Below are 57,671 nucleotides of genomic sequence, written 5' to 3' on the forward strand. Positions count from 1 at the left end.
CGACTTCACGCCGATTCAGTATCCGGCGGACGACCGTAGTGCGGAAACGTTCACGACGCATTTCGATTATCACTCGGGACTTGAAAACTGCCTGCTGAAACTGGACATTCTCGGGCATGACGACCCCACTGTGATCCGTATGCTGCAGGATTTAACGGGCGTCGACCCGAAGACAATCCCACTGGACGATCCGGACGTACTCGCACTGTTCCGCGGCACAGAGCCCTTGGGTGTCAAGCCGGAAGAGATCAAATCTGTTACGGGGACGTACGCAATTCCAGAGTTTGGTACGCGCTTTGTTCGTCAAATGCTTGAAGATACGAGGCCGACGACGTTTTCTGAGCTGGTGCGCATCTCTGGCCTGTCGCATGGCACGGACGTCTGGCTGAATAACGCGCAGGCGTTAATCCGAGAAGGGATCGCGACCCTTTCTGAAGTCATTTGCGCCCGCGACGACATCATGATTTATTTAATTCAGAAGGGACTCGAGCCTGCTCGGGCATTTAAAATCATGGAGGGGATCCGCAAAGGCAAGGGGGTCAAACCGGACGACGAGGTATACATGCGTGAGCATGGGGTGCCAGATTGGTATATTGAGTCTGGCAAAAAGATCAAATATATGTTCCCGAAGGCACACGCCGCGGCGTATGTGCTGATGGCTGTGCGGATTGCATGGTTTAAGGTGCATTACCCGCTCGCCTTCTACGCGACCTATTTTACCGTCCGCGCAGATGACTTCGACATTGCGCTCATGACCAAAGGACGGGACGCCATTTTGGCGAAGATCGACGAGATCGAGAACAAGGGCAATGCGGCCCTGCCCAAGGAGAAGAGTTTCGTGACGGTCTTGGAAGTGGCGTTGGAGATGGTTGCGCGTGGCTACCGGTTCCTTCCGGTCCACTTGTACCATTCGGATGCAACGCGCTTTTTGATCGACGAACGCGAGCAAGCGCTCATTCCGCCGTTCGTTGCCATTTCCGGAGTGGGCGAGACTGCTGCCCGAAACTTGTACGAAGCGGCTCAGCAAGGTGAGTTTCTCTCGCTCGAAGATTTGCAGACTCGCGCCCGCGCCTCGAAGACGGTTATTGACCTGCTTACGGAACTCGGATGTCTCGAAGGTTTGCCCGAAACCAATCAACTTTCGTTGTTTTAGGAGGCGCATGTATGGCGATTCGGAAGCTGGAACACACGGGTGTCATGGTCAACAATTTGGAGGAATCCATCGACTTCTACACGCGTATTCTCGGAATGGAGCTGAACGGGATCCTCGAACACAATCAGCCTGGTATGCGTTTGGCATTCCTGGCGTTTTCTGGACAAACAGCCGAATTAGAATTGATCGAAGGCTATCCCTCGGCTGTGGCGAGTGAAGGTCAGGTGCACCATTTGGCGTTCACGGTGGATGATATTGAGGCGGAGGCCGAGCGCTTGCGTGCGCTTGGCGTCACGTTTACCGATCCGGAAATCACCACGTTGCGCAATCAGGCCCGATATATTTTCTTCACGGGTCCAAACGGCGAACAGTTAGAGCTTTTTCAGCCGACTACACAGGCTTAATCCGCCTCCTGCAGGCGGACGGGAGGTTCAAGATGCGACTTTATTACCTCGGCCCTGAGGGGACGCATAGCCATGAAGCATCCGCACTTGCGGCGAAACAGTTGCTGCCCCAACCTGTGGAGCTACTTCCGCTGCCCACATTTACGGATGTGCTAGCTGCTTGCTTTGCATCGCCGCCTGGGGAAGCATTTGCGTGTGTGCCGATTGAAAACAGCATTCAAGGATCGGTGTGGCAGGTGTGGGATGAGGTGATGCGCGCGTGCAGCGCAGAGCCATCGCCGTCGCCTTCCGTTTGGGGGATCCTGGCCGCGGTTACGCAGCCAATCCATCAATTTGCCGTCTTTCGACAAGGGGCCGATCCGCACCAGGTTACAACCGTTCTCTCGCATCCACAGGCATTGGCTCAGTGTGCGCACACGCTGAAGGAGCGGTACCCAAACGCCTTGCCGACAACCGTATCGAGCACAGCGGAAGCGGTGAGACAAGTTGCCGCACAGACGTCCAAGTCAATGATAGCCATCGGTAGCCGTCGTGCGGCCGAAGTGTATGGTCTCGCATATGATCCTGTGCCCCTTGAGGATCACCAGGGAAATGTCACTCGATTTGCCGTGATTGGCCCGCGGGAAGCGCGGTTGTCACAACCTGCCGATCTCGTTTTCACAGATGAGACTGCGTCCCTGTGCCTGCGCGGGGTGCCGCACCGACCTGGGGGGCTGGTGAGTGCCCTGCAGTCGTTTGCGGGTGCTAACTTGAATCTCACCCGCCTCGAATCGCGGCCAGTAGGCGACAAGCTTGGTCACTACGTGTATTATTTGGATGTCTCGGTAGCGGGATTACAAGATGAGGGTTGGTCATCTTTACAGAGCGTCGTGCAGGATCTGGCGACGCATGGGACAGAGGTCATTTCCTTGGGTGTTTATCCGGTGTTTCGAAATCCAGGATAATCGCGTTGAAAAACAGGGCGTCCACTGTGGGCGCCCTGTTTTTCAACGCAGTAAAATACTTGGCATGCGCACCGCCCGCAGATTCCACGCGACCGTGGCGAGGGGAGCCAAACACAGGACGGAAATGCACACGAAGTACGCCGGACTGCCCGCCGCCAGTCCGAAGATGGAGACGTATAAAAATAATCCGATGCGGGCCGCAGAATAGAGCGATTCGCGGACAATGAAGCCGGTTGCGACATTGTCGAACAGTTGACCCACTGCATCGAATTGTTGCGCGTTTACCTGGCTGAAAAAGAGAGGATTGGCTAGGCTCACGACGACGTTAAAGGCGATCAGCAGGTGCGATCCATGCACGAATAGCAACGCGCTGCCAACCGTTGCCGCAACGCCGCCCAGCCAAGCGAAATTTTGGCGAACCGCATCCGATTTGGCGCGAATTCCATAGCCGATAACCAAATTGACGATCAAAGAAAGCAGTGCGTACAAGGTATTCAACCAACCGGCTCCCAAGATCCCGCTGCCGTAGGAGTAGGTGAGTACGCCAGCCGCGAAGTTGACGAAATACGTGTACAGGCTGCACGTGAGTACGGCAATGGCAAATGTTCCAAGACCGAAACCCAACAGTCGCCGGCGGGATGGGACTCTTGCGGCATGGACCTCAGTCGAGCGCGTAAAGGATAGGCGCGGGAACGGCCATGCCAGACCGAAGATGGCCGCAAACATCGCCATGACCACGGTGAACATCGCCGTATACCCAAAGGCGTGAATGACCGTCGCGGAAAGCGTCGGCATGGCTGCTGCGATACAACTGGTCGCCAAGTTGAAGCGGGCCATCGTCTGACCGCGCTGACCAGCATTGGAGAATTGAAACAAGAGCAAATTGTAGCCCATATAATAGAAACCGGAGGCAATTCCCATCATCGCCGCGACGACAAGATCGAGCAGCAAGATGCCGTGCGGTATTGCCATAAGCAGCGCGATCGCGCCGATGCCCCAGAGCGCCCCAAGCATGATGTTGCGCTTGGTGGATGATTTACTGATACGCCCCCCGACGACAAATGCCCCTATCCAAAATACATACATGACTACGTTGTATAACGCCGTTGCGCGCAGTGAAGAAAAGCCCTGGTAAATGTAAATGTTAATAAACAGGTTCGAAAATTGTGAGCAAAGATAGAACAGCATGTTGCAAATTGACAGGCGAATGATGGGCTTCAAGGACGTCGACGCTCCCATCGAAAAGTCGGCGGCGGGAGAACTCTCCCGCCGTTTTCATGCATTTGATCATGCTTCTTGGCGTGTGCGGCGCTGCGCCTTTTCACGCTCACTCTTGTTCAAGATTTGCTTACGCAATCGGATTGCCTGCGGCGTGACCTCGCACAACTCGTCGTCCTCGATGTAGGTGATGGACTCTTCCAAAGACATGGTACGGGCGGCTTTCAGACGGACCGTCTCGTCTTTGGTCGCCGAACGGATGTTAGTTTGGTGCTTTGCTTTGGTCACGTTGACGGTCAGATCGTTTTCGCGCGTGTGTTCGCCGACAATCATGCCTTCGTACACGGGCGTTCCAGGCGTGATAAACATGACGCCGCGGTCTTCCAGGTTACCCAGCGCGTATGCGGTCGCTTCTCCTGTGTCCATGGAGACCAGCACACCTTGCCTGCGCGTCGTGATCGAACCGCGCCAAGGGCCGTATTCGTGGAAACGGTGGTGCATGGTTCCATAACCCTTGGTCATGGTGAGAAATTCGGTGCGAAAACCAATCAGTCCACGCGTCGGGACGTGAAAAACCAGGCGTGTCATATCACCTTGACCTGTCGGTTCCAGGCTGACCATTTCGCCTTTGCGAAGGCCAAGCGACTCAATAACCGACCCAACGGCATCCGATGGTACATCTGCGACAAATTCTTCGATAGGCTCCATCTTCTGGCCGTCGATTTCTTTGACGATGACATGCGGTTTCGAGACAGCCAGTTCATAGCCTTCGCGGCGCATGGTTTCAATCAGAATCGACAGGTGCAGTTCGCCGCGGCTCGCTACGAGAAACACGTCGGCGTCATCCGTTTCCTGGACGCGCAGGCTGACGTCGGACTCAAGTTCTTGGAACAGTCGCTCGCGCAGCTTGCGCGAGGTGACGTGTGTACCTTCACGGCCTGCAAATGGGCTGTCATTTACGCGAAACGTCATCTCCAAGGTCGGTTCGTCGATCCGCAAGAGCGGCAACGGATCAGGATTCGCAGGATCGGCGACAGTCTCTCCAACCATAATCTCGGGAATGCCGGCAACCGCTACGATGTCGCCCGCAAAGGCTTCGTTCACTTCGATCCGGCGCAAGCCTTGATGGGCAAACAACTTTTGGATGCGCTTTTGGACCATGGTGCCATCGCGCTGGATGAGAGCCACGGTTTCGCCTTGCCGCAGGACGCCGCGCGCGATCCGGCCAATGCCAATTCGGCCCAGATACTCGTTATAGTCGAGCATGGTCACCTGCCATTGCAAGGGTCCTGCGACGTCGACCGCAGGGGCAGGAATGTGTTCGATGATGGCTTGGAATAAAGGTTCCATCGTGGTTCCTGGTACACCGGGATCGTCCGTTGCCGTACCCAGGATGGCGGACGTATAGACGACGGGAAACTCAAGCTGATCTTCGTTGGCGCCGAGATCGATGAACAGATCTAGAACTTCATCGATGACCTCGGCCGGGCGGGCGTTCGGGCGATCCATCTTGTTGACCACGACTACTGGCACAAGCCCGGCAGAAAGAGCCTTTTCCAATACGAATCGCGTTTGTGGCATCACGCCTTCAAACGCATCGACGACAAGCAACACGCCGTCAACCATTTTTACAATACGCTCGACTTCTCCGCTAAAGTCTGCGTGGCCAGGCGTATCGACGAGGTTGATGCGGTAATCTTTATAAGGTATGGATGTGGTTTTGGCGAGAATCGTAATGCCGCGTTCGCGTTCGAGGTCGTTGGAGTCGAGCGCCCGCTCGTGAATCTGCTCATTATCGCGGAAGAGTCCTGACTGTTTGAGCAGTTGGTCGACTAGGCTTGTCTTGCCGTGGTCGACGTGTGCGACAATCGCTACGTTCCGCATCCGAGTAACATCGGTTTGCATGGTGTCCTCCTTGCACTGACTTTGCGCTAAACACGATAGCACGAAGACCCCGCGATTACAACGCAGTTGACCGTTGGCGGCGTTTGCAGGGAGCTTCCATAGGTGGTATAATGCATGCGTTAGGCTTCGTATACCGTGTACGGACAAGAGTGGGGCTATTTCCCACTCTTTGATTTATGCTAGGCACTTTTTGGCGTACGCGTGGCGATGGCAAGATGACCGAGCCCGAGCTTGGGGAGGATGGCACGTGGCGAAAGAGCGTGTGACAGACATAGTCGAGCGTTTGGTGCTGCCGATTGTGGAGAAAGAGCAAGTTGAATTGGTCGACGTGGAATTTAAAAAGGAAGGTGCCAACTGGTATCTGCGGGTGTTTATTGACAAGCCCGGCGGCGTCGATATCGACGACTGCAGTCGGGTCAGTGAACAACTGTCGGAGCAGTTGGACATCGTCGATCCGATTCCGGAATCGTACTTTCTCGAGGTATCGTCGCCTGGCGCCGAGCGCCCCTTAAAAAAACCGGCGGACTTTGAGCGGGCAATCGGTGAACATGTTTATATTTCGCTCTACGAGCCCATCGACGGATCCAAGTCGTTCGAAGGTACGCTCCTTTCATACGACGGTGAGCAATTGGTCCTCGACGTGCGGGTGAAAACAAGAAGTCAAAAGGTCACCATCCCGTTCGCCAAGGTGGCATTGGCGCGTCTGGCCGTCGAATTATGAACGCGATCGCCGGGATAAGGGAAGCCCTGGCCGGTGTGGGTGAGAGATTAATGCAAGGGGGAGGTTCCCTTCTATGAACGTGGATTTTCTGGACGCGCTGGAGCAGCTCGCCCGCGAGAAGGGTATTGATAAAGATGTTCTCTTAGAAGCCATCGAAGCGGCACTTATTTCTGGTTATAAACGCAATTTTAATTCTGCGGGCAACGTCCGGGTCGACATTCACCGAGATACGGGCGAGGTTCGCGTGTTCGCACGCAAGACGGTGGTCGAGGAGCCGGAGGATACACGGACGGAGATTTCGCTCGATGCTGCGAGAGATATCAATCCGAGCTACCAATTGGGCGATGTCGTCGAGATCGAGGTGACTCCGCGCGATTTTGGGCGGATCGCGGCACAGACGGCCAAGCAAGTGGTAACGCAACGAATTCGCGAGGCGGAACGTTCAGTCATCTATGGGAAGTTCGTCGATCGCGAAGAAGAAGTCGTAAGCGGCATTGTCAGCCGCATCGAGCCCCGTGTCGCATATATCGACCTTGGTGATACGGAAGCCGTCATGCCGCAATCGGAGCAGATGCCGACCGATAAGTTGCACTTGGGTGATCGGGTCAAAGTGTTTATCGCTCGCGTCGAGCGGACGACGAAAGGGCCGCAAATTGTCGTGTCGAGAAGTCACCCGGGGCTGTTGAAACGGCTTTTCGAACTGGAAGTGCCCGAGATATATGATGGTGTCGTCGAAATCAAGGCTGTTTCGCGCGAGGCCGGGTATCGCTCGAAGATAGCTGTGCATTCGCGCAACCCAGAGGTCGATCCGATTGGCGCTTGCGTCGGTACGCGCGGCGGTCGTGTGCAGTCGGTCGTCAATGAACTGAACGGCGAGAAAATCGATATCGTCGAGTGGAGCGAGGATCCGGCGACATTTGTGGCCAATGCCCTGTCACCTGCGAAAGTTGTCGACGTGCAAATCCTGGAGGGCGAGAAGGTGGCGCGAACCATCGTCCCTGATTACCAACTGTCGCTTGCAATCGGCAAAGAAGGACAGAATGCACGGTTGGCCGCGCGTTTGACCGGGTGGAAGATCGACATTAAGAGCGAGTCGCAAGTGTCGGGAGACGACTTGTTTACGAATTTAGATGAGGACGCAGAAAGTGACGACAATGCCGTCGGCACGCTTGCTGACGATTGGCTGAACGAACCTTAAGCGGTACGGGGCAGGGGGGAGCATGGCATGAACAAAGTGCGGAAGGTGCCTCTGCGCAAATGTGTCGGTTGCCAGGAGATGAAACCGAAGCGTGAACTTGTACGCGTGGTCCATACGCCTGAAGGTGACGTGCGCGTCGATCCGACCGGCAAACAGAACGGGCGCGGTGCCTATCTCTGCCCGCATCCAAGTTGTTTACAAACGGCTCAAAAAAGGCGTTCGTTAGAACGGGTGTTGAAGACGAGCATCCCGGACGAGGTGTATCAGACCTTGGCGGATAAGATGCGGGAGGTCGCGGACGGTGCCTGATGCGGCGGCTGTGTTTTCACTTCTAGGCATCGCACGGCGCGCGCGAGCGGCCGTCGACGGTCAGGATCGGATTCTTGCGGCGATTTCGGGCGGACAGGCAAAACTGGTGATTGTAGCTGTGGATGCCGGCTTGAACGGGCGCAAAAAGATGTTTGACAAGACGGCGTACTATCACGTGCCGATTGTTGAATTTGGCGGCAAGGCGGAGTTGGGAAAGGCGATTGGGCGTAGAGAAGCTGCAGCCATCGCAATTGTCGAGGATGGCTTTGCGATCAAGCTGCGGTCGCGGATTGGGGAAACCCTCGGAGGTGGAGCGTTTGACGAAAATTCGAGTGTATGAGTACGCAAAGAAAATGAATATGTCGAGCAAAGAGATATTGACCATTCTAGGCCGCCTCGATGTGCCTGTGGCGAACCATATGAGCGTCATGGACGACGACATGATTCGTAAGGTCGAGACCTTTTTTGCCGACGTGAAAAAGCGAGCGGCAGAGCGTCGGGCTCAGGAGGCCGAGAAGGAGATTCGCGAGCGGCAGCAGAAGCGGCGTGAGGATCAGCCGGAGGCGGAGGCCCAAAGGACGGAATTGCGATCAGAGCGATCCGCTGACGTCAATCGTATGTCGGCTAACCGCCGTGACGGTGACGGAGTGCGCCGAGACGATGCTCGCAATCTGGGGCGGCGCGATGACCGCCGCGTCGAAGGCCGCGATGACGGCCGCACGGAGAATCGCGGTGACGGCCGAGGCGAGAGCCGCGCGGAGAACCGCGGCGGTCAACGGGACGATCGCGCTGGTTTCCGCAACGACAATCGCGACAATCGAAACCGACCGCATGGTGGTAACTTTGGCAATCGCGGTCCTCGCCAAGGCGATGGGGCAGCCGGCGGCCGTCCGGGTATGAGTGGTCAGGGCAGCCGTGATGGACGTCATTATGGGAATCGCGATGGCAATCGCGACGGTGGTCGTTTCGGTGGCCAAGGCCAGGGTCAAGGCGGATTTGGCAACCGCGGCGGCCGTGACAACGGACGTTTCGGCGGCCAGGGCCAAGCTCGGTCGGCAGGCGGTCAGGGCCAAGCTCGGTCGGCAGGCGGTCAGGGTGGTCGTTTCGGCGGTCAAGGCGGTGGTCGACCGGGCGGTGGGCGGCCAGCAGCTGCTGCAATCGCTCCGGCTCAAGCCAAGCCGACTGCTCCAGGCAGCTTGCGCAAAGATAAGGATAAGAAAGACCGCCAAGGATTCGCACGACACGAGGAATTTAATGAGACCAAACTGCAGCGTTCCAAGCGCCGTACCAATGGCAAGGGGCAGGCGAAGCCGTTGCCGACCGAGGTGACGGTCGAAGGTGCCATGAGTGTCGGCGACTTCGCGAAACTCCTGCAACGCGAGCCGGCAGAGCTGATCAAAAGGCTGCTTCTGCTCGGCGTGATGGCGACCATCAATCAGGAGATCGATACGGACACGATGGAACTTATCGCCTCCGATTTTGGTGTGACGCTGCACGTGGTCGAACCGGTTGACGAAGAGGCCTTGGACATGCTGGTCGAAGAGGACGATCCAGCGTCGCTCGTTCCGCGGCCACCCGTGGTCACCATCATGGGACACGTCGATCACGGCAAGACGACCCTGCTTGATGCCATTCGCGAAAGCAAGGTGACAGCCACGGAGTCTGGCGGCATCACCCAGCATATTGGCGCTTACCAGGTCGAAATAGCAGACCGTCAAATCACGTTCCTCGACACGCCTGGACACGAGGCGTTTACCACGATGCGCGCGCGCGGAGCACAGGTGACCGACATTACCATTCTCGTCGTCGCGGCAGATGATGGTGTCATGCCGCAGACGGTCGAGGCTATCAACCACGCGAAGGCGGCCAATGTGCCGATTGTGGTTGCGGTGAACAAGATCGATAAGCCGGACGCAAATCCGGATCGCGTGAAACAAGAGCTGACACAATACGGCCTTGTACCGGAAGAATGGGGCGGGGACACGATTTTTGCGCCGATCTCCGCATTGAAGCGAGAAGGTCTGGAAGAGCTTCTCGAGATGGTCCTGCTCGTCGCGGATGTGCAAGAGCTCAAGGCCAATCCGGAAGGCCGGCCGCGCGGGACGGTCATCGAAGCGAAACTCGATCGCGGTCGCGGTCCGGTGGCAACAGTGCTTGTGCAAAACGGCACGCTGAAGGTCGGCGACATTGTCGTGGCCGGTACGACTTATGGACGCGTACGGGCGATGGTCAACGATACGGGCCGACGCTTGAAGGTAGCTGGACCCTCGACTCCTGTAGAGATTCAGGGGCTCAACGGTGTTCCGTCAGCCGGAGACCAGTTTGTCGTCTACGACGACGAGCGGGGTGCGCGCAATCTGGTTGAAAAGCGCACGAGCCGGGAAAAGCAAGAGCAGATGCAAAATACGGCTCGCGTAACGCTCGACGATTTGTATCGCCAGATTCAAGAGGGCAATGTGGCCGAGTTGAACGTGATCGTGAAGGCCGATGTCCAGGGTTCGGTCGAAGCTTTGGTGCAGTCGATTGAGAAAATTGACGTTTCTGGCGTGCGGGTGCGTGTGATTCACAAGGGAGCTGGTGCCATTACCGAATCCGACGTCGCTTTGGCTTCTGCTTCGAATGCCATCATCATCGGTTTTCATGTCCGCCCGGATGCGAATACCAAGCGGATTGCTGAACAGGAAAAGGTTGACATCCGGCTTTATCGCGTGATTTACGACGTGATGTCCGAGCTGGAATCGGCCATGAAGGGTATGTTGGCGCCCGAGTTCAAGGAAGTCGTGCTTGGTCATGCACAGGTTCGTGAGACGTTTAACATCTCGAAGGTCGGCACGGTCGCCGGTTGCTATGTGACGGATGGGAAAATGACCCGCGATGCAGAGGCGCGCCTGGTGCGCGATGGAATTGTCGTGTATGAGGGCAAACTGGATTCGTTGAAACGATTCAAAGACGATGCGCGCGAGGTCGCAACAGGCTTCGAATGCGGTATTACTTTGGAGAAATTCAACGATATCAAAGTCGGCGACGTCATCGAGGCATTTACGATGGAGGCCGTCAAACGTGCCTGAGCATTGACCCTCGGGCGCGATCGCAGCCGGTGGAGGTGTATCCCGCGTGTCTCGAATTCGGGTACAAAAAGTCGCGGAGCAGATGAAGAAGGAATTGGCCGATATTGTGCGAACGAGTGTCAAGGACCCGCGTGTTGGCTTTGCGACCATCACGTACGTCGAGGTGTCAGGCGACCTGCAGCACGCAAAGGTCTTTGTCAGCGTGCTGGGTTCACAGGAGGAGAAGGACGGCACGCTCGCAGCTCTCTCGAGGGCGGCTGGTTTCATTCGCGGCGAGATTGCACGCAGGCTCCATATGCGCGTAGCACCGGAGCTTCTGTTCCGCCTGGATGAGTCTGGGGAGTACAGCGATCGGATTGAACGGGTTTTGAAGACGATTCATCACGACGATGAGGCTGGGGATTTGACGGGCGAGTAAGGATTGGACATGGGGAGGACGAGGCATGGAGCAGTGGCAACCTGTACCTCGACAGAAGGCGGCCGTGTACCAGGTCGCCGAGGCTGTAGTCGTCGGCGATGATTGGCTCATCGTCACGCACGAACGGCCAGATGGCGATGCACTCGGAAGTGCCTTGGCCATGGCGCATATTCTGCAGGCCTTGGGAAAGCGTTGGACGTTTGTCGTGGGAGAGGTTGTCCCTGCGCGTTTTCGTTTTTTGCCGATGTTTGACCGGATTCGCCAGCTTTCTGAACTGTCGGCAGGACCTTTTTCCCGCGTGATCGCCGTGGACTGTGCCGACCAATTGCGCTTTGCCTCGGTTGCGTCCGCGATGGCGCCGGATGCGTGTGTGCTGAACATCGATCACCATCAAACCAACCCACGCTACGGTGCGGTGGCGTGCGTCGACTCGGACGCGGCTGCCACTTGTGAAGTGATCTATCATATCGCACGCGCGCTTGGCATACCGCTCGCGATCGATCTCGCCAAGTGTTTGTACACGGGGATCCTCACGGACACGGGCGGCTTCAGTTACCCAAACACAACGCGAGAGGTTCACGAAATTGCCGCCGAACTGCTCGCGAGCGGCGTTCAGCCCTACGATATCGCGGAACCTGCGTTGGAGGCACGAACGTTGGAGCAGATGCGGTTACTGCAAACCGCCTTGCGGGATATGGTGATTGCGGATGACGGTCGTTACGCGTTTATCATGGTGAGTCAGGAGATGCTGGCCGACGCGCACGCCAATGAGGATGACGTCGAAGGCTTGGTCGGATTTGCGCGATCGGTCGAGACCGTCGAGGTGGGTGTGTTGTTGCGCGAAAGGCCTGACGGCACGGTAAAGGCCAGTCTGCGTTCCAAGCGCCTTGTCGATGTCGCCAAAATTGCACAGCAGTTCGGCGGCGGCGGTCATGCGCGGGCGGCTGGATGTAATCTCAGCGGTCCGCTCACAGAGGCGAAGGCGCACATTGAGAGAGCTGTGCAGATGGCTTTGAAGGAAGTGTAAGCATGAACGGTGATGCAAGCGGCGTGTTGCTCGTCGACAAGCCAGTTGGCCCCACTTCGCACGATGTGGTCGGCAAGGTGCGTCGCAAGCTCGGTACGCGCAAAGTCGGGCATGCCGGTACGCTCGATCCCGGCGCCAGCGGTTTGCTCATCATCTGTGTGGGTGCTGCCACGCGACTCTTGGAGTATTTTACGGGTGTCGATAAGTCGTACACAGGGACGGTCGTGTTTGGTATTGGAACGGACACGGACGATGCGACGGGAACTGTGACGCGCCAGGATTCCGCTGCGCATTTGACATTTGCGGATGTCCGCGGAGCGGCAGAAGCGTTCATCGGTTCGACTATGCAGACGGTGCCAGCCTATTCGGCTGTTCACATCGACGGTGTCCGTGCTTACGAATTGGCGCGCAAAGGCGAGACGATGGTGTTGCCCGAGCGTGAAATTCGCATTTCGCAGTTTGAACTTGCCGATTTTCGCAACGAGGGAGAATGCTGTTCGGCTTCATTTTCGGTCACCTGCTCCAAAGGCACTTATGTACGCGCACTGTGCCGCGATCTCGGGGAACGGCTCGGCGTTCCCGCACACATGGCAAGCTTGCGGCGAACGGCGATTGGATCGGCGCGCCTTGCCGATGCAGTCGCTTTGGAGGCATGGCTTGCCAGCGAGCATCCTGAGACATGTTTGCGCGATCCGTTGCTGTATCTAAATGGGTACCCCATCTGGCACCCACCGGCAGGCGTTCTGTCGCGATTGGCCAACGGGCAGACCGTTCGCTGTGCGGACAACCTGCTGGGCGTTGAGACAGGGCAGGTTGTGATGATTGTGCATGCTGGTGCAATCGCGGCCGTCGGTGAGGTGCAATCCATTGAACCGACGCTGATCCGTCCGAAGAAGGTGTTTTGGAAGAGGGGATAAGATGCTGTTTCACGAGGTCCACGGGGTGCCCCCTGCAAGTGAAGTCCCACAGGTTCTTGCCATCGGCAAGTTCGATGGCGTACATATTGGGCATCAGGCTATCCTCGACGCTGCGCGCAGGGAGGCGCGTCTGGGCGAGCGGCTCGCTGTGCTAAGTTTCGAACCACACCCGACATACGCATTGACGGGAAACCCGGAGTACCTGCGAACACTCACGCCTCGCGCGGAAAAAGTGCGCCTGTTGGCGGAGTTGGGCGTAGGTGCATATTATGCCGCGCAGTTTAATCGTGAGTTTCAATCCCTGACACCCGATGCATTTGTCGAAACGTACCTGCCATCGCTCGCTGTTCGTCATGTCGTGGTCGGCGACGACTTTCGCTTTGGCCGTGGCGGCAGCGGCACGATTGAGGTGTTGCGCGAACTTGCTCAACGTTTGGGCATCGGCGTGACCGTTGTCCCACCCGTTGAAGAGGGCGCGCACAAGGTTGGCAGCTCACAGATTCGGGCTCATTTGGCGGCGGGGCGTGTCGAGGCTGCGGAGGCGCTGCTCGGTCGGCCATATGCCTTAACCGGAACCGTGGTGCACGGGGATAAGCGCGGACGACTGATTGGCTTTCCTACCGCAAATCTTGGTGGCATTGATCAGTACGTGATGCCTGCATCCGGCGTGTATGCGGTGGCCGTTGCGTTGCTTGATGAGACATCGTCGGAGTCGCATTGGTTCGGTGTCTTGAATGCGGGATTTCGCCCTACAGTTGAGGGAACGACCTTTCGAGTCGAAGTTCATCTCTTAGGGTTTAGCGGCGATTTATACGGGAGAGAATGTCGAGTATCATTCCTGCGCCGAATTCGCGATGAACGGAAATTTGCCGGATTGGACGAGTTGAAGGCGCAGATTGAACGCGATTGTGACGTGGCTCGCGAATTGCTTGGGCTGTCGTAGGTACGCGCAGGCGAGTGGCGACGACGGCCGCCTCGGTATTGCATGAATCAACTCTGGCCGATAGGTTGATTTTGTGCTATGCTATGCTTTGTGTGTCATACACGATGAACTGCATCGCGGATCAGGAGGATCCCTCCGACCTGTTCTTCGTTGCAGGGATGATAGGATTAGGAGGATAACACCATGTTGGATGCAGAAGCAAAAAAGCAGATCGTTGAAAAGTACAAAGTGCATGAAACGGATACGGGATCTCCGGAAGTGCAGATTGCGATTCTGACAGAGCGCATCAATTATCTCACGGAGCACTTCCGTACACACAAGAAGGATCATCATTCGCGCCGTGGGCTGTACAAGATGATTGGTCGGCGTCGCAACCTGTTGAACTATCTCCGTAAGAAGGATATCAACCGGTATCGCGAACTGATTCAGTCGCTTGGATTGCGCAGGTAAAGGAGAGGCGGGCTTCGGCCCGCTTCTTTTGCATGGGAGATGAAGTTCTCGCTGCGGTGATGCTCATACATACCCGATTGAACAACCTCGGCGGTATAGGAGGTATATGAACCATGGTGGTTCGTCATGAATTTGAAGTTGGTGGCCGCCGCTTTATCTTGGAAACGGGCAAGCTGGCCAAACAGGCGACGGCCGCCGTGAATGTGCAGTACGGCGAAACGGTCGTTCTGGCGACGGTGACGGCATCGAAAGAGCCCAAGGATCTCGACTTTTTCCCGCTTACCGTCAACTACGAAGAACGGCTCTATGCGGTAGGCAAAATTCCTGGCGGGTTTATCAAACGCGAAGGTCGGCCAAGTGAAAAAGCTATTTTGGCGTCGCGCTTGATTGACCGGCCCATCCGCCCGCTGTTTCCCGATGGGTTCCGCAACGATGTGCAGGTCGTCGACATCGTGATGTCCGTCGATCAAGATTGCGCACCGGAAATTGCGGCGATGATCGGCACGTCCGCTTCCTTAACCATTTCCGACATTCCGTTTAACGGCCCGATTGGGGGTGTGATCGTCGGTTTGGTGGACGGCGAGTTCGTCATCAACCCGACTGTTGCGCAGGCGGAGAAGAGCGAGTTGCATCTGGTGCTCGCTGGCACGAAAGACGCCATTGTCATGGTGGAAGCAGGAGCCAATGAGGTTCCCGAGGACACGGTGCTCGAAGCTGTATTGTTCGGCCACAAGGTCATTGGTCAGATCTGCGATGAAATCCTTGCGTTTGCTGACAAGGTCGGCGTCGTTAAGCGTGAGGTGCAACTCCATCAGGTCGATCGAGAGCTAAGCGAAGCGGTGCGCCAGTACGCGACCGAGCGCGTCAATGTCGCGGTGCGCAATCCGGACAAGCTCGCGCGCGAAGAGGCATTATCCAATCTCAACGACGAGGTGCAAGCGCACTTTGCCGAAGCCTTTCCTGAGCGCGATGCCGAGATCGCCGAGATCATGCACGATATTCTTAAAGAAGAGGTTCGGCGTGCCATCTTGCAGGAAGGGATTCGACCGGATGGGCGCAAGTTGGATGAAATTCGGCCTATCAGTTGCGAAGTCGGACTGTTGCCCCGAACACATGGATCGGCGCTCTTCACGCGTGGACAGACACAGGCGTTGTCGGTCTGTACCCTTGGCGCCATGGGTGACGAGCAAATGCTCGACGGGCTCGAGGTAGAGAAGTCAAATCGTTACATGCACCACTACAATTTCCCGCCGTTCAGCGTTGGCGAGGCGAAGCCGTTGCGCGCACCAAGTCGCCGCGACATTGGCCACGGCGCACTCGGCGAACGGGCACTTGACCCGGTGATTCCATCTCCAGAGGAGTTTCCGTACGCCATCCGCGTGGTGTCGGAAATTTTGGAGTCCAACGGATCCACGTCCCAGGCCAGTATCTGTGGCAGCACAATGGCGTTAATGGATGCCGGCGTTCCCATTAAGGCACCGGTCGCGGGTATTGCGATGGGGCTCGTCAAAGAGGGCGACCAAGTGGCCATTTTGACCGACATTCAAGGCATTGAGGACCACTTGGGCGATATGGATTTCAAGGTGGCGGGGACGGCTAAGGGCGTCACGGCGCTTCAGATGGACATCAAGATTAGCGGCATTGATCGCACGATTCTCGAGCGCGCGCTGCAGCAGGCACATGAAGGGCGCATGTTCATTCTTGGCAAGATGATGCAGGCGATCTCGGCGCCGCGATCGGATCTTTCTAAGTTTGCACCACGCGTCATCACTGTTCGCATCAATCCTGACAAGATTCGCGACGTGATTGGACCTGGTGGACGCGTGATCAACAAGATCATCGAGGAGACTGGGGTCAAAATCGACATTGAACAGGATGGACGCGTGTTCATTCACAGCATGGACGGCGGTCAGGCCGACAAGGCTCGGGACATGATTCAGAACATCGTGCGCGAGGTTGAAGTCGGTGCGACGTACGTCGGCAAGGTGACGCGTGTGGAGAAATATGGAGCGTTCGTTGAGATCCTTCCTGGCAAAGAGGGGCTGGTCCACATTTCGCAGCTCGACGTCAATCGTGTTGCGAAAGTGGAAGATGTCTGTCAGGTCGGCGATCCCATCACCGTCAAGGTCACCGAGATCGACAACCAGGGTCGTATCAATCTGTCGCGTAAAGAGGTCCTGAAAGCTCAGCAAGGCGGTGCCGTAGCAAGTCCGTCTGAACGTACGTGATTTGTTTTGCGAGTCTTGCCGTGCAATTTGAGGCATCCTATCCCTGTTTATGACAGTGGAGGGGTGTGTATGAAGCGAGTTTTGATTTGGGCGGCGAGTGCCTGTGCCGTGCTATGTGGATCCGCAGGGCTCGTCCATGCGACGCATCGGCATGACGACGGCAAGACATATGTTCAGCGGCAGACTTTGCCGACCAAATCCTTAAGCGAACAACTGCAGGATGACAATCGCGACATGGGCGTGCCGCCGGTCGATGCCCGTACCGACCGGGTCTGGCACGCCATTCCTGGTTTGTGCGGATGGCGGCTGGACGTGGCAGAAAGCGAGCGGGCGACCCGCATGGCGACGGACGGTAAGCGCCATCTCGTATGGCGGATCGTACCTCCGCGCGTGCGGCTGGCGATGTTGCCTGCGGATCCCATTTATCGTGGCCCGGACACAGAAAAATCGGTTGCGCTCATGGTCAATGTATCGTGGGGCGAGGAGTATGTGCCTGCCATGCTTTCTGCTTTCAAACGTGCAAACGTGAAAGCAACATTTTTTATCGACGGCAAATGGGCCTTGGCACATCCCGACTTACTGAGAAAGATCGCGGCAGACGGTCACGCCATCGGTTCTCATGGCAGTGGTCATCCTGACTTTCGCAAGCTCTCCACAGCAGCCTTGGCGCGCCAGGTGGACGGAACCAACGACGTGATGGCGAAGATCATCGGCAAGCGGCCGCGGTTGATTGCGCCCCCTGCCGGGTCGTACGACGATCGGCTGGTCAATATGGCCCACGAACGGGGGATGTACACGATCCTGTGGACGGCTGACACGGTCGACTGGCGGCGGCCGCCAGCGCACATGATCGTCGATCGCGTGAAGCGGGGAATGGCCCCTGGTGCCTTGATCCTGATGCATCCCACTGCGAGCACGGTGGAAGCCTTGCCGCAGATATTACACATGTTGTCCGTGGCCGGTTTTCACACGAAGACGGTGGAAGACGTTGTTGACGAACGTCCGGCTATGATGCCACCTTCCATCTTGAGCCCTGTCCCAACGGTTTGATATATTGGGGCTACTGTGCATGTAGGCTCGGGTAGGACGAGGAGGCCTTTTCTTTGACATATCGAGTACAGCTCGACAATGGGTTACGCATTGTCGGCGAAGAAATATCGTCCATTCGCTCAGTCAGTTTCGGCATTTGGGTACGGACTGGCTCGCGGTATGAGGCGCCTTCGGAGAACGGCATCAGCCACTTTCTCGAACACATGTTTTTCAAAGGTACCAGTCGGTACAGCGCCAAGGAACTGGCGCACTTGTTTGACGATCTCGGCGGCCAAGTCAATGCGTTTACGGCGAAAGAGTACACTTGCTTTTACGCGCGGGTTCTCGACGAACACTTCGCGACAGCCCTTGACACCTTGGCAGATATGCTGCTCGGATCGACGTTTGCACCAGTCGAGATCGAAAAGGAAAAGCGCGTTGTCATTGAAGAGATCCACATGTACGAGGATACCCCGGATGAGCTCGTGATGGATCTGATTGCAGACGGTGTCTATGGCGACCATCCACTTGGTTACACCATCCTTGGTCGCGAGGAAAACCTGCAGCGGTTCACCCGTGAGGATTTGCTGAGTTATGTACACCGCCACTATCAGCCCGCAAACATGGTCGTGGCGGTTGCCGGGCACGTCGATGAAGCGACGGTTGTGCGCGAAGTGGAACGGTTGTTTGGCGGCATGGCAACGGCCACGGCGGATCGATCCCAACTCTTGGTGCCGCCGTTTCGCAAGGGTGTCACGGTCCGTGAAAAGGACATTGAGCAGGTTCACATTTGCTTGGCTTCCCCGGGCTATCCGGCGGGACGGGATGAACTGTATCCGCTTCTTTTGCTTAACAACATGTTAGGTGGCACGCAATCTTCCAGACTGTTTCAAGAGATACGCGAAGAGCGTGGCATGGCGTACTCGGTGTACTCGTTTCATACGGGGTATCAGGATGCCGGGATGTTTGGCGTGTACGTGGGTACATCGCCGGAGACGGCAGAACAGGTTTTGCAACTCGTCCAGTCGGTGTGTGACGATATGTGGCAGTCGAAACTGGCGAGCACAGAACTTGAGAAGGCGAAGCGGCAGGTAAAAGGTGCCTTGATGCTCGGGTTGGAGAGCTCGGGCAGCCGCATGAGCCGGATTGCCAAAAATGAGTTGCTCCTGGGCCGCGACGTGCCCATCGAGGAGACCATTGCCGGGATCGAAGCGGTGACGCCGGAAGCCATTCAGACGGTGGCACAGCAGGTGCTGAGTTCAGGCTTTGCGATCGCCGCTGTCGGGCCCTTGGCTGGGATCGATCTCGAGGGATCTGTGAAGGTGTGTGCGTCGTCGTGATGAATCGGCTGGATGTGGACATTCAAGTGGTCTCACCGCTCTTTCGCGACGAATATATGCCTCGCTACGCGTCCGCCGGGGCGGCTGGCATGGATTTGCGAGCGTGCTTGGACGCGCCTATCGAATTTCGACCAGGTTCGCATCTTCGCATTCCGACCGGGATCGCGATTGGCTTGCCGCGTCAAGACGTCGTTGCTCTGGTCTACGCGCGCAGCGGATGGGCGGCGAAACATGGGATCGCCTTGACCAACGGCGTCGGCGTGATCGACAGCGACTACACGGGAGAAATTCAGGTGTTGTTGAGCCATCATGGCACGAACCCAATCGTCATCGAACCAGGGGATCGTATCGCACAGTTGGTCGTGACACCTATCTACGTCGTCAATTGGCGGCGCGTCGACTCTTTGGCGGTGACCGAGCGAGGCGAAGGCGGCTTTGGCTCGACGGGGACGCGCTAGACAAACTGACACCAATGCGGCTCTACTGGCGCCGCCTGCTGGGAACCACCCGGCGGGCGGCGTTTTTCGTCAGTGAGCGTTTCACCCTCCTGGGCGATGGCACATAAGCTATGGCACGTGTGTGGAGGGGTGAAGGCCAGATGCTCACAGGGAAACATCTCGTCTTTGTCGGCGGCGACGCCCGGCAACTCGAGGTGATTACGCAAGTGACGGACAACGACGCAAGTGCCACGCTCGTTGGCTTTGCGGACCTGCAGCGGACGTTCGCCGATACGACGGTCAGTGAATTGTCGGAGAGTGTGTTTGCAAACGCCGACGCACTCGTACTACCGGTGGCCGGCATGGAGAACGACGGGCGTGTCGACACCAAATTCGCGCCAGAACCCGTCCTGTTAACCGAGGCACACTTTCAGGCGATGCGCCCTGGCACGTATGTCTTCACGGGCATCGCTAGGCGCGTGCTCGGCGAATGGTGTGAACGTTATTCGCTGCAACTGGTCAAGTTGATGGAGCTCGACGAGGTTGCGATTCTCAATTCGATCCCGACGGCCGAAGGGGCTATCGCCATCGCTATGCAGGAGACAGACATCACGCTGCACGGCGCGAAGACGGTTGTGCTCGGATTCGGCCGCTGTGGTCAAACGCTTGCGCACAAGTTGCATGCGATGGGCGCGATCGTCCACGTTTGCGCACAGCATCAACACGAACTTGCGCGCATTCACGAGCGCTCGCTGATTCCGGTGCCGCTTAAGCATATCGATCACGCCGTGCACGACGCGGACATCGTGTTCAACACGATTCCCGCGATGGTGCTACCTGCCGCGGTGTTGAAATACATGCGGCGCGATGCGGTGATTATCGATATTGCTTCGAAGCCAGGTGGAACTGATTTCCGGTACGCGGAGCGCCGCGGCATGAAGGCGCTGTTGGCACCGAGCCTGCCCGGGTTGGTCGCGCCGAAGACCGCAGGTCGCATCATTGCGGCGTCGATTTCTCGGATTCTCGCAGACAGTGACGACAACGATTACGAGGGGGAAGAACTGTGGACCTAAAGGGCAAGACCATCGGATTTGGGGTCACCGGCAGTCATTGCACGTATGAAGAGATTTTCCCGGAGGTCAAGCGTCTGGTCGATTTGGGTGCAAACGTCATTCCTGTGTTTTCCCACAATGTGTTGGAAACCAGCACCCGCTTTGGCGAAGCTGGCGAATGGGCGAAGAAGATCGAAGATGCGGCGGGAAATGAGGCCATTGTCAGCATTCCGCAGGCCGAACCGCTAGGCCCCGCGAAGACGCTCGACGCGATGCTGATTGCCCCGTGCACCGCGAGCACGCTGAGTCGTTTTGCACAGGCGAATACGGACTCTCCGGTACTGATGGCGGCCAAGGCGACACTGCGCAATGGCCGACCGGTCGTGATCGCAATTTCTACGAATGACGGACTGGGTCTAAGCATGTACAATATAGCTCGGTTGATGAATGCGAAAAACATCTATTTTGTTCCGTTTGGTCAGGATGCGCCACATGTTAAAATGAATTCACTTGTGTCGTTAATGACGTTGATTCCGGATGCTATCGCGGCCGCACTCGACGGCCGTCAATTGCAACCTGTACTGATTGAGCGGTGGCGCGAAGCTCGTCCGTCGTAATGGAGATCGCCCCTTTTCGCTCATTCAAGTGGCCTTGAGTTGAATCGCTCCGGAAAGCTATTACGAGAAAAGGGGCTGTGTCATGAAGAAGAAGGAACGATATCGCTTTGCGGTCCTTGGGGCAACCGGCGCTGTTGGACGTCGCATGTTGTCGACGTTGGAACGGCGCCATGTTCCGGTTGAGGATATCAAATTGCTCGCTTCGCCGCGCTCGGCCGGCCAGCGCCTGACCTTTCGCGGCCAGGACATCGAGGTCGAAGCGGTGACGCCAGACTCGTTTGCAGATGTCGATATTGCGTTGTTCAGTGCCGGTGCAGCGGCGAGCGAACAATATGCGCCGGAAGCTGTCAAGCGGGGAGCTACCGTTGTCGACAACAGTTCGGCATTTCGCATGCATGAGGACGTTCCGCTTGTCGTGCCGGAAGTCAACGCACACGCGTTGGATGCGCACAAAGGTATTATCGCCAACCCCAATTGTTCGACGATTCAGTTGATGGTTGCACTCCATAGCCTGCGGGAATTCGGACTGGACCACGTTGTAATTTCCACGTACCAGGCCGTCAGCGGGATGGGGCAATCCGCCATCGATGCATTGATGGAAGAAGTCGATGCCTTCCGGGCGGGAGATACCAGTAAGCAGACCGTTTTTCCGGTCGTAAAACAGGATGCGCACTATCCCATGGCGTTTAACGTGCTTCCGCAGTGCGATATCTTTCTCGACAATGGATATACCAAAGAGGAAATGAAGCTGGTCAACGAGTCGCGCAAGATTCTCGAATTGCCCAACCTGCGCGTGAGTCCGACGGCGGTGCGCGTGCCGGTGCTGTACGGCCATGCGGAGTCTGTCGCGGTTCGCTTCGCACAACCGGTAACGCCTGAAGAGGCCCGGGAGCGAATGCGAAAGGCGGAAAACCTCATTGTCGTCGATGATCCGGGGCAATATGCCTATCCCCATCCGCGCATGGCAGAGGATACCGGCGAGACGTATGTCGGTCGCATTCGTCAGGACTTGGCTGATCCAAATACACTGCTTTTCTTTGTCGTCGCTGACAATCTACTAAAAGGAGCGGCGTGGAACGCCGTTCAGATTGCAGAAGCGTTGATTGCTCGGGCCAATTGAGTTCGTGTCAATGCCCGAATGGGGGAGTCGAAACGCCGTGAAGATTGTCGTACAGAAATTCGGCGGTACATCGGTTGCGACGCCTGAGTCGCGCCGCGCCGCATACCGTCATATCGAGCGGGCGAAAGCCGACGGATACGCCGTCGTCGTGGTTGTCTCCGCAATGGGAAGGCGGGGCGATCCGTATGCGACCGATTCGCTGCTCAGCCTCCTGGAAAGTTCGGAGGCGAACGCCGCCCCTGTCGAATTGCGCGAACGCGACATGCTGATGGCGTGTGGCGAGATCATTTCTGCCGTCGTTTTCGCGCAGGAACTTCGCGCGCGTGGCCACAAGGTGCACGCGATGACCGGTGCGCAAGCGGGGATCCTCACTTCATCCGACTTTGGCAATGCGCGGATTCTCGATGTCCGTACCGATGCATTGCACGAGGTGCTGGCAGACGGCGAGATCGCAGTCGTTGCGGGATTTCAAGGTGCGAATGAAGATGGGGATGTGACGACACTTGGGCGCGGTGGCAGCGATACGACCGCAACGGCGCTCGGTGTCGCACTACACGCGGAAGTGGTCGACATTTTCACCGACGTATCCGGCATCATGACGGCCGATCCGCGGATCGTGGACGACGCCCGCCAATTGGAACAAGTGACGTACACCGAAATTTGCAATATGGCTTACCAAGGGGCGAAGGTGATCCACCCACGGGCTGTCGAATTAGCGATGCAAGGCAATGTACCGATTCGCGTGCGCAATACGATGTCGGACGATTTGGGGACACTGGTGACGCAGGCGGCGCGCCGCTTGGAGCATTCCAGTGTGTTCGATCAGTCGGTGACAGGCATCGCCCATACGCCAAACGTCTCGCAAATCGTCGTTCGCGGCGAGGGGATTGGGAGTTCGTCTATCTTTCAATTGATGGCCGAACACCAAATTTCGCTCGACTTTATCTCGGTCACCCCGACGGAGGTGGCGTTCACCGTTCCGGATGGACTTGCCGATACAGCCGTACACTACCTGTCGCAGTTGGGTTATCGATCGCAGGTGCGCCGGGGGTGTGCCAAGGTGTCCGCAGTCGGGGCTGGTATGATGGGGGTGCCCGGCATTATGGCACGTATTGTCGACGCTTTGGCGAGTTCTGGAATTGACATTCTGCAGTCTGCGGATTCACATACGACAATCTGGGTACTTGTGGACGGGTCGCAAATGGCTGACGCGGTGCGGGCCTTGCATCGGGCTTTCCAGCTGGCGGAGGTATAACCGAACAGGAGAGAGCGATATGGATTTTGGTAGCTTGATTACGGCAATGGTGACGCCGTTTGATACATCTGGCGCCGTGAATGAAGGAGCGCTCAAGCCGTTGGTCGATCATCTGATCGAAACGGGCACGACGGCGATTGTGGCGGTAGGGACGACCGGTGAGTCACCAACCCTGTCCCATGCCGAGAAGTTGCGCGTATTTGATGCAACCTTGCGTGCGGTGGATGGCCGCATTCCTGTGATTGCTGGCACGGGTACGAATTCGACAAAGGATTCCGTCGAGTTGACACTCGAGGCCGCACGCCTTGGCGTTCAGGCTGTGCTGTTGGTAGCACCGTATTACAATCGCCCTTCGCAAGACGGGTTATATGCGCACTTTGCCACAATTGCCGAAACAACCACCTTGCCTGTGATGATTTACAATGTCCCAGGCCGAACAGGTGTCAATATTCAGGCTGAGACAGCGCTGCAGTTGGCAGAAATTCCGAACATTGTTGCGCTGAAAGAGGCAAGCGGCGATTTTACGCAAATCCTGCATATTGCAGCGGAAAAACCTGACGATTTTCTGCTTTACAGCGGTGACGATAAGTTTACCTTGCCCATGCTGAGTGTTGGCGCAGCGGGTGTTGTCAGTGTTGCCAGCCACGTGGTTGGCAAACAGATCCGTACCATGATGGATTTATTCTGGCAAGGCCAGACTGATGAGGCCGCGTACTGGAGTGGCCGTCTGTTGCCCATTTTTGAGGCGATGTTTGCCACCGCGAGTCCGGCTCCAGTGAAAGAGGCGCTTTCCATCATAGGCTTGGAGGTCGGTTCTGTCCGCGCACCATTGCTGCCAGCTTCTGCGGCGCTGCGGGAACACCTGGTCACACTGCTCAATGGCCTTGGCATCATCTAAATGGACCTCGTTTATATCGACTTCGCTGATCCTCAACAGGCGGCTCCGGGAATATCCCGGGCCGCCTGTTGCCATCTTAGCGGGCAAAGGGCCGTGTGGGTTGTTCGGCTTGCGTTCCCCAGGTATAATGAATGCGATAGTGACATGTGCGGCCTTCTCGACTTGGTGTTCGGCGATTTGTCATGGGCGGCAAATCCGTGCGGACGGACACAAGATGAACGAAGCGAAACGAATTGCGCGACGGCTGAGGGAACGGATCGGCTCGGTCTGTGCGCATTCGACTAGGCACAATATGGCACGGCGTGTGGACGAAGCGCTTTCCTAGACGGATTCTGCCTACATTGCAGGGACGAGCTGGTGAGCGGTTTGCTTTGTTCGCGGTGTGTGCTTGTCGCTTGAATTGGAAAGTTTTGTGATGGAGGTGCCAAATGGCTAAGAACAGATCAAGACTCTCGATTGTCCCGTTGGGTGGAGTTGGGGAAATCGGGAAGAACATGACCCTATATTGGTACGGAAACGATATGATTATTGTCGATGCGGGATTGAAGTTTCCAGACGAAGATATGCTCGGCATCGATATCGTCATTCCGGACATTACGTTTTTGGTAGAAAATCGCGATAAAATTCGCGGTATTTTTCTGACGCACGGCCATGAAGATCACATCGGCGGTCTGCCGTATGTGTTGCGCGAAATCAATGTACCGGTCTACAGCACGCGGCTTACGCTGGGGCTCGTTGAACACAAACTTCGCGAGCACGGGTTGAATGATTCCGCGAAGTTGGTCGTCATCGACGGCAACTCGAGTATTCAAATTGGCGATTTTTCGATCTCGGCTTTTTATGTCAATCACAGCATTCCGGATACGGTCGGTTTTGCCATTGAAACCCCGGAGGGCATTGTCATTCATACCGGGGATTTTAAATTTGATCAAACGCCGGTCGACGGCCGTCAGGCGGACGTGCACAAACTTGCGGCCTGGGGTGCCAAGGGCGTGCTTGCCTTGGTCGGGGATAGTACCAATGCCGAGAGACCTGGGTATACGCCATCCGAACTCAGTGTCGGCGTGAAAATCGACGAAATTATCGCCCAGGCTCCGGGGCGTGTCATCATGTCGACGTTTGCATCGAACATTCACCGCCTGCAACTCATGATTCGGGCAGCAGAGAAATATGGTCGCCGTGTGGCCGTTGTCGGGCGCAGTATGGTCAATAACATCCAGACCTCCCTTCAACTCGGGTACTTGGAGGCCATGCCGGAAACGCTGATCGACGCTGACGATGTCAACAAAGTGGATCCAGCCAAGCTTGTCATTCTTTCGACAGGCAGCCAGGGGGAGCCCATGTCGGCTTTGACGCGAATGGCGCGTGCGGCACATCGGAAGATCGAGATCGTACCGGGTGATACGGTTGTCTTGGCAAGCTCGCCGATTCCGGGTAACGAAAAGTATGTGGCACGCACCATCGATCAGTTATTCCGTGCCGGGGCTAACGTCATTTACCGCGGCGTGCACGCATCGGGCCACGGCAGCCAGGAAGAGTTGAAGTGGATGTTGCAACTGGTGCGCCCCAAGTACTTCTTGCCAGTACACGGTGAATTCCGGATGCAGCGCACGCATGCCGATCTCGCCGTTCAGCTCGGGGTTGACCCAGATCATATCTTCATTACAGAGTTGGGCGATGTCGTGGAATTTGAGGATGGACGTGCGCGGCTCGGCGGTAAGGTGCCCGCCGGTACGGTGATGATCGACGGGCTTGGTGTCGGCGATGTCGGGAACATCGTCCTGCGTGATCGCAAGCTGCTGTCCCAAGATGGGATTCTGGTTGTTGTGGTGACGTTATCTAAGGCAACCGGGCACATTCTGTCGGGACCAGACATCATTTCGCGCGGATTCGTCTATGTTCGGGAGTCAGAGGCATTGCTCGATGAAGCGAACAAATTGGTCGAAACCACGCTTGCCAAGCTCGTCTCCGACAATGTGAGCGAATGGTCCTCGTTGAAGACCGCGGTTCGTGACGCGCTAGGCCGATATCTGTTTGAACAAACGCGACGCCGTCCGATGATCCTGCCCATCATCATGGAGGCTTAATTTCAACTTGATATGGACGTAAACGGCTGCCCACTCAGATGGGTGGCCGTTTTGCGTTTTGTGCCGTGCGTATCGGTTTCTGTGCGCGGGTCGATACTACATCGGGTAGAGAGGAGTAGGGTGCGATGAATCTCAATGGCAAATCTGCTTACGATGCAATCATGGGCACGGGCGGACGCCCCCTTGTACGGACAGAACCACTTTTGCAGGAGGCGGAGGAAGAAGCACAAAGCGCGCAGAGTGAAAACATTGCGGCCTTGGGCGTGGCGAATCCGGCAACGGCACCAGACAGCAATATCTTTTGTTTGACGATCATCGGCCAGATTGAAGGCCACATGGCTTTACCTCCACAAAATAAGACGACCAAGTACGAACACGTCATTCCACAGCTTGTTGCGGTTGAAGAAAGCGATAAAATCCACGGCTTGCTTCTTATCTTAAACACGGTGGGCGGCGATGTTGAAGCAGGTCTCGCGATTGCAGAACTCGTGGCTTCGCTCAGCAAACCGTCGGTTTCGATTGTGCTCGGAGGCGGCCACTCGATAGGTGTTCCGATCGCGGTGAGCGCGAACTACACGTTTATTGCCGAATCTGCAAGCATGACCATTCACCCAGTGCGTCTCAACGGATTGGTGATAGGGGTACAGCAGTCGTTTGAGTACCTCGAAAAGATGCAGGATCGCGTCACTCGTTTCGTCGTCGAACATTCGCGAATCACGGAGGACGTCTTTCGTTCGCTGATGTTAAACACGGGTGAAATGGCGAAGGACATTGGCACGACGGTGATTGGGCGCGACGCGGTCAAATATGGACTTTGTGACGAGGTGGGCGGTCTAGGGCAGGCGATGCGCAAGCTGCGCGAACTCATACAGGAACGCGAAGCGACTTCAGCCGTCACGGGGGTGGTGCAATAATGCATTGGACGACACTGTCGGATGCTGAAGTGTTTGCTGGTTTTGGCGATCCGCCGCGCGTGTCGTATGAGGAGGCCGTCATTGGGCACGCGCGACTTGTCATAGCCCGCCAGCCGAATGGGAAGGCCGTGATCGAGCGATTGATCAGCCCCTACGCAAGAGATTATTTGCGACCGGAATGGCAACCAGGTATGCCCTTTTCCGGCTGAACAGGCAGGAAAAAGCCGCGGCAGCCACGAATCTTCAGTCTGAGGAAAGGGCTGGTGGGATTCGTGGCACGCAAACAACAACAGAAAAACGTCCTCAAGTACGAGGTCACCGGTCTTGCTATGCTGACGGGGTGCGCCTTGGCGCTTGGGCGTCTGGGCTACGTTGGTCAATTCTTGGCTGCGGTCAGCATTTATTTGGCTGGCAGTTGGTATTTTTTCATCCCTATCCTCGTTGGCTATGCGGCCATTTATATGATGGTTCGTCGGTCGCGTTTTGTGTGGGATAGTCGCCATCTTGGTCTGCTTATTTTATTGTTATGTATTTTGGCGCTCATCGAAATGAACTTTTACTCGAATCTCGCCGACCAGGGACTCCAGAACCATTTTCTGGAGAGCGAGTGGACGGCCCTGCAGGAGTTGCGCAATTACATCTTTGCACCGACCGGTACGCCGCCGAGCGCAGGCGGGGGGTTGGTCGGATTTACAATCTTTTATCTTCTGCACATATTGTTTAACTCGCCGCAAACGTATGAAATTGGTCCCCGGCTTGTCATTGTCGCCGGCGGCTTGATAGGAATTGCACTCGTATTACAAATCTCCCTGGTGAGCGCTATAGGAAAAGGGTCGCGCTATACCGAACGGGCCCTTGACGGCCTATGGCAGACCGTCAAGCGTCAAACCGGGGCAGTTTTTCAGGCGGAGAAGAATGATCAGCCAGAAATTGAGGAGGAGACTCCGCGTCGCCGTCGACGGCCAACCATCGTGATCGATGGCGAGGTCTATGAAAACCATGCGGGGGCGACGGAGCCTGTTGCAACTGCCGCCGACGCGGCGGGAGGCGACGTTCCTCCGCCCATCATCCATGACTTTGCCGCGCGAGCCAGGCAGCACGCGATGGACGTCATGGCCACGGCACAGCAGGAGGCACTCGACGACGGTCAGGATGCGCTGGTGGAAACTGCAGACAAGGGCTTGGTTGTGCGTTTCCCGGACGCAGTAAGCAGCCCTAAAAAGCCGATTTCGCCGCCGGCTCGGGAACATTCCGCGATGCCTGAGTACGAAGTCGGTCCGATGGTGCACGACGACAACTATCAATTGCCGCCGCTCACCCTTTTTGACATGCCGACAGCCACATCTTCGGGATTTTCTTCGGCTAGTGCGCATGAGAATGCGCAGAAGTTGCAGGCAACTCTGCAGTCGTTTGGCGTGCAGGCGACCGTTGTCGAAATTAATCGCGGACCTACGGTAACGCGATATGAATTGCAGCCTGCTGCGGGGGTCAAGGTCTCGCGCATTGTCGGTCTGACCGACGATATCGCGCTGGCGCTTGCAGCCCGTGACATTCGGATGGAAGCGCCCGTTCCGGGCAAGTCAGTCATTGGGATTGAAGTGCCGAATGATGAAGTCGCTATCGTTTCCTTGCGCGAGGTTTTGCAGTCGCCGGAATTCCAAAAGTCATCAGCCAAACTCGCGCTTGCTTTGGGCAGGGATATCACGGGTGCACCGATTGTCGGCGACCTGCAAAAGATGCCGCACCTCTTGGTTGCAGGGGCAACTGGTTCGGGTAAGAGTGTCTGTATCAACGGTATGATTGCGTCGCTATTGATGCGGGCAAAACCGCACGAAGTCAAGCTGTTGATGATCGATCCGAAGATGGTGGAGCTTAGCGGATACAATGGGATTCCGCACCTTCTGGCTCCTGTCGTGATCGACCCCCGGAAAGCTGCCTTTGCTCTGAAAAAAGTCGTACAGGAGATGGAGAATCGCTATCAGTTGATGGCAGAGCGGGGAGCCCGCGATATCGAACGGTACAACCAGCTGCTGCGCGAAGAGGGGCTTGAACCTCTGCCGTACATTGTCGTGATTGTCGACGAGCTTGCGGACCTCATGATGGTGGCGCCGGGCGATGTCGAGGACGCCATCTGCCGGATTGCGCAAATGGCTCGTGCAGCCGGAATTCACCTGATTGTAGCGACACAGCGGCCGTCTGTGGACGTTATCACAGGTTTGATTAAAGCGAATATCCCTAGTCGAATCGCGTTTGCGGTGTCATCGATGGCCGATTCGCGGACCATTCTCGATGGTGGCGGCGCCGAAAAGCTGTTGGGTAGAGGTGACATGTTATATCTTCCGGTAGGTGCAGCCAAAGCGACCCGTGTGCAAGGCGCTTTCGTTTCAGAACTGGAGATTGAACGGTTGGTGGAATACGTGAAGAACCAGCAGCAGGCCGTTTATACGGTCGACTTAAATACTGGAGCGGAGGAAGCCGAGCCCGCAGAGGACGGCCCTGAGCTGGACAGCCTGTTCATGGATGCTGTCGATCTCGTTGTCGACATGGGCCAGGCATCGGTGTCGATGCTGCAGCGGCGGTTCCGAATTGGTTACTCAAGAGCCGCAAGAATTGTCGATCAAATGGAGCAAAGCGGGATCGTAGGCCCGTTTGAAGGCAGCAAACCGCGTGAAGTCTTGATCTCCAAAGAACAATGGCTGCAGGCCAAAGCTTCGTTCACACGTCCACAGGAAGGCTGAGCCTGGCAGCATACTTGTCCTTTCGCGTCCATATATGTAGTGATAGCAGTTCCGATGGGACGAGGAGAGGACTCGAAATGGCAGGTAAAAGCGTGTGGTTGGGCGCGGCGGCTCTTGCCGTCGCGTTTGTGGCGGGCTATGTGCTGCTGCAGGATCGGCTGTTACCAAGAACGAGCGAAACGTCACCTGTCAGTGCTGTGACAATGGGGAGAACGACCGCGGATCCAGCACCGACAGACGCGATGGTGAGTACGGTTACGTCGGCCTTGGCAAATGTCAGCGGTCTCTATGACATGGCGATACTTCCTGACGGCTTGGGGGATAATCGTTTTGTCGTGTCGGCGATGGTCGACGTGAGTGGGCAAAACGGAGCCATTCCCTCCGCCAATACAGCGGACATGTCGATGCGATCGCTGGTCGATGCGTTTTTTCGCGACGTGTATTCGCTCTCTGAGCCAATCAGCGAAGCGGAAATCACGTTCACAGAGGATGGGACTCTCGTTGGCACTGCCGGTTTAGGAAAAGAGGCGTATGATTCGCTGTCCACTGCAACGATGAGCGGCGATCTCGCCTCCGCGCTCGCGGCTTCAACGCAGCGCGATGAAAGTTCTGTAAACGAGGCCTGGCTTGAGTTGAAACCGGAAAACTAAATTCATGTGACCAAGGCGGCGCCTGTTACGGGCGTCGCCTCGGTGTTGCACCATACATAAACCGCTGGGTTATGGAAATTCGCTCGCGTCGAAAAGCGCGCATCAGAGCGCGAACCAGCGGTTCATGGCCGGTGCGCAGAAGTGTCTCCACGATGGTCTGCAGTGTAAAGGACTCGTCTAAACAGTTTTGCACTTGGGGGTTGTCATCCAGGTAGTACAACCACCGTTCGTCGTACAAGCTACCACGTTGTTCTCGGTATGCTTCCGAATAGAGATGGTAGATGTCGAACGTCGTGTTGAGCTGATCCAAGTAAAACTCTAACTGGTACAATACTTTTGCAACCGATAGATGTTCTCCATGCATAGAGGCCAATGGGATTCATCCTTTCATACACATTATGTAAGACGGCAAACGTAAAGGCAAGGGTTGATTGAAACAGGTAGAATGGTGTCTATGAGGCCGGGTCGCTGTTTGTGCCGGCCGGGGATTTGCTGAGGAGTTGACAACCGGTTTGAAACGGCTGTATGTGGGTTCATTGCTCTGTTTAACTTTCGCGCTCGCGGGTTGTGGTGCACCAGATTTGAGCGCCATGCAACCGCAAGTTCAGAAATCGGCCGCGATTGTCGTCGACGTGGACAACCCGCCGTTTGGCCCAAATACTGCTGCAGTCGCCGGAAGCGGCACGCTGTCGACCGAAGTCGTGCACACGACTGCTGCTCAGATGCTGGTACAGGTAGACCATATCCTGGCCAATCAAGGCGTGAATGGTGTCGTGATTGCAGTCCACGCTGCCAGTTCAATCGTTCAGTCTGTCGCGGAGCTTGCGCACAATCATCCAGATGTTCGGTTTGTTGTCGTCAGCGATTGGCCGACGGTTTGGCCGCAATTGACCAATCTGAGTACGCTGGCGATGGATCCGGATACCATTGCTTATGCCGTCGGCTATTTGATTGGCATCGATATCAACGATCTCGTTGCCAAGTCGACGTCGACATACGGTTATGCTGTGCAGCCGAAAATCGGGTACTTGCCTTCGTCCGCGCCAAGCGATGAACAAAAAGCATTTTTCGCTGGTCTTTATCAAAGCGATCCGGCAGCAAACGTGATTCCGCTGGTTTCGCTCAATGGCCCGGGTCTGCCGATTCTCTATCCAACCGTTTCCTCGGCGGTGGTTGGGACGCAGCCGAGTGCGGCTCAACTCGCCGCGATATCGGCACAAACGGGGACTGTGTACTCGTTTGCCGATTCTTTTACGGGCGCGTCTCCTGTCATCGGTCCTGGCCACTTGGCATCTTCGCGAGTGCGGGATGCACTGGCGCAATTGCAGTCAAAATCGTGGCGAGCTGGGCAGCAGTCCGTGCTAGATCTCAGTTCCGTCTCGCTCAATACGGCTGTGGTGCCTGCCTCGGTTGTTGTGGCATGGGCGAAATTTGAAGTGGTTGCAGAACAATCGGCAAGTTCGTGGCAAGCGCAGTTCGCCGCATTGCCCAATGCGACGCGGGCGCAGTTGGCGAGCGAGTTCGGATTGTCATAAGGCGTGCGGCAAGGCTGAAAGGAGCCGAAATGGGTGGCAGAGTATTATTTTCAGTATCAGATTAAACGGGATCGCCCAGGGCTCCTTGGCGACATCTCGTCCCTGCTTGGCATGCTCGGCGTGAACATCGTACAATTATCGGGTGTCTCGGAGTTGGGGCGGGGATTTTTAATCCGCGTAGATCGTCCCGATATCCTCGATGTGTTGACCACGATGCTTCATTCGATGGAGGATATTGAGGTAACCGCGTTGCGCGAGCCGACACTACGGGATAGGTTGGCCTTGCGCCATGGGCGTTTCATCGAGCGCAGCGATACAGAAAAGAGAACCTATCGTTTTGTCCGCGATGAGCTTGGTGTGTTGGTTGACTTTTTGGGTGAATTGTTAAAGCGACCTGGCAAGCAGGTGATTGGGGTACGCGGGCAGCCGCGCGTCGGAAAGACGGAAGCTGTCGTTGCGGCGAGTGTCTATGCAAACAAGCGTTGGTTGTTTGTTTCTTCGACACTTCTCAAGCAGACCATCATGCGCGAGCTCCCATCCAACGAGTTTTTATCCGACCAATTCGTGTATATTATTGATGGTGCTGTATCGGTTTTACGCGGCGGCGAAGATCATTTGCAATGTGTGGATGAAATTCTTCGCATGAAAGCGCCCATCGTCATTGAACATCCCGACGTATTTGTGAAACGATCGCGATATACTTGGGATTTATTCGACTTGATCATCGAACTGCGGCGGGAGCCTCAAGAGGAATTGCGATATGATATCGTAGAAGATGATCCGTCAACCTGGACAAATCAGTGAAGTGAATGGACAAGGGAGGACGACCCGTGCAGGAACTTGGCCAGATTCTGCGTTCGAAAAGAGAATCTCTTGGGTTGACGCTGGATGATATCGAAGAGCGGACGAAAATCCGAAAGCGATACGTCGAGGCGCTTGAAGACGGGGATTGGAGCGTCTTGCCTGGTCGGGTGTACGCGCGCGGGTTTGTTCGGACGTATGCGGAAGTACTGGGGCTCGATGGTGTCGAGCTGCTACAGACGTATGTGGACGGCCGTGAGAGCGGATCGGCTAACGAATCGGCAGGGCGTGCAGAGCAGTCTCCGTCTGATCCGGAGAAGCGTGCAGCGGGCGCGGTAGAAACGGAGCGTAAACCGGCCGCGAAAATGGTCGAGCCGCGTTCGCTCAACGAGTTTCAACGCAACCGCTCTAAGGTGGATCGATCTCTGAGCCAGCCGCAGCGCGAGCGCAGTCGTCGTTCCGGTGCTTGGATTGGACAAGGCGCGCTTATCGTCGCGGCGTTTGTCGTGATCGGCGGCGCGTACGTGTTAATCCACGACCATCGCGGGGCCAAAGGCACGACGAAGGAACCGGTGAAAACGGCTGTGAGCCAGCCACAGTCAACTCCGCATCACCAAAAGCCCAGCAGCGTCACCGGCAATACGGCGAACGGTACGGGCAGCGCGACGGCGCCCAAACCTGTCAAGCCAGCGCCTGCGATACAGATCGTCGCCGAGCCGTACGCGAATGGCGCTTATACATACAAGGTTTTGAATGTGACGCACATGCAGGTGGATGTCCAGGTCGTATCAGGGCAACTATGGATGAGTGCAACCGCGGACGGAGCCGCTGTCGATCCGAATGACCTATTGAACGCCGGGCAATCCAAGACGTTCTCCGCGAACCAGAATGTGACGATCCATCTGGGGCACGTGCAGGGCGTGCAACTGTCTGTAAATGGGCACCCAGTTGCGCTGCCGAACATTCAATGGGCTCCGGTCATTGTGTTGCAACGACAAGGTTGACGTAACATTTTAGGAAGGAGCGGTACCATGGCAAAAGAAGCTTCTTTCGACATTGTGTCGAAGGTCGATATGCAAGAGGTCACCAATGCTGTCGACCAAGCGCGCCGCGAAATTGAGACCCGGTTTGATTTTAAAGGAAGTAAGAGTGAGATTCGCCTGGAAGATGGGCAGTTGACCCTAATTTCGGACGACGAGTACAAACTCTCGCAAGTATATGATGTGTTGCAGACCAAATTGGTGAAGCGGAATGTGTCTTTGAAGGCGTTGAAACCGGGCAAGATCGAACCGGCTGCAGGCGGAACGGTCAGGCAGGTGATTACGCTCGCACAAGGCATCGACGCGGATGCAGCAAAGCGCATGACCAAGCTGATCAAGGATTCGAAGATCAAGGTACAGGCACAGATTCAAGGGGATCAGGTGCGGGTCTCCGGCAAGAGCCGAGACGATTTGCAGGCGGTCATCCAAATGCTTCGCGAGGCCGATTTGGATATTCCTCTGCAGTTTACGAATTATCGCTGACGCGCCGTGGATTTGCCGCCGGCAGGGTGGACCGACGCGGGAGCAGAGGAGCGTGGGCATTTGAATCTGGCGAATCGAATTACATTGGCCAGGATTTTTCTGGTTCCTGTCGTTTGTGTGATTTTGCTGGTTCACTACAATTTTGGTTCTTTCACGCTCAATGGACAGACGACCACGGGTGGAGAGGTTATTGCGGCGTTCATCTTTATCGTGGCGGCAGCAACGGATGGACTGGACGGGTACGTTGCGCGTAAACAGCAAATCGTCACGAATTTTGGCAAGTTTCTCGATCCGCTTGCCGATAAGCTGCTTGTCTCGGCTGTGCTGATCAGTTTGGTACAGATGCAACGCTTGCCCGCATGGGTCGCTATTGTCATTATTAGTCGCGAATTTGCTGTGACCGGCCTTCGGTTGATCGCCGCGGCAGAGGGCGTCGTCATCGCTGCAAGCCAATTCGCCAAGTGGAAGACCGTCACGCAGATGATCGGCATGGTATTACTCATGGTCAACAACTTTCCGTTTTCCGCTGTTCATGTACCCGCTGCGGATATCATGTTGTACATCATGGTGGCGATGACCGTATTGTCGGGCCTCGATTATTTTTTGAAAAACAAACAGATGATCCAGACGCCGCGCGCATCGTGATCGAGTGAACCAATCGTTTGTGCATACCGTCGTTACAGATATGGGGATGGTGTACATGGCGAATGACTGCCGGGCCGAGTTGCTGGCGGTAGGAACGGAAATTCTCCTTGGTCAAATTCATAACGCACATGCGCAGTTCATTTCGCAGGAGCTTGCCAAACACGGACTGTACGTGTACCATCACGGTGCAGTAGGAGACAACGAAGCGCGCATTGTCAACGCATTTGCGACGGCGGCTCAGCGCTCGAACGTTGTTATTGCCACAGGCGGACTTGGACCGACAGGCGACGATTTGACCAAAGAGGCGCTCGCGCGCTTTCTCCAGCGCAATCTGGTGATGTCAGACGAGGCACTGGCGGAAATCGTGCAGTATTTTGCACGCAGACAACGACCGATGCCGGAACAGAATCGCAAACAGGCGCTGTGTATCGAAGGTGGCGAATGGCTTCCGAATCCGAATGGAACGGCGCCTGGTCAGTATGTTTTCGATCGCGGTGTGCACTTTTTCCTCCTGCCGGGCCCACCTCTCGAGATGCGTCCCATGCTGCGGGATGATGTGATTCCCCGCCTCGTCCGGCTGTTTGGCGGCGAGCGCAAATTGGTTTCCCGAATTTTGCACTTTTGCGGCATTGGCGAGTCTGATGTCGACGAACAGATCGTCGATCTTACCTCTGGAGATAATCCAACGGTTGCACCGTATGCCGGGGAAGGTGAGATGCTGTTGCGAATCACCGCGACGGCAGATACGGAGGAAGCCGCGCGCAAGCTGATCGAACCGGTGGAAGCTGAGATCCGCAGCCGCTTCCAACCGTTTATTTACGGCGAGGGTGACGACTCGCTGCCGTCCGTCGTGATCGAGCGATTGCGCAGACAAGGGCGGACGCTCGGCGTCGCGGAAAGTTGTACGGGCGGTATGTTGGCAGAAATGCTCACGGATATCCCTGGCAGTTCACAGGCGTTTGTCGGCGGTGTTGTCGCGTATGCCAACCAGGTGAAAGAGTACTTGCTCGGCGTCAGCTCGAAGACGTTGGCCGAGTGCGGGGCGGTGTCTGAGGAGACAGCCAAGGCGATGGCTGAAGGGGTCCGGCGCGCGCTGGCGACTGACTTTGGCGTCGGTATTACGGGCATTGCCGGACCGGGCGGCGGTACCCAAGAGAAGCCCGTCGGACTCGTGTACGTCGCCGTTGCGGACGCTCGCCAGACGCGAGTCTATCGATTGCAATTGCGGGGTTCACGGGCCCAAATTCGGTTGCGAAGCTGCAAGCAGGCATGTTGGCGCCTGCTGCAGTTGATGGACGAGTATTTGTAGAGATTTGTCGAAGAAAGGTTGAGAGCATGTCTTTGTTTGAAGAGTTTGGTTTACATCGCCGCGTGCTGCAGGCGATTCACGATATGGGGTTCGAAGCGCCGTCGCCGATTCAGGCGGCCTGCATCCCCATCGTTATGGAAGGTGTCGACGTGATCGGACAGGCCCAGACCGGTACTGGTAAGACTGCCGCGTTTGGGATTCCGCTCGTCGAAATGGTGACACCCGATCCGCATGTTCAAGCGATTGTACTCACCCCGACGCGCGAGCTTGCGATTCAAGTGGCTGGGGAGATCCGGAAGATTGCGAAGTACAAGCGTGTGCGCTCAGTCCCGATATACGGTGGGCAATCGATTGGCCACCAGATTCGGGCGCTTAAACAAGGCGTACACATTGTCATCGGTACGCCGGGACGTGTACTCGACCATATTCGCCGCGGCACGTTGCAGCTTGGCCAAGTGCGTATGGTCGTGCTCGACGAAGCGGATGAGATGTTGGATATGGGCTTTATTGACGACATCGAGGCGATTTTGCGGGAGACGCCAGAAGAACGGCAAACTTTGTTGTTTTCTGCGACGTTTCCGAGCGAGGTCAAACGGCTATCCGGGCGATACATGCGCGATCCGCGCCATGTGACGGTCAACCGCGGCGAAGTGACGGTTCCGCGGATCGACCAGATTTGCTACAAAGTGCTGGATCGCAACAAATTAGAGAGCCTGTGCAGGATTGTAGACAGCGAAGAGATTCAGCTTGGTATCATTTTCTGCCGTACCAAGCGTGGCGTCGACGATCTCGTCGAAGCCTTGCTGGCGCGCGGCTATATGGCGGATGGCTTGCACGGCGATCTGAGCCAGGCCCAGCGCGATCGCGTCATGCGCAGATTCCGACGTAATGAGATCGAGTTGCTTGTCGCGACGGACGTGGCGGCGCGCGGTCTCGATGTCGACGATGTCACACACGTGGTCAATTATGATATTCCACAGGATCCGGAGTCATATGTACACCGTATCGGCCGCACGGGTCGGGCCGGCAAGCACGGTTTGGCCATCACTCTGGTGACGCCGCGCGAGTATAAGCTGTTGAAACAGATCGAGCGCGAGACAAAGGTAGCGATGGATGTACGTGAGGTTCCGTCTCTCGAAGATGTCGCCGAGCGGCAGGCGGAGATGTGGCGCAATCGCGTATTGGACGTCCTGCGTGAAGGCGGTCTCGGCCAGTACCGGGCGATTCTCGGAGGATTGGTGGACGAGCACGATCCCATCGACATTGCGTCGGCCTTGTTGAAGTTGCTCAGTTCTGGCGACGGAACGCGTGCAGAAGGCGACGATTACGATTTTGGAGATACGGGTGCTCGTCCGGGCATGGTGCGTTTCTTCGTCAACATTGGGCGGACAGCGCGGATGAGCCCTGCCGATTTCGTCCGTGCGATCTCGGAAGAGGCTGGTGTACCCGGGGAGGCCGTTGGGCGGATCGACATGTTCGAGAAGTTCACGTTTATTGAAGTCGAGCAGGACAGTGCTCCATTTGTTTACGAGGCGTTGCGTCAGAGCCGGATCAATGGTACGCGCGTCAATTTGGAGCCGGCCAAGCCGCGTGCAAGCCGACGCTGATCGCGGTGAATGGCGGCCGTCGGGCAGCCCTTGAATGGGCGGCTCGGCGGCTTTTTTGATGAGACGATCTCGTGCGTATACCATGTATCGCAAGAAAATATTTTTCTTTGATAGCGAACAAGTGTTTGCATTTCTATCAGTCACTGATACAATAATGTCAAAGGAAAGGCGCGAGGGATCGCGAACTAGTTTGATATTGACCGCCGGTTACCGGCTTTGAGGATGGTGTGAGATGGGAGATAAACGGGCAGCTCTGGAAATGGCCCTCAAACAAATCGAGAAACAGTTTGGCAAGGGATCCATCATGAGGTTGGGCGAGGCGTCTGCTTCGATGAACGTAGAGACGGTTCCAACAGGGTCCATCGCCCTAGACATCGCGCTTGGTGTTGGCGGTTTGCCACGCGGAAGGATTATTGAAATTTACGGGCCTGAGTCATCGGGTAAGACAACCGTAGCACTGCACACGGTTGCCGAAGTTCAAAAGCTCGGTGGACAAGCTGCGTTTATCGATGCCGAACACGCGCTTGATCCGGTCTATGCGCAGAAGCTCGGTGTGAATATCGACGAATTGCTCATCTCACAACCAGATACGGGAGAGCAGGCGCTCGAAATTGCGGAAGCGCTTGTCCGCAGTGGTGCCGTCGATGTCATCGTCGTCGACTCTGTAGCAGCCTTGGTTCCGAAAAATGAATTGGAGGGCGATATGGGAGACTCACACGTTGGCTTGCAGGCCCGTTTGATGTCCCAGGCTCTGCGCAAACTCGCGGGAGCCATCAGCAAATCGAAGACCATCGCCATCTTCATTAACCAGATTCGCGAAAAAGTCGGTGTCATGTTTGGCAATCCTGAGACCACGACGGGTGGGCGCGCATTGAAGTTCTACGCCTCAGTGCGCCTGGAGGTTCGCCGCGCTGAAGCCATTAAGCAGGGTAACGACGTCGTCGGCTCGCGCACCCGCATCAAGGTCGTGAAGAACAAAGTCGCACCTCCGTTTCGTCAGGCCGACGTCGATATCATGTTCGGTGAGGGCATTTCCCGGGAAGGGAGTTTAATCGACATCGCGACAGAAATCGACATCATCCAAAAAAGCGGGGCCTGGTATTCGTATAACGAAGAAAGACTCGGCCAGGGACGCGAAAACGCGAAGCAGTTCCTGAAAGAACATCCAGAGATCGCAGAGCAGATCGAAACGGCTGTCCGCGAGTATTTTCATGTCACGGGTGCTAAGCCCATCCAATCGCTCGAAGCGGATGCAGAGGATGTAGGCGAAGATGAATTTGAGTTCGATACGCTCTAAGGAAGTTATATTTGATAGTATTGTTGGTCGTGAACCAGCTGGCGGAACATCTGCCAGACTGGTTCGCGTGCATTTTCAGCAGGCTGCCTCACTCGTCATCGCTGTGGCTGATTGGGTCGAACTCGGTCTGAAATTAGGTATGTCTGTCGACTTCGAACTCTACGCGGAGTTGAGGATGCGTGCAACAGACGCGGAGGTCGAGCAAAAAGCCCTGTCGTATTTGACCGGGCGCGTCAAAACGGCCCAACACGTGCAACAGTATCTCTTGCGTCGCGGGTGCCCAGAAGATGCGGTTGAGCGTGTGATGCAGAGGCTTTATGATAAAGGGATCGTCGACGATGAAGCGTATGCCGTGATGTTCGTCGAGGCGGCAAGAAACAAAGTAGGGCAGCGGCAAATTTGGATGCGGTTACGGCAACGTGGAGTGGCTCCAGAGATTGCTCGAACCGCCATCGCGAAGACCATATCCGAAGAATCGCAACTGGAAGCTGCTCTCCAATGTGCGTTGAAATATGTACGGCGCCGAGGTGAAATGAAAGATCGGAACGACAAGCTGCGTTTGATTTCGCATTTGCAACAGAAGGGATTTACCATGGATATCGCCCGTAAAACGGTGGAAGCCGTGGAGCATATGGACGAAGGTCCGTCAACGCCCTTTTCTTGACACCGTTCTGGCAGAACACGTACAATGAAAGTGCGTATCATGTACGGCCTCTAGCTCGAACACGTCATTGTTGACGCGAACGGTTGATCGTCGACCGGAGCAGGGAGGCATAGCCTTGGGCGTTCCCGTTTGGCTGTTTATAGTAGTGATTGTTGTTTGTTTAGCGATTGGACTTGCGATGGGGTATTTCGCTCGGCGGATGATGGCTGAGTCGAAAATCGGTACAGCTGAAGCACGTGCATTGCAGATTATAGAATCGGCTCAACGCGATGTGGAAGCTCGCCGAAAAGAAGCGGTTTTGGAAGCGAAAGAAGAGACGCACCGCATCCGCTTGGAGGCGGAGAAGGAGCTTCGCGAACGGCGCAATGAAATTCAACGAATGGAACGGCGGATCCTCCAAAAGGAGGAGTCGTTGGATCGGAAGTTGGAATTGCAGGAGCAGAAAGCAGAAGAATTGCGTCGTGCGGAACAGTCTGTACAAGCGTTGCGTGATGAGATTGAAGCGTTACGTCAAGAACAGGTTCGTGAACTGGAACGCGTCTCTGGGTTGACCAGAGAAAGTGCACGACAGTTGATTCTCGAGCAGGTTGAACGTGAAACGCGTCACGATGCTGCGATGTTGGTCAAACAGATTGAGCAGGAAGCAAAGCGTGAAGCGGATAGGCGTGCTCGCGATATCGTCGCGAATGCAGTGCAACGTTGTGCCGCGGATCATGCGTCTGAAATCACGGTATCTGTCGTGACGTTGCCCAATGACGAAATGAAGGGTCGTATCATCGGACGGGAAGGTCGGAACATTCGTACACTTGAGACCCTGACGGGTATCGATCTCATTATCGACGATACGCCGGAAGCGGTCATCCTTTCCGGGTTTGATCCAATTCGCCGCGAAATCGCAAAAGTAGCTTTGGAGCGTTTGGTCGCCGATGGGCGTATTCATCCTGCTCGCATCGAGGAAATGGTTGAACGGGCTCGGCGCGATGTTGACGAACTGATTCGTGAACAGGGCGAGCAGGCAACGTTCGATACAAATGTGCATGGTTTGCATCCGGATTTAGTGAAACTTCTGGGTCGGCTACGTTTCCGCACCAGCTATGGTCAGAATGTGTTGAAGCATTCCATAGAGGTAGCACATTTGGCTGGCATGATGGCTGCAGAACTTGGGCTGGACGTTGCGCTAGCCCGGCGTGGCGGTTTGCTGCACGATATCGGCAAGGCTGTGACTCATGAAGTGGAAGGTTCCCATGTGGAAATCGGTGTTGACTTGGCGCGCCGATATAAGGAGCATCCGATAGTAATCAACTGTATTGCGGCACACCATGGCGATGTGGAGTTTTCGTCGCCGATTTCGGTCATCGTTGCGGCTGCGGATGCCATTTCAGCCGCTCGTCCGGGGGCGCGCCGTGAGACGTTGGAGATTTACATGAAGCGCCTGGAGAAACTTGAGCATATTGCAGAATCGTTCGCCGGGGTGGAGAAGAGCTATGCCATCCAGGCCGGACGCGAGATTCGTATCATCGTGAAACCAGAATTGGTCGACGATGCAGAGTCCGCCCTTGTGGCCAAAGAAATTTCGAAGAAGATCGAGAATGAACTCGATTATCCTGGTCAGATTAAGGTGACTGTCATTCGAGAAACTAGAGCCGTTGAATACGCAAAATAGGGTAGCCGTCGGCTACTCTATTTTTTTACATAAGAGATTGGCACGAGGTCTGACATGATAGAAAGGAATGTACAATGAATATTCTATTTCTAGGTGATATTGTTGGTGAACCCGGGCGACGCTGTGCTCAGGAGATTCTGACACAACTCCTCAAAGACTTGCGGCCTGACCTCGTCGTCGCCAATGCGGAAAACGCGACGCGGGGAAAGGGACTGTCCCGAAAGTCAGCAGAAGAGTTGTATGACGCGGGTATTGAAATTATCACGATGGGAAATCACACTTGGGATCAGCGACAAATTTTTGAGTTTATCGACGATGATAGGCGGATTGTGCGTCCGTTAAACTATCCGGAGGGTACGCCGGGAAGAGGATACACCATCTGTCGAGTCAACCAGGTTGACGTGTTAATTGTCAATGTGATGGGGCGCACATTTTTAAGCCAGTTGAACTGTCCATTCGCCGCACTGGATGAGGTTCTTGCCAGGCATCCACAGATCCGCCATGTCATTGTTGATGTGCACGCGGAGACAACTTCGGAAAAATTGGCAATCGGCTGGGCGTTCGCGGGACGCGTGTCGGCCGTGATCGGAACGCATACGCATGTGCCTACTGCTGATGCCAGGGTGCTTCCGGGCGGGACGGCATATATCACGGATGTTGGTATGGTGGGCCCGCGCGACGGGATTCTGGGGATGCGCAGGGAGCCGGTGATAGAGCGCATGCGCACGCATTTGCCCAATCGGTTTGAAGTGGCGGATGGACCGCGTCAATTTTGCGCGGTGTCCATTGAACTGGACAGCAATGGCCGAGCGACTTCCATCACACCCATCTACCGCGAGTTGGTGTAAGTGACTTCTTCGTCATTCCGAAGGTGGGTTCCACTGCCCGTTGGCATAAAGCGGGGAGTGCCGAATATCGTATAGTGTCCTACTGCCGACGGGGGATAGAGGAGGTCATTTCATCGTGGATGTATTAAAAGTCTCGGCAAAGTCCAATCCGAATTCCGTTGCGGGGGCTTTGGCAGGGGTGTTGCGCGAGCAAGGCGCGGCTGAAATCCAGGCTATCGGAGCGGGTGCATTGAATCAAGCGGTGAAAGCCGTCGCTATCGCACGCGGTTTTGTCGCGCCAAGCGGCGTCGATTTGATTTGTATACCGGCTTTTACAGACATCCAGATCGACGGTGAGGATCGCACGGCCATCCGGTTGTTGGTCGAGCCGAGATAGCAGAAGCTGAGCAAAGAGAGGGGACATACGCGTTGAATCGAATACCTGTCGCCGACGCGCACGTCGACGTCTTGATGAAATTGCTCGATCCCGACATTCGATTCCACAGCGATCATCCAGAGCTTGCAGCCAATTATTCATCCCTTCAACAAGGCGGCGTCGCGACTCAGGTGTTCGCGCTGTTTGTCGAGCCCAAATGGGACCCTGCTGCCCAGTTGTATGCGGTGCTGCGGGAAATCGATGCGTTTTACGAACAAATCGCGTCGTTGGCCAGCATCCGAGCCGTACGAACGCGTGAGGACTTGCGTATGGCGCGCCAGCAACAGCAGTTGGCCGCACTATTGTCGCTCGAAGGGGCTGGATGCTTGCGCGGCAGCGTCGAAGTCCTGCGCATACTCCATCACTTGGGCGTTCGCGGCGTCGGCTTGACGTGGAACGATGCCAATGAACTGGCCGACGGGTGCGGCGAGCTGCGCGGCGGCGGCCTGACGCGTGCGGGCCGCGATGTTTTGCGAGAGATGCAGCATCTCTCGGTGTGGATCGATCTCGCCCATTTGCACGATGCGGGTGTGCGCGATGTGCTGCGCTTGACGGACGGTCCGGTGATGGCCTCGCATGCGAACGCTCGCGCTGTGCATCCTCATCGCCGCAATCTGACCGACGACACCATTCGTGAAATCATTCGCCGCCAAGGCTGGATTGGGCTGACTTTCGAGGCGCGTTTTGTCGCGGAAGGACAAGTGCGGATCGACGATGTATTTCGCCATTTGGATCACATCTTGGAGATGGGCGGCCAGCACCATGTTGGATTCGGTTCCGACTTCGATGGCACATCAAATGACATCGTTGGCTTGACGGCCAGCCGGGATTATGCACCCTTTGCACAGCGAGTGCTCGACAGATATGGGCGCGAACTTGGCGGCGCCATACTGTTTGGCAATTTTGAGGCGTTTTTGCAGCGACAATTACCGCCCTGAAGCTCACGCGAAAAAGGAATACTCGGGCAAAGAAGCTGTTCCATGGTTGGAACGGCTTTTTGTCGTTCATCGCGACGATATGGCTGTGGGACATCGTTAGGCAATGGCCCAATTTATAACGCAGCAATACCGACCATGCGCACCTCCTTGGGCAAGCGCATACGATGTGCTGTGGTTGCGGATGGGCGAAAGCACCTTCCATCGGAGAACGGCACGGCGTTCACCACAGCTTTCCGCCTCGCATACCGATAGACCATCAGCCTCGGGCGCAAGCGACCGACGTCGCCCGGGGACGCACAGAGGAGGTTGCCGCATGGTGCTCTCAAGTAAGGACCTCAGCTACCGTGAAATCATGGCGAACGCGGTCTGTGGCCGGGGCAATAAATATGCGCAGACGACGTACACCGTACGCCCGACGCACCGGCCCAGCACAATTGGCGGTTGCTGGGTGATGAACCACGTGTACGAAGCCGAGTTGGTTGGCGACTATGTTGAAGTTCGAGGCCGCTTTGATATCAACGTATGGTACTCGTACAACAACAATTCTGACACCGCGATCGCGAAAGAGACGGTTACCTATGTCGAACAAATTGCTTTGCGCGACGTCGACGACGAATGTGTGCGAGATTCGCGGGAAGTGCGCGTGCATGTCGTGCAAAGCCCCAATTGCCTGGATGCAACCTTGACCGGGAATGGGTCGGAAGTGTTGGTTCGCGTTGAAAAGGAGCTAGGTGTTGAAATTATCGGCCAGACGAAGTTGTGCGTCATCACAGCCGATTTGGCCGAGAAAAAAGACGTGGATTTCTTTGAGGAAGAAAGCGTACTGGAAGAAGTCGAGATCGAAGACTGAAGCCGTGCGTTTTGCAAAGAAGTGGGGCGACGTGTCGCCCCTTTCTTCCGTCTCGAGCAACTGGGGGTGAAACGAATGGGGGTCAAGAAGCGTGTCGTCCTGGCTTTGTACGTCGATGGCCCCATTGCGAAAGACCGGTTGTTCGGTGAACAGACGAAGATGTTCGAGGAACTTACTACATATGGTGACGATTACGGCGTCACGGTAATCGTCCTTACCCCAGGCGATCTCGCTCTTGGCCGTAGCTTTCGCTATCAATCAGGAAGTTGGGCGCGTGTATCGGGTGTCTTCCCAGACATCGTGCTGCGCAGATCGGGTGTGTTTACGCACAAGCCTGCGTCGGCTTTGCGCGAGCTCACCGAGCTGCGAAAACTCGGATTGCTGCACACGCTGCCGCGGCAAAGTGGGAACAAATGGAGTTTGTACAGATGGTTGAGTCGCGATCCATTCTTGCGTTGTCATGTACCGCGAACTTCTCTATGCACGAGCGGAAAGCAGTTGTACGCAGCATTGCAGTCACGACCCGACGTGTACCTGAAACCGCCCGGCGGATCGCGAGGGGTTTCCATCTATCACTTGGAGCGCCGAGGACGTGATGTCGTCGCGACATGGGAACGCCGCCTTGTTGCCCGCACGCTGGATCAAGTGAGTACTGACTTTCGCCCAGAAACGGAGACGGTGACGCGCTCGTTTCGCAATGAGGCGGCGTGCCTCGCCTTCTGGCAGGAAATCGGCTTGCACCGCGCCATTGTTCAAGACGCCGTGAAATTACCGCGCAAGGACGGTTCGCCGTTCGACTTTCGCTGGTTGGTCTGTGACAGCGAGGATCCTGTCATCGTCGCACGCGTCGGGCGCATGGGCAGGCGCGATGCGGTGACCACCAACATTCACACAGGTGGGCAGGCGGTTTCCGCGAAAGAGTTCATCGAACTCGCCGTGGGAGCAAAGCGCAGCGATGCGATTTTGCGCACGATGGACGAGGTGACAGAACGGCTTGCCCAGAGATTGGGCGCGCGCCATGGCGCGTTCGCAGAGGTCGGGATCGATCTCGCCGTGACCGAGCAGGGGGACATCTACGTGTTCGAAGTCAACCCGACGCCAGGAAGGCGTATGTTGCGCTTGCTTGACGCTGACTTGCACCGTCTGTCACTCGCATCGCTCCTTGAATATGTTATTACAGCCGTACGGCGTCGCGGGCAAAGCGCGGGAAGGGAGTCGTGAGCGATGAATGGCAAACGAGCGCAGGTGCAAATTCAAACGTTTGATAGTTCGGAGGCCGTGATTCGGACACATCCTTCGTTCGGATGCCACCGTACACAGGTTGAGTGTGCGTACGGAGAGCGCAGGTTACCCGTGCGCTTGGTGCCTGACGCCCATGTCCCTGTCGGTACAATCTCGGTCAGTAAAGCGGCTGCCCGCCGTCTTCGCCTGGCGGCCGATGGGTGGACCTTTTACGCCACAGTTTCGGACAGCCAAATACGGCTTGGTCCACTCATTGGGATTCTCGCCAATCCGCGCTGGGACAAGGCAAAGCAAACGCTGCGACCAAGCGGCCAGTTGGAGGGACTGCGGAAAATGGTCGAGATCGCCGAGGAGCAAGGGGCGCGCTGCTTTCTGTTTCACCTCACAGACATCGAGTTGCAAAAGGGGAACGTGACCGGTTATACGCTCGTCGATGGCAAGTGGGTCCGCCGACCCTTCCCACTACCCGACGTGATTTACGACCAACTCGTGTCCCGCAAAATCGAACGCGATCCGAAGTTACAGGAGAAGCGGGCCGCACTATCCAAGCGATATGGTAACAAGTTTTTCAACGATGGTTTTTTTGATAAATGGGAGGTTTACGAGTGGTTGCAGTCTTCCGGGGTCTCCAGCCACGTGCCTGAGACCATTCGCCATCGCGCGCTGCGTGAGGCGATCTCGTTTGTCAACCGCCACTCGGTCACCTTTTTAAAACCGCTGCACGGGAGCCTCGGGCTTGGTATCGCGCGGTTCGTCAAGGCGCGCGACGGCAGTGTTACGTACGAGTTAAAGCAAAGTGCACGTTCGGTGGTGCGTGGAAAAGGCGCCTCGGCAGCCGAGGTCCTCGAGGCGTTTCGCACGCGTTTGCGGCGAAGACCGTATATTTGGCAGCAGGGCCTGGCGCTCGCCACATACAAGGGTCGTCCTGTCGACATCCGGATTCTCATGCAACGGGATGAAACCGGCGAGTGGAAGCGCACCAAGATGTTTGCACGCGTAGCGAGATCGGGCGATTTTACGTCGAACCTGACCACTGGCGGCGATGCGATGACGGTTGACGCGGCGTTTTCCGAATGTCTACCCAATGCGACGGATCGCAGGCGGGCAAAGGCGCAGATTCGACGCCTGGCAAAAGAGGTTGTCGCAGCGGTGGAAGCAGGCTCGGGCCGTACATTCGGCGAACTCGGCATCGACCTTGGCATTGATCAGCAGGGTAAAGCCTGGATTATCGAAGTCAATTCCAAACCTCGAAAGGCGCCGCGGTCGGAAAAGGGGAGACAGGATTTGGTCGATCTATCGTTTCGACGTCCCATTGGCTACGCGATCTATCTGGCGCAGCAGCCGTCGTGAAACGGTTGCCCGCGCACAAGGGGGGAGTAGACCATGGCGTACTACCTGCTCCACAACAATCAACCCTCTGCCAGGCGTTTGATTGCTCAGGTGCCGCATCTCACCCGGTACGTAGCGAGTAATCGCGTGACAGATCGAGATGTACTTCTGCGCTGGGGAGCCGTCGAAGAGAGCGATCCCGTACAAGGCACCGTTTTGAACAGCAAGGACGCAATCTCGCGTGTCGCATCGCGAGCGCAGATGGCCAAGTTTTTGCGGCGCGTTGGTGTGCGTGTTGCGGCGCGCACCAATCGCGAAGGTATGCCGGCCTCGTTTGGCCGACAGTATCGCATCCCGCTTTTTGACTTCGAGCCGCTCGGCTGTTTCCGCTCGGATTCCGGCGTCAACTGGACGCAGACGCGTATCTCTCGCATTCATGCGTCCTTTGAAGAAATTTCGCTCGATGCGGACAATCAGACTAGGCGCGCTACCTACTTGGCAACGCGGACGATGCACGCGCTCGGCCTTGACTTTGGCCTGGTCAGCATCGGTGTTTCGGATAAAGGGTTGCTGCAAGTGCTTGACGTCAGTGCGACACCCATCCTAGAAGGCCGTGTACTCGAGTTGTACCGCGATGCCGTGACGCGCTTTGTCGAGCGCGAAGATCAGGCGCGCCGAGGCGGTCCGACAAACGTTTTGCTGGGTACGGACGTCGAAGTGATGCTCCGCAACGCCCAAGGCAAGATGGTGCTGGCAAGTAACTATTTCCCACGTCGTGGGCGGATCGGGTGTGACGACAGAAGTGTCAATTTCGACGGCAGACGGTTGCCGCTGATGGAATTGCGCCCCGCGCCAGACGCGCATCCGAATGGTCTGATCTTGAATTTGCGAGCGACGATGCGGGAGGCGAGTGAGAAAATCAATCGCGCCAACGTAGAATGGCGCGCCGGCAGCATGCCGTTTCGCCCGTATTGCACGGGAGGCCACATCCACTTTTCCGGCGTGCCACTCTCGAGCCGGCTCGTAAAGGCACTCGATCACTATGTTGGACTGCCGCTGATGGCGGTCGAGGATCGTACGCGGGCAGGATGGCGGCGTCCCAAATACGGATTTCTCGGCGACGTGCGGCGCAAGGATTACGGAGGCTTTGAGTACAGGACGCCGGCCAGTTTTGTGTGCAGTCAAACGGCGACGGTGGCCGCGTACCACCTTGCGCATATGGTCGCGTTGCACTACCGTGATCTCCCATTGTTCGATCTGTATTCTCCGCAGACGCAGGCGGCTTTCTACAATGGACAATTGCAAGCGTTACGCCCGCTCATCCTGCGCAATATCGAAGCGTTGCGGATGCACAGCGCCTACGCGCAGTACAGGGAGTATGTGGAGCCGCTGTTCGCGATGATCGAAGCGGGGCAGACCTGGGACGAAACGCGCGATGTCAGGCGGGAGTGGGAGGTGCCTTTGGTGCGCACGACACCAGCGAAACGTCGATTGCGCAGGGCCCGGTGAGCGAGTTTCGGCTAGACACCAATGCAGGGAAATGAGGTTCAAGCCGTGAGTAGAGAAACGAATGCGGAACTGATTTGGTTTCGTCAACATGGCGCCGTGACGCCGGCTGTGTACGTGGGCAACAGGCGCCCGCCATTCAAAGGGGCGTGGCCGGCGTCTGCCAAGTTCGCGCATGTCGACGGCAGATGGCCAATCCTGCAGACTCTGCCGGAAGGCATCGTCTATCGGGCGCCAACTAAACTTGCGGCGAGTGGCAAGGACATTCAAATCGTGGGAGAAGTTTATGCGATTCTGGCCGGCGAGGGTAAAGATGGGTTTACCGGGGCGCGGCTCAATTTTCGCGACGTGATCGATGCGGGGCGCCAGGCAGGGGTCTTTGTGTACGTCATACCGACTACTGGTGTCACGTCGCAAGCCTTCTGGCAGGGGTATGTGCGGCTCGGCTATCGACGGTGGCTCCCCTTGCCGGTTCCGCGTCCACAAGCCGTTTACAATCGCATTCCCACACGCGCTTTGGAGGGGCGGGCGAGCACGGTACGGGCGCGGCAGACGCTCGCCGAATTGGCCATCCCCATGTACAATCCGTCCTACTTTCACAAGTCGCATATCTATGACATGATCCGTCGGCATGGCCTGGACGGAAATCTTCCCGATACGCGCGGGAGGCTGACGCGGGACGCACTCGTGACCATGTTGAAGAGCCATCAAGCGGTGTACTTGAAACCCGCCGGCGGCAGCGTCGGGCATGGGATGATGCGCATCGACAAAGCGCCTGCCGGGTACACCATCGCGGTGCTAAAAGACGGAAGGACGTCGCATTTTGCTGCGGCAGGAGAAGACGAACTTTGGCGGCTCGTCCAACGTGAAAAGGTGCGGGGCCAGTATGTCCTGCAGGAAGCGATCCGGTTGCTTGAAGTGGACCAAAAGCCCTGTGACTTTCGCGTACTTCTGCAAAAAGCCAGAGACACTTGGCGCGTCGTTGGCTACGGTGTGCGCGTGAGTGGTAAAGGCAGGATTACGACACACGTGCCCAACGGCGGTTCGATTGCCAACGCCAAAACCGTGCTGAGGCAAGCGTTTGGCGGCGACGCTGTGCAGGTTGAAGCCGATTTGGAGACCTTTGTTCTGCGAGCCGCGCAGGCGATCGACGCCGAATACGGTGGTCGGCTCGGCGAAATGTCGATGGATATCGGCATCGATCCCGCAGGTAAACCGTGGTTTTTTGAGGCAAATGCAAAACCTATGAAGTTTGACGAACCGCAGATTCGGGCTGCTTCACTGACGGGCGTGATCGACCGATTGCGCTACCTGGCTCGCCACCGCTGATCGAACAACCGCTCAAACGAGCGGCCACGGCAAGGCGAAGCGACGTTTGCCTTTTGTGATTGAGCGGATTTGGTGAAACGGTATGTAATACCATTTGTTGTCGTACAACAGAATGGCTTGATGGGCCAGCATGATTTTGTCGATGTCCGGAAAATCGCTCGCGTACGACAACTTATCCGGTGCGACGATCGCGCCGTCAAACCGCTCCTCCTGATACGAGGTATACACTTCGAATGTTGGGATATTCAGCTTGTCCGACATCGCAATTCCTCCAAATACCGTGTGAGACCCTTACTGCTTATGGTATCATGTAGGGATAGATGTGCAATGACAACCGAATATACTTCGGACGGAGTGTTGAACGGTGGAAAACTTAATTAAATTGGCGCGCGAAGGACGCTTGGAACAGGGGCTTGGCCTGACGTTTGGAAAGACGCATAGGCCCAACCAGGCCCAGCGCGTGTCGTATGACATAGAGGAACTGACAAAGAAGTACCGTGTGGGCAGCAAAGCTGACGGTTCACCGTACCGATTTCAGATTCTGACCTACGGCTGTCAGATGAACGAGCACGACACAGAGGTCATGGCTGGGCTTTTGACAGCGATGGGGTATGAAGCGGCGTCAACCGAGGCGGACGCCGACTTTATCTTGTTTAATACCTGTGCTGTGCGGGAAAACGCAGAGGACAAGGTGTTCGGCGAAATTGGCCGCTTACGCCCTTTGAAAAACCGCAACCCTGAGCTTTTGTTTGGCCTTTGTGGCTGCATGGCACAGGAGGCGGGCGTGCAGAAGATGGTCCGCGAAAAATTCCCTTGGGTCGATCTCGTTTTTGGCACGCACAACATTCACCGCTTGCCCGCATTATTGCACGCTGCGAAGGCGTCGACGGAGACGGTGATGGAGGTATGGGACAAGGCGCCGGAAACTGTCGAAGATTGGCCAAAGTTGCGCAAGGACAGCATTCGCGCCTGGGTGAACATTCAGTATGGATGCAACAAGTTTTGCACGTATTGCATAGTCCCCTATACCCGCGGCGTCGAACGCAGCCGCTTACCAGAGGACATCGTCGCCGAAGTCGAGCAATTGGTTGCAGAAGGCTTTCGTGAGATCACGCTGCTCGGGCAAAATGTCAACGATTACGGCGTCGATCTGGGAACGGTCAATTTCGCACACCTGCTGCGGCGGGTCAACGAGATTCCGGGGATTGACCGCATACGGTTCACCACCTCGAATCCATGGAACTTTACCGACGAATTGATCGACGCGATTGCCGCGTCAGAGCACGTTGTGGAACACATTCATCTGCCGGTGCAGTCTGGAAATAACGACATTCTGCGCCGCATGAATCGGTCGCACACGCGCGAGTACTACCTCAAGCTTGTCGATAAGATTCGCGCCAAGATCCCGAACGTGGTCTTGACGACCGACATTATCGTCGGTTTCCCTGGGGAAACGGAAGCGCATTTTCAAGACACCTTGGCTTTGGTGCGCGAGGTCGAGTTCGACAACGCGTTTACATTCATCTATTCGCCACGCGAGAATACGCCGGCTGCCAACTTTCCGGACAACGCCACTGAGGCTGACAAAAAGGAGCGGTTGCGGCGCTTAAACGAAGTTCAGTACGAAATTAGCTTGCGCCACAATCAAGCGCTGCGAGGACAAGTGGTCGACGTGTTGGTCGAAGGTGAGAGCCGCACCAATCCCGATGTGTTGTCGGGGCGTACGCGCGGCAACCGCTTGGTGCTGTTTCCTGGCGACTTGTCGCTGCGCGGTCAACACGTGCAGGTGGAGATCACGGAACCACAGACGTTTTTGCTCAAGGGTAGGTTGGTACAAGCAGAAGAGGTGGTATCGTGAGCGTTGTGGAAACCAAGGCGAGCCGCGCGCTGATGCTTGCGAAAGCCGATGAGATTGCAACTGCGATTGCCGATTCGGAGGAAGCTCGTCGGTTCTGGCAAGCGCGCGCGAAAATGGAGCGCCATGACGAAGCGCAAAAGCTGTTCGGCGACTTGAAACGCAAGACAAACGCCCTGCTGACGCTTCAAGAGCGGCTTGGGGAGAAACACGAGAAGTATCAGCGCATCCAGGCGGAAACGGACGCGCTGTGGGACAGGCTGGCGGAAATCCCAGTCGCACTTCAGTACAAGGCGGCTCAAGACGAGCTCAACGCTTTGCTGCAGGAAGTCACACTGATTCTGTTGGCGCGCTTGCGAGAGCAACTCCCGGTTGAACGCGGACCGCGCCAGTGCGGGTCCGGCGGCTGTAGTGGGGGGTGCGGCGGATCGTGCGGTGTGCATTGATGTTGGCAGGTGCGGAGTCGTCCACGGGGGGAAGCTAGATGAGCCTGACGCCGATGATGCGTCAATACCAGGAGATCAAGGCAACGCTCGAGGACACGTTGCTGATGTTTCGACTTGGCGACTTTTACGAACTGTTTTTCGAAGACGCCGTTGTCGCCAGCCGAGCGCTTGACATCACACTCACGGGACGTGACGCGGGGGAAGCGGGGCGGATTCCGATGTGTGGCGTTCCGTACCATGCGTTGGAGTCTTATCTGGATCGCCTCATCGAACAAGGGTTTCGTGTGGCCATCTGCGAGCAGGTCGAGGATCCGAAGACGGCCAAGGGCCTGGTGCAGCGAGAGATCGTTCGCGTTGTCACGCCTGGGACAGCGTTATCCAATGAGCAAGCAAACCGCTTTCTGGCGTCCTTCGTGGCGCGGGACGACATGGTCGGGCTTGGGCTCGTCGATGTCGGCACCGGTGAGGTTCTCTTTGGCGAAGCCAGTTGTGGCGAGTGTGTGGAGCAGTTGCGACGCCTCGCGCCCATCGAACTGCTTGTCGCGAAAGATGTGGATCTGCCTGAGCCGCTCGCCCGTTATGTCGCGGAAGAGCAGGTGGTGGTGACGCGTCGCAGGCCCGGGGCTACAGGGTATCTTGAGCGGCAATACGCTGTCTCGCAGCCGGAGCTATTAGGCATCGGCGCCACGTCTCTGGCGCGCAACGCCTGTGACATGGCCCTAGCCTATATCGAGGAGACGCAGAAGACGCAGCTCGCCCACCTGCAGGCGCCAAGACCTTTGTTTGAACCGAATCACATGCTGCTGACACAGGCCTCGATTCTTCATCTCGAGTTGACGGCCACTGCGCGCGATCGCGCCCGCAAAGGATCGCTTCTCGACTTGCTCGATGAGACGGCCACAGCGGCAGGCAGTCGCCTGTTAAAATCGTGGTTGGAACGGCCACTCTGCAAGCGGATGGACATCGAGGCTCGTCACGACGCGGTCGACTATTTCTATCAGGACCTGATTCTGCGTGAGGAGGCGCGCGAGGCGTTGCGCGGTGTCCACGACATGGCGCGGCTGTTGGCCCGCTTTTCGTTTGGCAGTGCCAATGCGCGCGATTTGCTCGCGCTCGCCCAGTCGCTCCGAGCTGCGCGCCAAGTTGTGGACATCGTCCGGACACAGGATATGCCGGCCTTACTCGTGAGACTTGTCGACGCTCTACCTGATCTGGCTCCACTCTACGAGGATGCGTTTGCCCAGTTGGTGGACGATCCGCCCGCATCGATTCGGGACGGTGGCATGTTTCGCGATGGCGTTCATCCTGAGCTCGACAGGCTCCGTTCCCTGCAGTCGTCGGGTCGCGCATGGCTGCGCGATCTCGAACAGGCGGAGCGCGAACGCACCGGCATCAAGTCGTTGAAGGTCGGCTATAACAAGGTGTTTGGCTATTACATCGAGGTGTCGAAAGCGAATTTGGCCAGTGTGCCAGCCGAGTATGAGCGTCGGCAGACGTTGGCCGCCGCCGAGCGCTTTGTCTTGCCGGCACTCAAGGAGCGCGAGGCGGAAATCGTCTCTGCAGAGGAGCGGGCAGTTGCCTTCGAGGAAGGGTTGTTTCGGTCGTTTAGCGATCGCGTCCTCGCCGCTGGTACAGGGATTCAGCAGTGGGCCGACGCCATTGCGCAGATCGACGTGTTGGTCGGTCTCGCGCATATCGCAAGCAAGCGCCGCTACGTGCGCCCTGCGATGGACGACGCTGTCGGTCTCGACATTGAGGCGGGACGACATCCTGTCGTCGAGGCTCACGTTGGCGCGGATTTTGTGCCTAATGATACGCTCTTGACGCCCGAGGAAAACATCATCTTGCTGACGGGACCGAATATGGGCGGTAAGAGCACATATATGCGGCAAACGGCGGTCATTTGCGTGATCGCACAAATGGGCGGTTTTGTGCCTGCATCGCGAGCCCGAATTGGCATTGTCGACAAGCTGTTCACGCGTATCGGTGCATCCGACGATCTCGGCCGCGGACAAAGCACTTTTATGGTCGAAATGACGGAGCTTGCCGAGATTCTCCGCCTTGCCACGGGACGTAGTCTCGTTCTCCTCGATGAGATCGGCCGCGGTACGTCGACCTACGATGGCCTGTCGATTGCCGAGGCCGTGCTTGAGGATCTCGCGACCCGTTCAGATCGTCCATTGACGATGTTTGCCACGCATTATCACGAACTGATTCGGTTTTCCGAACAATTTGCCTGTGTTCGTAACCAATCGCTGGCGGTCGAGGAGACGGGCGGTGACATTCGCTTCTTGCACACGGTAATACTACGCCCGTCGGATCGCAGCTATGGCATTCAAGTGGCGCGACTGGCCGGCTTGCCCAGCCACGTCATCGAAAGAGCGCAGGAATTGCTGCTTGCACGTGAGAACTGGCAAGTCGAGATGGACCACCAGACGCGGGAAACGGCTGCAACCGCCCCGTGTGAGTGGATACATGAGGGTGAGCCGGGGCGAGGCGGCGGTGGTTCCGATCTCGCTTTGTTCGCAGGTCCGTACCGTGCGTTTGCCGAATGGCTGGCAGGTCAAGATGTGATGCGGATGACGCCGCTTGATGCGATGAACCAGCTCTACCAGGCGATTGAGAAAGCGAGGGAACTCATCAAGTGGGACACATCCAACTGATGTCTGCGGCGCTCGCCAATCAAATTGCGGCTGGCGAGGTGGTCGTGCGCCCCGCTTCATGTGTCAAGGAATTGATTGAAAACAGCCTCGACGCCAGGGCGCGAGCGATTCAGGTGCATCTTCGCGAAGGTGGAATTGCGGAAATCGTCGTGATCGACGACGGTCAAGGTATGGACGAACAGGATGCCGCCCTCGCGTTTCGCCGGCACGCGACAAGCAAAGTCTACGAGCCGCGGGATCTCGTCCGCATCCGCACACTCGGATTTCGCGGCGAGGCGTTGGCTTCGATCGCGGCGGTGGCGCGTGTGCGCTTGACGACGCGCGCGGTTGGCGCCGAGACGGCTGTACGTGTCGCCGTCGACGGTGGCGAGATGGGGCCGCTGGAAACGGTCGGGGCACCGGTGGGAACGCGGATTGAAGTGCGCGATTTGTTCTACAACACACCGGCCAGATTGAAGTACTTGCGCACCGTGCAAACGGAACAGGCTAGATCCGTGGAAGTGGTGCAGCAGGCGGCGTTGTCTCGACCGGATGTCGCGTTTTCCTGCCAGACGGAGCATCATGTGTTGTTCCAGACGCCTGGCAATGGGGATGTGCGGACGGTGCTTGCCGCTTTGTACGGAGTCGGCGAGGCGAAGCAGTTGCTCGAACTTTCCGCGGCATCGAACGATTATCGCGTCCATGGATTGATTGGTCGGCCGACTCAAGCCCGATCCTCCCGGGGATACGCGCATCTCTTCGTCAATGGCCGCCCCATCCGCCATCCAGGGATTCATCAGGCCGTCATACAAGGCTATCAAAATCGTCTTATGGTGGGGAAACATCCGATGTATGCGCTGTATGTCGAGATGGATCCGAGCCTGGTCGACGTCAATGTCCACCCCCACAAAGCAGAAGTGCGCTTTAGCGAAGAGCAGGATGTGGCGCGTTTGGTCAGTCAGGCCGTGGCTGCGGCACTGGATGGTACCCTGCTCGCCGCGACACCGGTTCGTACGCGCCAGCCGCACGCGACCACGGTGCAGCCTCTTGCTTTAGACTGGCGGGGCGCAAGGGACGGACAAGTGACACCGGCAAACACGTCGCCCATGCCTGCGCCTGCCGACAAGGCGGTTCGCGAGGGCTTGACGGAGATGTACCGCACGGGCGAGCCCGCGAGGAGCAGCGGTCGCCCAGAGCCAACGAAGGCGCAGTTTGCCGACGAGTCCGCCACTCCGGCACACCATGTGTCATCAGGGGATGTGGAGCCGACCGATCGCGACGGGTGGCCAGCAGACTGGTCGTTACGCCCCATTGGCCAGGCTCTAGGGATGTACATTCTTGCAGATGACGGCGAATCGCTCTATATCATCGATCAGCACGCCGCCCACGAACGCGTGCTGTACGAGGACTTTTCGCGCAAGTTGCGCGAGCGGGGCGTCTTTGCGATGCCCTTGTTGGCACCCCTTGAATTAACTCTGTCGCCCGTTGCATTTGCGCGTGCCATGGCGGTACAGCAAGAACTGGCTGACATGGGGTTGACATATGAGCCATTTGGCGCTCAGCAGATTGTGATTCGGGCGGTGCCGGACATATGGCAAGGGCTCGACGTCGAGCGCTTGGCGGTCGACGTCTTCGACGACCTGCAAGCGCTCAAAGGAGACAGCGTGATCGAACAGATGCGCCTTTGTGTCGCGACGCGCGCGTGCAAAGCGGCCGTGAAGGCGAATTGGACGCTGTCGCCCCCTGAAATGGAAGCTCTCTGCAGATCGTTGGTCAAATGCCAAGATCCGTTTCACTGCCCGCATGGTCGTCCCATCTTTGTGCGCATGACCAACGGCGAATTGGAGCGCGCATTTCGGAGGATTGTCTGATGGCCATGTGGGAGGTCGAGTTGCTTTCGCAGACTGTCGTGACCACGCCTCGCAATCCAGTTCCTTGGCAGCTGGACAGGGCCAGGGAGCTTGCCCACCTTTTTGGGGTGCCGTTTATGCAGCGTGGCGACAGCAGCCTCTACCAGTTGCTCGAACGCTTCACGTGCGTGGTTGCGGTGGCGGATCCTGCGCGCATCCACATGCGCGGCTCTGACCATCCGCTGTTCTTTCACCCGAGCATGGCGGCACAGCGGCTGGATCGGATCCATCGGCGTGGTGAACCAGATCGCTTGTTGCGTGTGGCTGACGTGCGGTC

At 56.6% G+C, this 57,671-nt stretch carries 54 protein-coding genes (2 of these 54 cut by a window edge); 50 read left to right on the forward strand and 4 right to left on the reverse strand.

Annotation, left to right across the window (positions count from 1 at the left end; translation table 11 throughout):
• The 3 genes in view from C7445_RS02425 to C7445_RS02435 are tightly spaced (at most 32 nt apart) and all read left to right on the forward strand, a layout consistent with a single transcriptional unit that may run on beyond the window.
• Positions 1-1,153, forward strand: the 3' end of a protein-coding gene (locus tag C7445_RS02425) for a PolC-type DNA polymerase III (protein ID WP_134158471.1). 3,197 nt of this gene lie to the left of the window's left edge; the window shows 1,153 of its 4,350 coding nt (coding positions 3,198-4,350); the start codon falls outside the window, past its left edge; its stop codon occupies positions 1,151-1,153.
• Positions 1,154-1,164: 11 nt separating this feature from the next.
• A complete protein-coding gene (locus tag C7445_RS02430) occupies positions 1,165-1,557 on the forward strand; it encodes a VOC family protein (protein WP_134158472.1) in 393 nt (130 codons plus the stop codon).
• Between the two features lie 32 nt (positions 1,558-1,589).
• Entirely contained in the window at positions 1,590-2,501 is a 912-nt protein-coding gene (locus C7445_RS02435) for a prephenate dehydratase (RefSeq protein ID WP_134158473.1), read from the forward strand.
• Between the two features lie 42 nt (positions 2,502-2,543).
• Here the strand turns inward: C7445_RS02435 and C7445_RS02440 are convergent, their stop codons facing one another.
• Both C7445_RS02440 and typA read right to left on the reverse strand, forming a co-directional pair.
• On the reverse strand, positions 2,544-3,722 hold the full coding sequence (locus C7445_RS02440; protein WP_134158474.1) for an MFS transporter: 1,179 nt from the start codon (positions 3,720-3,722) through the stop codon (positions 2,544-2,546).
• A 66-nt stretch (positions 3,723-3,788) separates the two neighbouring features.
• A complete protein-coding gene (gene typA / locus C7445_RS02445; RefSeq protein ID WP_134158475.1) occupies positions 3,789-5,624 on the reverse strand; it encodes a translational GTPase TypA in 1,836 nt (611 codons plus the stop codon).
• Positions 5,625-5,871: 247 nt separating this feature from the next.
• Between typA and rimP the strand changes: the two genes are divergently transcribed.
• The 24 genes from rimP to C7445_RS02565 all read left to right on the forward strand — a co-directional run bounded on the left by rimP (position 5,872) and on the right by C7445_RS02565 (position 31,040).
• Positions 5,872-6,345: a ribosome maturation factor RimP gene (rimP, locus tag C7445_RS02450; protein ID WP_134158476.1), complete on the forward strand. Its 474-nt coding sequence runs from the start codon at positions 5,872-5,874 to the stop codon at positions 6,343-6,345.
• A 73-nt stretch (positions 6,346-6,418) separates the two neighbouring features.
• Positions 6,419-7,543 carry a transcription termination factor NusA gene (nusA, locus tag C7445_RS02455; protein ID WP_134158477.1) on the forward strand — a complete coding sequence of 375 codons (1,125 nt, stop codon included), beginning with the start codon at positions 6,419-6,421 and terminating at the stop codon, positions 7,541-7,543.
• Between the two features lie 27 nt (positions 7,544-7,570).
• Complete coding sequence (gene rnpM, locus C7445_RS02460; protein ID WP_134158478.1) at positions 7,571-7,852, forward strand: RNase P modulator RnpM; 282 nt, start codon at positions 7,571-7,573, stop codon at positions 7,850-7,852.
• Positions 7,845-8,192: a L7Ae/L30e/S12e/Gadd45 family ribosomal protein gene (locus C7445_RS02465; protein ID WP_134158479.1), complete on the forward strand. Its 348-nt coding sequence runs from the start codon at positions 7,845-7,847 to the stop codon at positions 8,190-8,192. The genes rnpM and C7445_RS02465 overlap by 8 nt, the downstream gene beginning before the upstream one ends.
• A 13-nt stretch (positions 8,193-8,205) precedes the next feature.
• On the forward strand, positions 8,206-10,920 hold the full coding sequence (infB, locus tag C7445_RS02470; protein ID WP_279586203.1) for a translation initiation factor IF-2: 2,715 nt from the start codon (positions 8,206-8,208) through the stop codon (positions 10,918-10,920).
• Between the two features lie 46 nt (positions 10,921-10,966).
• On the forward strand, positions 10,967-11,338 hold the full coding sequence (rbfA, locus tag C7445_RS02475; RefSeq protein WP_134158481.1) for a 30S ribosome-binding factor RbfA: 372 nt from the start codon (positions 10,967-10,969) through the stop codon (positions 11,336-11,338).
• A gap of 25 nt (positions 11,339-11,363) precedes the next feature.
• Positions 11,364-12,365, forward strand: coding sequence for a DHH family phosphoesterase (locus tag C7445_RS02480; protein WP_134158482.1), 1,002 nt, complete (start codon positions 11,364-11,366; stop codon positions 12,363-12,365).
• A 2-nt stretch (positions 12,366-12,367) separates the two neighbouring features.
• Positions 12,368-13,282: a tRNA pseudouridine(55) synthase TruB gene (gene truB / locus C7445_RS02485; RefSeq protein WP_134158483.1), complete on the forward strand. Its 915-nt coding sequence runs from the start codon at positions 12,368-12,370 to the stop codon at positions 13,280-13,282.
• A 1-nt stretch (position 13,283) separates the two neighbouring features.
• Positions 13,284-14,225, forward strand: a complete 942-nt coding sequence (locus tag C7445_RS02490; RefSeq protein ID WP_134158484.1) for a bifunctional riboflavin kinase/FAD synthetase — start codon at positions 13,284-13,286, stop codon at positions 14,223-14,225.
• Positions 14,226-14,408: 183 nt separating this feature from the next.
• Positions 14,409-14,675, forward strand: a complete 267-nt coding sequence (gene rpsO, locus C7445_RS02495; RefSeq protein ID WP_006447003.1) for a 30S ribosomal protein S15 — start codon at positions 14,409-14,411, stop codon at positions 14,673-14,675.
• A 113-nt stretch (positions 14,676-14,788) separates the two neighbouring features.
• Complete coding sequence (locus tag C7445_RS02500; RefSeq protein ID WP_134158485.1) at positions 14,789-16,903, forward strand: polyribonucleotide nucleotidyltransferase; 2,115 nt, start codon at positions 14,789-14,791, stop codon at positions 16,901-16,903.
• 69 nt (positions 16,904-16,972) lie between these two features.
• Positions 16,973-17,953 carry a polysaccharide deacetylase family protein gene (locus C7445_RS02505; RefSeq protein ID WP_134158486.1) on the forward strand — a complete coding sequence of 327 codons (981 nt, stop codon included), beginning with the start codon at positions 16,973-16,975 and terminating at the stop codon, positions 17,951-17,953.
• 53 nt (positions 17,954-18,006) lie between these two features.
• A complete protein-coding gene (locus C7445_RS02510) occupies positions 18,007-19,272 on the forward strand; it encodes a M16 family metallopeptidase (protein ID WP_134158487.1) in 1,266 nt (421 codons plus the stop codon).
• Positions 19,273-19,280: 8 nt separating this feature from the next.
• Complete coding sequence (gene dut / locus C7445_RS02515; RefSeq protein WP_134158690.1) at positions 19,281-19,730, forward strand: dUTP diphosphatase; 450 nt, start codon at positions 19,281-19,283, stop codon at positions 19,728-19,730.
• A gap of 140 nt (positions 19,731-19,870) precedes the next feature.
• Entirely contained in the window at positions 19,871-20,782 is a 912-nt protein-coding gene (gene dpsA, locus C7445_RS02520) for a dipicolinate synthase subunit DpsA (protein ID WP_134158488.1), read from the forward strand.
• Positions 20,773-21,378: a dipicolinate synthase subunit B gene (locus tag C7445_RS02525; protein WP_134158489.1), complete on the forward strand. Its 606-nt coding sequence runs from the start codon at positions 20,773-20,775 to the stop codon at positions 21,376-21,378. Before dpsA ends, C7445_RS02525 begins: the two co-directional genes overlap by 10 nt.
• A gap of 82 nt (positions 21,379-21,460) precedes the next feature.
• The gene (locus tag C7445_RS02530; RefSeq protein WP_134158490.1) at positions 21,461-22,498 is read left to right on the forward strand and encodes an aspartate-semialdehyde dehydrogenase; all 1,038 of its coding nucleotides are present in this window, start codon (positions 21,461-21,463) and stop codon (positions 22,496-22,498) included.
• 37 nt (positions 22,499-22,535) lie between these two features.
• Positions 22,536-23,753, forward strand: a complete 1,218-nt coding sequence (gene dapG / locus C7445_RS02535; protein ID WP_134158491.1) for an aspartate kinase — start codon at positions 22,536-22,538, stop codon at positions 23,751-23,753.
• A 19-nt stretch (positions 23,754-23,772) separates the two neighbouring features.
• Complete coding sequence (gene dapA, locus C7445_RS02540; RefSeq protein WP_134158492.1) at positions 23,773-24,651, forward strand: 4-hydroxy-tetrahydrodipicolinate synthase; 879 nt, start codon at positions 23,773-23,775, stop codon at positions 24,649-24,651.
• 428 nt (positions 24,652-25,079) lie between these two features.
• The gene (locus C7445_RS02545) at positions 25,080-26,738 is read left to right on the forward strand and encodes a ribonuclease J (protein WP_134158493.1); all 1,659 of its coding nucleotides are present in this window, start codon (positions 25,080-25,082) and stop codon (positions 26,736-26,738) included.
• A 161-nt stretch (positions 26,739-26,899) separates the two neighbouring features.
• Entirely contained in the window at positions 26,900-27,652 is a 753-nt protein-coding gene (locus tag C7445_RS02550) for a ClpP family protease (RefSeq protein WP_208320822.1), read from the forward strand.
• The gene (locus C7445_RS02555; RefSeq protein ID WP_134158495.1) at positions 27,652-27,861 is read left to right on the forward strand and encodes a YlzJ-like family protein; all 210 of its coding nucleotides are present in this window, start codon (positions 27,652-27,654) and stop codon (positions 27,859-27,861) included. Before C7445_RS02550 ends, C7445_RS02555 begins: the two co-directional genes overlap by 1 nt.
• 63 nt (positions 27,862-27,924) lie before the next feature.
• Positions 27,925-30,390: an FtsK/SpoIIIE family DNA translocase gene (locus C7445_RS02560; RefSeq protein WP_134158496.1), complete on the forward strand. Its 2,466-nt coding sequence runs from the start codon at positions 27,925-27,927 to the stop codon at positions 30,388-30,390.
• Between the two features lie 77 nt (positions 30,391-30,467).
• Positions 30,468-31,040, forward strand: coding sequence for a hypothetical protein (locus C7445_RS02565; RefSeq protein ID WP_134158497.1), 573 nt, complete (start codon positions 30,468-30,470; stop codon positions 31,038-31,040).
• A gap of 25 nt (positions 31,041-31,065) precedes the next feature.
• On the opposite strand, the gene C7445_RS02570 is transcribed toward C7445_RS02565, so the two are convergent.
• Positions 31,066-31,404, reverse strand: a complete 339-nt coding sequence (locus tag C7445_RS02570; protein ID WP_208320823.1) for a hypothetical protein — start codon at positions 31,402-31,404, stop codon at positions 31,066-31,068.
• Between the two features lie 148 nt (positions 31,405-31,552).
• On the opposite strand from C7445_RS02570, the gene C7445_RS02575 reads away from it, so the two are divergent.
• The 18 genes from C7445_RS02575 (at position 31,553) to C7445_RS02660 (ending at position 50,541) form a co-directional block, all read left to right on the forward strand.
• Complete coding sequence (locus C7445_RS02575; protein ID WP_134158499.1) at positions 31,553-32,575, forward strand: type 1 periplasmic-binding domain-containing protein; 1,023 nt, start codon at positions 31,553-31,555, stop codon at positions 32,573-32,575.
• A 33-nt stretch (positions 32,576-32,608) separates the two neighbouring features.
• Positions 32,609-33,379, forward strand: coding sequence for a DUF3388 domain-containing protein (locus tag C7445_RS02580; RefSeq protein WP_134158500.1), 771 nt, complete (start codon positions 32,609-32,611; stop codon positions 33,377-33,379).
• A 26-nt stretch (positions 33,380-33,405) separates the two neighbouring features.
• Positions 33,406-34,380, forward strand: coding sequence for a helix-turn-helix domain-containing protein (locus C7445_RS02585; protein ID WP_243834895.1), 975 nt, complete (start codon positions 33,406-33,408; stop codon positions 34,378-34,380).
• Positions 34,381-34,407: 27 nt separating this feature from the next.
• Positions 34,408-34,899: a YajQ family cyclic di-GMP-binding protein gene (locus C7445_RS02590; RefSeq protein ID WP_134158502.1), complete on the forward strand. Its 492-nt coding sequence runs from the start codon at positions 34,408-34,410 to the stop codon at positions 34,897-34,899.
• Between the two features lie 60 nt (positions 34,900-34,959).
• The gene (gene pgsA / locus C7445_RS02595) at positions 34,960-35,544 is read left to right on the forward strand and encodes a CDP-diacylglycerol--glycerol-3-phosphate 3-phosphatidyltransferase (protein WP_134158503.1); all 585 of its coding nucleotides are present in this window, start codon (positions 34,960-34,962) and stop codon (positions 35,542-35,544) included.
• Positions 35,545-35,599: 55 nt separating this feature from the next.
• Entirely contained in the window at positions 35,600-36,853 is a 1,254-nt protein-coding gene (locus C7445_RS02600) for a competence/damage-inducible protein A (protein WP_243834896.1), read from the forward strand.
• 26 nt (positions 36,854-36,879) lie between these two features.
• Complete coding sequence (locus C7445_RS02605; RefSeq protein WP_134158504.1) at positions 36,880-38,460, forward strand: DEAD/DEAH box helicase; 1,581 nt, start codon at positions 36,880-36,882, stop codon at positions 38,458-38,460.
• Positions 38,461-38,692: 232 nt separating this feature from the next.
• Complete coding sequence (gene recA / locus C7445_RS02610) at positions 38,693-39,757, forward strand: recombinase RecA (protein WP_134158505.1); 1,065 nt, start codon at positions 38,693-38,695, stop codon at positions 39,755-39,757.
• Complete coding sequence (locus C7445_RS02615; RefSeq protein ID WP_134158506.1) at positions 39,732-40,421, forward strand: regulatory protein RecX; 690 nt, start codon at positions 39,732-39,734, stop codon at positions 40,419-40,421. Before recA ends, C7445_RS02615 begins: the two co-directional genes overlap by 26 nt.
• A 115-nt stretch (positions 40,422-40,536) precedes the next feature.
• Positions 40,537-42,084 (forward strand): ribonuclease Y, encoded by a 1,548-nt coding sequence (gene rny, locus C7445_RS02620; RefSeq protein WP_134158507.1) that lies wholly within the window; start codon positions 40,537-40,539, stop codon positions 42,082-42,084.
• 74 nt (positions 42,085-42,158) lie between these two features.
• A complete protein-coding gene (locus tag C7445_RS02625) occupies positions 42,159-42,932 on the forward strand; it encodes a TIGR00282 family metallophosphoesterase (RefSeq protein WP_134158508.1) in 774 nt (257 codons plus the stop codon).
• Between the two features lie 115 nt (positions 42,933-43,047).
• The gene (locus tag C7445_RS02630; RefSeq protein ID WP_040290200.1) at positions 43,048-43,308 is read left to right on the forward strand and encodes a stage V sporulation protein S; all 261 of its coding nucleotides are present in this window, start codon (positions 43,048-43,050) and stop codon (positions 43,306-43,308) included.
• Between the two features lie 32 nt (positions 43,309-43,340).
• Positions 43,341-44,285: a dipeptidase gene (locus tag C7445_RS02635; RefSeq protein ID WP_243834897.1), complete on the forward strand. Its 945-nt coding sequence runs from the start codon at positions 43,341-43,343 to the stop codon at positions 44,283-44,285.
• Between the two features lie 313 nt (positions 44,286-44,598).
• On the forward strand, positions 44,599-45,135 hold the full coding sequence (cotE, locus tag C7445_RS02640; protein ID WP_040290198.1) for an outer spore coat protein CotE: 537 nt from the start codon (positions 44,599-44,601) through the stop codon (positions 45,133-45,135).
• A gap of 75 nt (positions 45,136-45,210) precedes the next feature.
• Positions 45,211-46,356, forward strand: a complete 1,146-nt coding sequence (locus C7445_RS02645) for a YheC/YheD family protein (RefSeq protein ID WP_134158509.1) — start codon at positions 45,211-45,213, stop codon at positions 46,354-46,356.
• Between the two features lie 3 nt (positions 46,357-46,359).
• Positions 46,360-47,727, forward strand: coding sequence for a YheC/YheD family endospore coat-associated protein (locus C7445_RS02650; RefSeq protein WP_243834898.1), 1,368 nt, complete (start codon positions 46,360-46,362; stop codon positions 47,725-47,727).
• Positions 47,728-47,760: 33 nt separating this feature from the next.
• Positions 47,761-49,215, forward strand: a complete 1,455-nt coding sequence (locus C7445_RS02655; protein WP_134158510.1) for a putative amidoligase domain-containing protein — start codon at positions 47,761-47,763, stop codon at positions 49,213-49,215.
• A 45-nt stretch (positions 49,216-49,260) separates the two neighbouring features.
• Positions 49,261-50,541: a YheC/YheD family endospore coat-associated protein gene (locus tag C7445_RS02660; RefSeq protein ID WP_166668959.1), complete on the forward strand. Its 1,281-nt coding sequence runs from the start codon at positions 49,261-49,263 to the stop codon at positions 50,539-50,541.
• 12 nt (positions 50,542-50,553) lie between these two features.
• On the opposite strand, the gene C7445_RS02665 is transcribed toward C7445_RS02660, so the two are convergent.
• Positions 50,554-50,802 (reverse strand): hypothetical protein, encoded by a 249-nt coding sequence (locus tag C7445_RS02665; protein ID WP_134158512.1) that lies wholly within the window; start codon positions 50,800-50,802, stop codon positions 50,554-50,556.
• A 103-nt stretch (positions 50,803-50,905) separates the two neighbouring features.
• Between C7445_RS02665 and miaB the strand changes: the two genes are divergently transcribed.
• The 5 genes in view from miaB to C7445_RS02690 are tightly spaced (at most 38 nt apart) and all read left to right on the forward strand, a layout consistent with a single transcriptional unit that may run on beyond the window.
• Positions 50,906-52,399: a tRNA (N6-isopentenyl adenosine(37)-C2)-methylthiotransferase MiaB gene (gene miaB, locus C7445_RS02670; protein ID WP_134158513.1), complete on the forward strand. Its 1,494-nt coding sequence runs from the start codon at positions 50,906-50,908 to the stop codon at positions 52,397-52,399.
• Positions 52,396-52,842: a YlbF/YmcA family competence regulator gene (locus C7445_RS02675; RefSeq protein ID WP_243834899.1), complete on the forward strand. Its 447-nt coding sequence runs from the start codon at positions 52,396-52,398 to the stop codon at positions 52,840-52,842. The genes miaB and C7445_RS02675 overlap by 4 nt, the downstream gene beginning before the upstream one ends.
• 38 nt (positions 52,843-52,880) lie before the next feature.
• On the forward strand, positions 52,881-55,505 hold the full coding sequence (gene mutS, locus C7445_RS02680) for a DNA mismatch repair protein MutS (protein ID WP_134158514.1): 2,625 nt from the start codon (positions 52,881-52,883) through the stop codon (positions 55,503-55,505).
• Complete coding sequence (mutL, locus tag C7445_RS02685; RefSeq protein ID WP_243834900.1) at positions 55,487-57,355, forward strand: DNA mismatch repair endonuclease MutL; 1,869 nt, start codon at positions 55,487-55,489, stop codon at positions 57,353-57,355. The genes mutS and mutL overlap by 19 nt, the downstream gene beginning before the upstream one ends.
• Positions 57,355-57,671, forward strand: the 5' end (the start) of a protein-coding gene (locus C7445_RS02690; protein WP_134158515.1) for a class I SAM-dependent methyltransferase. Its footprint extends 490 nt past the window's final position; 317 of the gene's 807 nt are visible here — the first part of the coding sequence; its start codon is at positions 57,355-57,357; the stop codon falls past the right edge of the window. The genes mutL and C7445_RS02690 overlap by 1 nt, the downstream gene beginning before the upstream one ends.

This window comes from Alicyclobacillus sacchari, from assembly GCF_004366795.1.
GTDB classification, from domain to species: Bacteria; Bacillota; Bacilli; order Alicyclobacillales; family Alicyclobacillaceae; genus Alicyclobacillus; species Alicyclobacillus sacchari.

Coding starts and splice junctions, on each gene's coding strand:
- rpsO (WP_006447003.1), top strand. CDS start 14,409: ATGTTGGATGCAGAAGCAAAAAAGCAGATCGTTGAAAAGTACAAAGTG.
- C7445_RS02480 (WP_134158482.1), top strand. CDS start 11,364: ATGGAGCAGTGGCAACCTGTACCTCGACAGAAGGCGGCCGTGTACCAG.
- C7445_RS02650 (WP_243834898.1), top strand. CDS start 46,360: ATGAATGGCAAACGAGCGCAGGTGCAAATTCAAACGTTTGATAGTTCG.
- C7445_RS02570 (WP_208320823.1), bottom strand. CDS start 31,404: ATGCATGGAGAACATCTATCGGTTGCAAAAGTATTGTACCAGTTAGAG.
- rnpM (WP_134158478.1), top strand. CDS start 7,571: ATGAACAAAGTGCGGAAGGTGCCTCTGCGCAAATGTGTCGGTTGCCAG.
- recA (WP_134158505.1), top strand. CDS start 38,693: ATGGGAGATAAACGGGCAGCTCTGGAAATGGCCCTCAAACAAATCGAG.
- C7445_RS02625 (WP_134158508.1), top strand. CDS start 42,159: ATGAATATTCTATTTCTAGGTGATATTGTTGGTGAACCCGGGCGACGC.
- C7445_RS02555 (WP_134158495.1), top strand. CDS start 27,652: ATGCATTGGACGACACTGTCGGATGCTGAAGTGTTTGCTGGTTTTGGC.
- C7445_RS02600 (WP_243834896.1), top strand. CDS start 35,600: ATGGCGAATGACTGCCGGGCCGAGTTGCTGGCGGTAGGAACGGAAATT.
- dpsA (WP_134158488.1), top strand. CDS start 19,871: ATGCTCACAGGGAAACATCTCGTCTTTGTCGGCGGCGACGCCCGGCAA.
- C7445_RS02430 (WP_134158472.1), top strand. CDS start 1,165: ATGGCGATTCGGAAGCTGGAACACACGGGTGTCATGGTCAACAATTTG.
- infB (WP_279586203.1), top strand. CDS start 8,206: ATGAATATGTCGAGCAAAGAGATATTGACCATTCTAGGCCGCCTCGAT.
- C7445_RS02530 (WP_134158490.1), top strand. CDS start 21,461: ATGAAGAAGAAGGAACGATATCGCTTTGCGGTCCTTGGGGCAACCGGC.
- C7445_RS02500 (WP_134158485.1), top strand. CDS start 14,789: ATGGTGGTTCGTCATGAATTTGAAGTTGGTGGCCGCCGCTTTATCTTG.
- C7445_RS02565 (WP_134158497.1), top strand. CDS start 30,468: ATGGCAGGTAAAAGCGTGTGGTTGGGCGCGGCGGCTCTTGCCGTCGCG.
- C7445_RS02645 (WP_134158509.1), top strand. CDS start 45,211: ATGGGGGTCAAGAAGCGTGTCGTCCTGGCTTTGTACGTCGATGGCCCC.
- cotE (WP_040290198.1), top strand. CDS start 44,599: ATGGTGCTCTCAAGTAAGGACCTCAGCTACCGTGAAATCATGGCGAAC.
- C7445_RS02615 (WP_134158506.1), top strand. CDS start 39,732: ATGAATTTGAGTTCGATACGCTCTAAGGAAGTTATATTTGATAGTATT.
- dapA (WP_134158492.1), top strand. CDS start 23,773: ATGGATTTTGGTAGCTTGATTACGGCAATGGTGACGCCGTTTGATACA.
- C7445_RS02505 (WP_134158486.1), top strand. CDS start 16,973: ATGAAGCGAGTTTTGATTTGGGCGGCGAGTGCCTGTGCCGTGCTATGT.
- C7445_RS02550 (WP_208320822.1), top strand. CDS start 26,900: ATGGGCACGGGCGGACGCCCCCTTGTACGGACAGAACCACTTTTGCAG.
- C7445_RS02605 (WP_134158504.1), top strand. CDS start 36,880: ATGTCTTTGTTTGAAGAGTTTGGTTTACATCGCCGCGTGCTGCAGGCG.
- typA (WP_134158475.1), bottom strand. CDS start 5,624: ATGCAAACCGATGTTACTCGGATGCGGAACGTAGCGATTGTCGCACAC.
- mutS (WP_134158514.1), top strand. CDS start 52,881: ATGAGCCTGACGCCGATGATGCGTCAATACCAGGAGATCAAGGCAACG.
- truB (WP_134158483.1), top strand. CDS start 12,368: ATGAACGGTGATGCAAGCGGCGTGTTGCTCGTCGACAAGCCAGTTGGC.
- C7445_RS02665 (WP_134158512.1), bottom strand. CDS start 50,802: ATGTCGGACAAGCTGAATATCCCAACATTCGAAGTGTATACCTCGTAT.
- C7445_RS02590 (WP_134158502.1), top strand. CDS start 34,408: ATGGCAAAAGAAGCTTCTTTCGACATTGTGTCGAAGGTCGATATGCAA.
- C7445_RS02435 (WP_134158473.1), top strand. CDS start 1,590: ATGCGACTTTATTACCTCGGCCCTGAGGGGACGCATAGCCATGAAGCA.
- C7445_RS02490 (WP_134158484.1), top strand. CDS start 13,284: ATGCTGTTTCACGAGGTCCACGGGGTGCCCCCTGCAAGTGAAGTCCCA.
- C7445_RS02545 (WP_134158493.1), top strand. CDS start 25,080: ATGGCTAAGAACAGATCAAGACTCTCGATTGTCCCGTTGGGTGGAGTT.
- nusA (WP_134158477.1), top strand. CDS start 6,419: ATGAACGTGGATTTTCTGGACGCGCTGGAGCAGCTCGCCCGCGAGAAG.
- C7445_RS02655 (WP_134158510.1), top strand. CDS start 47,761: ATGGCGTACTACCTGCTCCACAACAATCAACCCTCTGCCAGGCGTTTG.